This window comes from Chitinophaga cymbidii (genome assembly GCF_007992715.1).
Lineage (GTDB): Bacteria > Bacteroidota > Bacteroidia > Chitinophagales > Chitinophagaceae > Chitinophaga > Chitinophaga cymbidii.
Window position 1 is genome coordinate 634,388 of the sequence record NZ_BKAU01000005.1, and the last position, 57,671, is coordinate 692,058.

The 57,671-nt window shown below is 53.9% G+C and carries 52 protein-coding genes (2 of these 52 running past the window's edge); 25 read left to right on the plus strand and 27 right to left on the minus strand.

Features of this window, described 5'->3' with window-relative positions:
* Positions 1–275: the final stretch of a BaiN/RdsA family NAD(P)/FAD-dependent oxidoreductase gene (locus CCY01nite_RS21200; RefSeq protein ID WP_246129996.1), read on the plus strand. Its footprint begins 1,009 nt before the window's first position; the window shows 275 of its 1,284 coding nt (coding positions 1,010–1,284); its start codon lies off the left edge, out of view; its stop codon occupies positions 273–275.
* Here the strand turns inward: CCY01nite_RS21200 and CCY01nite_RS21205 are convergent.
* Both CCY01nite_RS21205 and CCY01nite_RS21210 read right to left on the minus strand, forming a co-directional pair.
* The gene (locus tag CCY01nite_RS21205; RefSeq protein WP_146865979.1) at positions 219–2,210 is read right to left on the minus strand and encodes an STN and carboxypeptidase regulatory-like domain-containing protein; all 1,992 of its coding nucleotides are present in this window, start codon (positions 2,208–2,210) and stop codon (positions 219–221) included. The two genes, CCY01nite_RS21200 and CCY01nite_RS21205, sit on opposite strands and share 57 nt — an antisense overlap.
* Before the next feature lie 108 nt (positions 2,211–2,318).
* Positions 2,319–2,915 (minus strand): hypothetical protein, encoded by a 597-nt coding sequence (locus CCY01nite_RS21210; RefSeq protein WP_146865981.1) that lies wholly within the window; start codon positions 2,913–2,915, stop codon positions 2,319–2,321.
* Between the two features lie 194 nt (positions 2,916–3,109).
* Here CCY01nite_RS21210 and CCY01nite_RS21215 point away from each other — a divergent pair, with 194 nt between their 5' ends.
* Complete coding sequence (locus tag CCY01nite_RS21215; protein ID WP_146865983.1) at positions 3,110–3,325, plus strand: hypothetical protein; 216 nt, start codon at positions 3,110–3,112, stop codon at positions 3,323–3,325.
* A gap of 63 nt (positions 3,326–3,388) precedes the next feature.
* Here the strand turns inward: CCY01nite_RS21215 and CCY01nite_RS21220 are convergent, their stop codons facing one another.
* Both CCY01nite_RS21220 and folK read right to left on the minus strand, forming a co-directional pair.
* On the minus strand, positions 3,389–4,012 hold the full coding sequence (locus tag CCY01nite_RS21220) for a deoxynucleoside kinase (protein ID WP_146865985.1): 624 nt from the start codon (positions 4,010–4,012) through the stop codon (positions 3,389–3,391).
* Between the two features lie 2 nt (positions 4,013–4,014).
* Complete coding sequence (gene folK / locus CCY01nite_RS21225) at positions 4,015–4,509, minus strand: 2-amino-4-hydroxy-6-hydroxymethyldihydropteridine diphosphokinase (protein ID WP_146865987.1); 495 nt, start codon at positions 4,507–4,509, stop codon at positions 4,015–4,017.
* Between the two features lie 135 nt (positions 4,510–4,644).
* On the opposite strand from folK, the gene sppA reads away from it, so the two are divergent.
* Both sppA and CCY01nite_RS21235 read left to right on the plus strand, forming a co-directional pair.
* On the plus strand, positions 4,645–6,396 hold the full coding sequence (gene sppA / locus CCY01nite_RS21230; RefSeq protein WP_146865989.1) for a signal peptide peptidase SppA: 1,752 nt from the start codon (positions 4,645–4,647) through the stop codon (positions 6,394–6,396).
* A 48-nt stretch (positions 6,397–6,444) separates the two neighbouring features.
* Entirely contained in the window at positions 6,445–7,185 is a 741-nt protein-coding gene (locus tag CCY01nite_RS21235; protein ID WP_146865991.1) for a hypothetical protein, read from the plus strand.
* Between the two features lie 45 nt (positions 7,186–7,230).
* Here CCY01nite_RS21235 and CCY01nite_RS21240 read toward each other — a convergent pair whose 3' ends face one another.
* Positions 7,231–7,569: a hypothetical protein gene (locus CCY01nite_RS21240; protein WP_146865993.1), complete on the minus strand. Its 339-nt coding sequence runs from the start codon at positions 7,567–7,569 to the stop codon at positions 7,231–7,233.
* A 202-nt stretch (positions 7,570–7,771) separates the two neighbouring features.
* Between CCY01nite_RS21240 and CCY01nite_RS21245 the strand changes: the two genes are divergently transcribed.
* The 5 genes from CCY01nite_RS21245 (at position 7,772) to CCY01nite_RS21265 (ending at position 11,783) form a co-directional block, all read left to right on the plus strand.
* Positions 7,772–8,725 carry a hypothetical protein gene (locus tag CCY01nite_RS21245; protein WP_146865995.1) on the plus strand — a complete coding sequence of 318 codons (954 nt, stop codon included), beginning with the start codon at positions 7,772–7,774 and terminating at the stop codon, positions 8,723–8,725.
* Positions 8,726–8,856: 131 nt separating this feature from the next.
* Positions 8,857–9,948 (plus strand): ABC transporter permease, encoded by a 1,092-nt coding sequence (locus CCY01nite_RS21250; RefSeq protein ID WP_146865997.1) that lies wholly within the window; start codon positions 8,857–8,859, stop codon positions 9,946–9,948.
* A gap of 56 nt (positions 9,949–10,004) precedes the next feature.
* Positions 10,005–10,568: an SRPBCC family protein gene (locus tag CCY01nite_RS21255; RefSeq protein ID WP_146865999.1), complete on the plus strand. Its 564-nt coding sequence runs from the start codon at positions 10,005–10,007 to the stop codon at positions 10,566–10,568.
* An 89-nt stretch (positions 10,569–10,657) separates the two neighbouring features.
* Complete coding sequence (locus tag CCY01nite_RS21260; RefSeq protein WP_146866001.1) at positions 10,658–11,206, plus strand: SRPBCC family protein; 549 nt, start codon at positions 10,658–10,660, stop codon at positions 11,204–11,206.
* A gap of 79 nt (positions 11,207–11,285) precedes the next feature.
* Positions 11,286–11,783, plus strand: a complete 498-nt coding sequence (locus CCY01nite_RS21265) for a DUF2911 domain-containing protein (protein WP_146866003.1) — start codon at positions 11,286–11,288, stop codon at positions 11,781–11,783.
* Positions 11,784–11,840: 57 nt separating this feature from the next.
* Here the strand turns inward: CCY01nite_RS21265 and bioA are convergent, their stop codons facing one another.
* A complete protein-coding gene (gene bioA / locus CCY01nite_RS21270; RefSeq protein ID WP_146866005.1) occupies positions 11,841–13,127 on the minus strand; it encodes an adenosylmethionine--8-amino-7-oxononanoate transaminase in 1,287 nt (428 codons plus the stop codon).
* Positions 13,128–13,516: 389 nt separating this feature from the next.
* On the opposite strand from bioA, the gene CCY01nite_RS21275 reads away from it, so the two are divergent.
* Genes CCY01nite_RS21275 through CCY01nite_RS21285 form a run of 3 tightly spaced genes read left to right on the plus strand, consistent with a single transcriptional unit; the run spans position 13,517 to position 14,908 of the window.
* Complete coding sequence (locus tag CCY01nite_RS21275; RefSeq protein ID WP_146866007.1) at positions 13,517–13,816, plus strand: GNAT family N-acetyltransferase; 300 nt, start codon at positions 13,517–13,519, stop codon at positions 13,814–13,816.
* Positions 13,817–13,831: 15 nt separating this feature from the next.
* Complete coding sequence (locus tag CCY01nite_RS21280) at positions 13,832–14,197, plus strand: hypothetical protein (RefSeq protein WP_146866009.1); 366 nt, start codon at positions 13,832–13,834, stop codon at positions 14,195–14,197.
* A 3-nt stretch (positions 14,198–14,200) separates the two neighbouring features.
* Complete coding sequence (locus tag CCY01nite_RS21285; protein WP_146866011.1) at positions 14,201–14,908, plus strand: DNA alkylation repair protein; 708 nt, start codon at positions 14,201–14,203, stop codon at positions 14,906–14,908.
* Between the two features lie 195 nt (positions 14,909–15,103).
* Here CCY01nite_RS21285 and CCY01nite_RS21290 read toward each other — a convergent pair whose 3' ends face one another.
* The 3 genes from CCY01nite_RS21290 to map are packed head-to-tail and all read right to left on the minus strand — an operon-like array spanning position 15,104 to position 17,958.
* Positions 15,104–15,973 carry an aldose 1-epimerase family protein gene (locus tag CCY01nite_RS21290; protein WP_146866013.1) on the minus strand — a complete coding sequence of 290 codons (870 nt, stop codon included), beginning with the start codon at positions 15,971–15,973 and terminating at the stop codon, positions 15,104–15,106.
* Positions 15,974–15,982: 9 nt separating this feature from the next.
* Complete coding sequence (locus CCY01nite_RS21295; RefSeq protein ID WP_146866015.1) at positions 15,983–17,170, minus strand: heparan-alpha-glucosaminide N-acetyltransferase domain-containing protein; 1,188 nt, start codon at positions 17,168–17,170, stop codon at positions 15,983–15,985.
* A gap of 23 nt (positions 17,171–17,193) precedes the next feature.
* Positions 17,194–17,958, minus strand: a complete 765-nt coding sequence (gene map, locus CCY01nite_RS21300; protein ID WP_146866017.1) for a type I methionyl aminopeptidase — start codon at positions 17,956–17,958, stop codon at positions 17,194–17,196.
* A 61-nt stretch (positions 17,959–18,019) separates the two neighbouring features.
* Here map and pepE point away from each other — a divergent pair, with 61 nt between their 5' ends.
* Both pepE and CCY01nite_RS21310 read left to right on the plus strand, forming a co-directional pair.
* Positions 18,020–18,733: a dipeptidase PepE gene (gene pepE / locus CCY01nite_RS21305; protein WP_146866019.1), complete on the plus strand. Its 714-nt coding sequence runs from the start codon at positions 18,020–18,022 to the stop codon at positions 18,731–18,733.
* Between the two features lie 183 nt (positions 18,734–18,916).
* Positions 18,917–21,922, plus strand: a complete 3,006-nt coding sequence (locus tag CCY01nite_RS21310) for a sensor histidine kinase (protein WP_146866021.1) — start codon at positions 18,917–18,919, stop codon at positions 21,920–21,922.
* Here the strand turns inward: CCY01nite_RS21310 and CCY01nite_RS21315 are convergent.
* Positions 21,919–22,557, minus strand: a complete 639-nt coding sequence (locus CCY01nite_RS21315) for a response regulator (RefSeq protein WP_146866023.1) — start codon at positions 22,555–22,557, stop codon at positions 21,919–21,921. The genes CCY01nite_RS21310 and CCY01nite_RS21315 overlap by 4 nt on opposite strands.
* 197 nt (positions 22,558–22,754) lie before the next feature.
* On the opposite strand from CCY01nite_RS21315, the gene CCY01nite_RS21320 reads away from it, so the two are divergent.
* From CCY01nite_RS21320 to CCY01nite_RS21345, 6 genes are all read left to right on the plus strand, one after another.
* Positions 22,755–24,218 (plus strand): Gfo/Idh/MocA family protein, encoded by a 1,464-nt coding sequence (locus CCY01nite_RS21320; protein ID WP_146866026.1) that lies wholly within the window; start codon positions 22,755–22,757, stop codon positions 24,216–24,218.
* Positions 24,219–24,375: 157 nt separating this feature from the next.
* Positions 24,376–25,302: a dihydrodipicolinate synthase family protein gene (locus CCY01nite_RS21325; protein WP_186831190.1), complete on the plus strand. Its 927-nt coding sequence runs from the start codon at positions 24,376–24,378 to the stop codon at positions 25,300–25,302.
* Positions 25,299–26,708, plus strand: coding sequence for an aldehyde dehydrogenase (NADP(+)) (locus CCY01nite_RS21330; protein WP_146866028.1), 1,410 nt, complete (start codon positions 25,299–25,301; stop codon positions 26,706–26,708). The genes CCY01nite_RS21325 and CCY01nite_RS21330 overlap by 4 nt, the downstream gene beginning before the upstream one ends.
* Before the next feature lie 48 nt (positions 26,709–26,756).
* Positions 26,757–27,770, plus strand: a complete 1,014-nt coding sequence (locus CCY01nite_RS21335; RefSeq protein WP_146866030.1) for a 4-hydroxyproline epimerase — start codon at positions 26,757–26,759, stop codon at positions 27,768–27,770.
* Between the two features lie 32 nt (positions 27,771–27,802).
* On the plus strand, positions 27,803–29,047 hold the full coding sequence (locus CCY01nite_RS21340) for an NAD(P)/FAD-dependent oxidoreductase (RefSeq protein ID WP_146866032.1): 1,245 nt from the start codon (positions 27,803–27,805) through the stop codon (positions 29,045–29,047).
* Between the two features lie 11 nt (positions 29,048–29,058).
* Positions 29,059–30,777 (plus strand): DUF885 family protein, encoded by a 1,719-nt coding sequence (locus tag CCY01nite_RS21345; protein ID WP_246129997.1) that lies wholly within the window; start codon positions 29,059–29,061, stop codon positions 30,775–30,777.
* A gap of 51 nt (positions 30,778–30,828) precedes the next feature.
* Here CCY01nite_RS21345 and CCY01nite_RS21350 read toward each other — a convergent pair whose 3' ends face one another.
* From CCY01nite_RS21350 to CCY01nite_RS21375, 6 genes are all read right to left on the minus strand, one after another.
* The gene (locus CCY01nite_RS21350; protein WP_146866034.1) at positions 30,829–32,514 is read right to left on the minus strand and encodes a sodium:solute symporter family transporter; all 1,686 of its coding nucleotides are present in this window, start codon (positions 32,512–32,514) and stop codon (positions 30,829–30,831) included.
* A 21-nt stretch (positions 32,515–32,535) separates the two neighbouring features.
* Positions 32,536–34,032 carry an L-arabinose isomerase gene (gene araA / locus CCY01nite_RS21355; protein ID WP_146866036.1) on the minus strand — a complete coding sequence of 499 codons (1,497 nt, stop codon included), beginning with the start codon at positions 34,030–34,032 and terminating at the stop codon, positions 32,536–32,538.
* 24 nt (positions 34,033–34,056) lie between these two features.
* Positions 34,057–34,758, minus strand: a complete 702-nt coding sequence (gene araD, locus CCY01nite_RS21360) for an L-ribulose-5-phosphate 4-epimerase AraD (protein WP_146866038.1) — start codon at positions 34,756–34,758, stop codon at positions 34,057–34,059.
* Complete coding sequence (locus CCY01nite_RS21365) at positions 34,748–36,388, minus strand: ribulokinase (protein ID WP_146866040.1); 1,641 nt, start codon at positions 36,386–36,388, stop codon at positions 34,748–34,750. The genes araD and CCY01nite_RS21365 overlap by 11 nt, the downstream gene beginning before the upstream one ends.
* 81 nt (positions 36,389–36,469) lie before the next feature.
* Positions 36,470–37,180 (minus strand): NUDIX hydrolase, encoded by a 711-nt coding sequence (locus CCY01nite_RS21370; RefSeq protein ID WP_307726089.1) that lies wholly within the window; start codon positions 37,178–37,180, stop codon positions 36,470–36,472.
* A 32-nt stretch (positions 37,181–37,212) separates the two neighbouring features.
* Complete coding sequence (locus CCY01nite_RS21375) at positions 37,213–39,579, minus strand: glycoside hydrolase family 127 protein (RefSeq protein WP_146866041.1); 2,367 nt, start codon at positions 39,577–39,579, stop codon at positions 37,213–37,215.
* A gap of 258 nt (positions 39,580–39,837) precedes the next feature.
* On the opposite strand from CCY01nite_RS21375, the gene CCY01nite_RS21380 reads away from it, so the two are divergent.
* Complete coding sequence (locus CCY01nite_RS21380) at positions 39,838–40,953, plus strand: aldose epimerase family protein (protein ID WP_246129998.1); 1,116 nt, start codon at positions 39,838–39,840, stop codon at positions 40,951–40,953.
* Here the strand turns inward: CCY01nite_RS21380 and CCY01nite_RS21385 are convergent.
* Positions 40,925–42,346: an APC family permease gene (locus tag CCY01nite_RS21385; protein ID WP_146866045.1), complete on the minus strand. Its 1,422-nt coding sequence runs from the start codon at positions 42,344–42,346 to the stop codon at positions 40,925–40,927. The genes CCY01nite_RS21380 and CCY01nite_RS21385 overlap by 29 nt on opposite strands.
* Before the next feature lie 76 nt (positions 42,347–42,422).
* Positions 42,423–43,316, minus strand: coding sequence for an AraC family transcriptional regulator (locus CCY01nite_RS21390; protein ID WP_146866047.1), 894 nt, complete (start codon positions 43,314–43,316; stop codon positions 42,423–42,425).
* A 216-nt stretch (positions 43,317–43,532) separates the two neighbouring features.
* Between CCY01nite_RS21390 and CCY01nite_RS21395 the strand changes: the two genes are divergently transcribed.
* From CCY01nite_RS21395 to CCY01nite_RS21405, 3 genes are all read left to right on the plus strand, one after another.
* Positions 43,533–45,857: a S9 family peptidase gene (locus CCY01nite_RS21395; RefSeq protein ID WP_146866049.1), complete on the plus strand. Its 2,325-nt coding sequence runs from the start codon at positions 43,533–43,535 to the stop codon at positions 45,855–45,857.
* Positions 45,858–45,866: 9 nt separating this feature from the next.
* Positions 45,867–48,287, plus strand: coding sequence for a glycoside hydrolase family 127 protein (locus tag CCY01nite_RS21400; protein ID WP_146866051.1), 2,421 nt, complete (start codon positions 45,867–45,869; stop codon positions 48,285–48,287).
* Between the two features lie 98 nt (positions 48,288–48,385).
* Positions 48,386–49,336 (plus strand): YihY/virulence factor BrkB family protein, encoded by a 951-nt coding sequence (locus CCY01nite_RS21405; protein WP_146866053.1) that lies wholly within the window; start codon positions 48,386–48,388, stop codon positions 49,334–49,336.
* On the opposite strand, the gene CCY01nite_RS21410 is transcribed toward CCY01nite_RS21405, so the two are convergent.
* Positions 49,331–50,077 carry a DeoR/GlpR family DNA-binding transcription regulator gene (locus CCY01nite_RS21410; protein WP_146866055.1) on the minus strand — a complete coding sequence of 249 codons (747 nt, stop codon included), beginning with the start codon at positions 50,075–50,077 and terminating at the stop codon, positions 49,331–49,333. The two genes, CCY01nite_RS21405 and CCY01nite_RS21410, sit on opposite strands and share 6 nt — an antisense overlap.
* A gap of 94 nt (positions 50,078–50,171) precedes the next feature.
* Between CCY01nite_RS21410 and CCY01nite_RS21415 the strand changes: the two genes are divergently transcribed.
* Entirely contained in the window at positions 50,172–50,738 is a 567-nt protein-coding gene (locus tag CCY01nite_RS21415) for a 5' nucleotidase, NT5C type (protein ID WP_146866057.1), read from the plus strand.
* Here the strand turns inward: CCY01nite_RS21415 and CCY01nite_RS21420 are convergent.
* From CCY01nite_RS21420 to CCY01nite_RS21455, 8 genes are all read right to left on the minus strand, one after another.
* Positions 50,723–51,205, minus strand: a complete 483-nt coding sequence (locus CCY01nite_RS21420) for a hypothetical protein (protein WP_146866059.1) — start codon at positions 51,203–51,205, stop codon at positions 50,723–50,725. The genes CCY01nite_RS21415 and CCY01nite_RS21420 overlap by 16 nt on opposite strands.
* Before the next feature lie 62 nt (positions 51,206–51,267).
* Positions 51,268–51,993: a dioxygenase family protein gene (locus tag CCY01nite_RS21425; RefSeq protein ID WP_146866061.1), complete on the minus strand. Its 726-nt coding sequence runs from the start codon at positions 51,991–51,993 to the stop codon at positions 51,268–51,270.
* An 89-nt stretch (positions 51,994–52,082) separates the two neighbouring features.
* Entirely contained in the window at positions 52,083–52,763 is a 681-nt protein-coding gene (locus CCY01nite_RS21430; RefSeq protein ID WP_146866063.1) for a LytR/AlgR family response regulator transcription factor, read from the minus strand.
* Positions 52,760–53,857: a sensor histidine kinase gene (locus tag CCY01nite_RS21435; protein WP_146866065.1), complete on the minus strand. Its 1,098-nt coding sequence runs from the start codon at positions 53,855–53,857 to the stop codon at positions 52,760–52,762. The genes CCY01nite_RS21430 and CCY01nite_RS21435 overlap by 4 nt, the downstream gene beginning before the upstream one ends.
* A gap of 126 nt (positions 53,858–53,983) precedes the next feature.
* Positions 53,984–54,799, minus strand: a complete 816-nt coding sequence (locus tag CCY01nite_RS21440; protein ID WP_146866067.1) for a 3-keto-disaccharide hydrolase — start codon at positions 54,797–54,799, stop codon at positions 53,984–53,986.
* A gap of 91 nt (positions 54,800–54,890) precedes the next feature.
* The gene (locus CCY01nite_RS21445; RefSeq protein WP_146866069.1) at positions 54,891–56,132 is read right to left on the minus strand and encodes a DEAD/DEAH box helicase; all 1,242 of its coding nucleotides are present in this window, start codon (positions 56,130–56,132) and stop codon (positions 54,891–54,893) included.
* 39 nt (positions 56,133–56,171) lie between these two features.
* Positions 56,172–57,428 carry a carboxypeptidase-like regulatory domain-containing protein gene (locus CCY01nite_RS21450; protein ID WP_146866071.1) on the minus strand — a complete coding sequence of 419 codons (1,257 nt, stop codon included), beginning with the start codon at positions 57,426–57,428 and terminating at the stop codon, positions 56,172–56,174.
* A 4-nt stretch (positions 57,429–57,432) separates the two neighbouring features.
* Positions 57,433–57,671: the 3' portion of a hypothetical protein gene (locus CCY01nite_RS21455; protein ID WP_146866073.1), read on the minus strand. The gene runs 2,392 nt beyond the window's last position; the window shows 239 of its 2,631 coding nt (coding positions 2,393–2,631); its start codon lies off the right edge, out of view — the gene reads right to left on this strand; the stop codon is at positions 57,433–57,435.

Sequence of the window (57,671 nt, forward strand, 5' to 3'; positions counted from 1 at the left end):
GCCTCACGGGCATGGAGTTCCCGGTGAAAGGAAAAACAACATTCAAGGAAGAATTTGTGACCTGCGGCGGCGTCCGCCTGTCCGAGATCAATCCGGATACGATGGAAAGCAGGATGGTACCCGGTTTATTCTTTGCCGGTGAAGTGATGGATGTGGACGGTATTACGGGGGGATTTAATTTCCAGCATGCGTGGACGAGCGGGTGGATAGCGGCGGGGTTAAAACAAACTGATCCCCACCTGCCAGCCCAGCCAGGCGCCCTTTCCGGCCGATAGCTTCGGATCTTTGAATTTCTCGCTGTAGGAAACCGCCGGCCCCGCATGCACAGAAAACCACTTCGCCGGCTGAAAGTGCGCGAAGGGCTGAAACCGGTACACCTGTCCGAGTGACTTCCATGAAGAAGAAAAGATGTTCTGCTGTAATACTTCCGCCGTTACCGAGAACCGCCGGTTGATATCGAATACATGCCCGATCCCCAACCCCAGCGCGTGCCGCTTCTCCCCGGGATCATAACCGCCCGCCAGCATCGTGTAGAACTTGCGGAGGCCGCTTTTGAAACTAAGCTGCACCGGCATAAACTCGTTTGCAGCGACCGACAATTTATAATATCCGCCTCTCCTGACAATGTTCACCAGCCCAATGCCATAACCGGAAGAAGTATCCGCGATGTTGATCGCGCCGATCTGCATGCCTTTCAGATGACGGGCATAATTAAAAAGCAGGCCCAATTGCAAGCCGCGCACGGTGCCTTTGCTGTGATTGGCCAGTGCCGCGATCTGTGCGCCATGCAGACTGTCCCCTGCATTATTGGCTACACCGGCGAGCTGCAAGCCGTTAAATGATTTTCCCGTATGATTGAACACGCCCGCGATGGCCGCGCCGGTCTGACCGCCATGATTGAAGTTGCCAAGCCCCGCCGCCTGTATTCCGCCGGCAGGCCCATCAACATAATTCATCAACCCCGCCGCCTGTAATCCGCCGGCAGGCCCGTCCACATAATTCATCAGCCCCGCCGCCTGTAATCCGCTGGCAGGCCCGTCCACATAATTCAGCAATCCCGCCGCCTGTATTCCCTGCATGCTGTCCGCCGCCGTATTGATCAACCCCGCAAACTGCGCCCCCCGCATCTTTCTGCCGGAGCGGTTGATCAGCCCTGCCGCCTGCATGCCCGTCATATCCCCGAGCGCACGGTTCAGTAAGCCGGCAACCTGCGCGCCCGTCACCGTATCATTGGCGATGTTCATGACGCCCGCCGCCTGTGAGCCGTTGACGGATTTCATCACATGGTTTACACCACCTGCCGCCTGTCCGCCTGTCATGCTGCCGCCGACGATGTTGAAGATACCCGCGGCCTGTACGTACTGCACATCTCTTTTGTTGATATTGAACCCGCCCGCTACTTCCGCGCCGTCCAGCCCCGCGGAATAGCCGCCTACGAGGTTCAGCGACACCTTGTTCACCACCTGGCCCGCCATTTTTCCGTGCGAGCCCACAGATGGAACGATCGATGACTGGAAAGGCTTGCTGGCAAAGAACTTCGAAATGTTCTGCGTCTGCCTTCTCAATCCCTCGGAAAGCAAGCGTTTGCCGATCCATGTTTTGTCCACCTGGTCCGATACCGTGAATTCCTTCAGCAGTACAGGTTTGGCGGGAGCGATGGTCAGTGATATTTCGCGGTCGAAGCCCGGCATTACATACAGGGCGGTGTCCATGTACAGTTCTTTGCTTACCGTCAGCTGCACCGAAGGCTGCCGCCCGCGGTCCTTTAACCGGAGGTGAAAGTATCCCGATCCGTCGGTAAACGTGGAAAGCAGTGTGGCCCGTTCGTAGATGCTGGCGTTGGATACGGCCTGACCGTTTTCGCGGTCGCGCACATATCCGCTGATGATGTAATTCCGTTCGCGGAAGCCTTCCGCGCGCCGGAGGATGATGTTGTCGCCGGATTCCACGTACTGGATGCCTGCGTTGAACAGAAGGTCCAGCACTTGTTTGATGCTTTTATGGCTCACGTTGAGGGTTACGAGGCTGTCTTTGCGGAAAGGCGCGCCGATATACGAAAAATTCACCCGGCCCTGGCGGGAGATCTGCTGCAATACAGTATCCACCGGCTGATTGTGGACCCGGATGGAAACGGTTTTGCCGAGCGGCTGCTGGGCGAACGCCCCGGTGGCTGACAGTACGCAGGATGTTATAAGGAGAATGCTTTTCAATACGACGGAGGGTTTGTACATAGCGGGCGCCGGAACTGTCTTTTTCAGTTCCGGCGGCCAAAATTAGGGTAAAACAGGTAAAAGGTGCGTGCGGTTTTGTACAAACGGTCAGAAGAGCCCGGCTTTTATGCCAAGATGAAAAGCGGGAGCGCTGAGCCTGGCATCGGTGATGCCTGCACGGGAACCGGTGCCGAATGTCTGCCGCCATGATCCGCCGGCAATAACACGCAGGTAGCGGGTGATGTTCAGCTCCGCGTTGATGAATGGTTCCGCCACCGCGAACCCGCTTCTCACATGCACCTCGTCACGGCCCTTATCATACCCCGTCCGCTGCGAAACGCCGCCGCCGCCGACCAGCGCACCGGCAGACCAGTGGATCAGCCTGTCTGACTGAAACACATATTCAAATACGCCCCCCGTATACCATAAGCCCCACTGGCGGTCCGTTTGTCCGGGTACATCTATGCGGTTCGCGAGGGAATACCCCGCCGCGCCAAGCAATATCTTTTTATTGAGGAATACGCCGCCGTAACCGCCCGTCAGCACGGCGAACTTTCCGTCTACCGCGGTGATCTTTCCCTGTAATGCGCCGTATGCGCCGAGGGTGGAGGGTTTGCCCGCCCGGTTGGATAAGGATTCGATGTGTTGTGCTTTCGCAAAGTGGCTGAGCAGGAGCACTGCGCAAACCAGCATGATCTGTTTCATATAGTGTTCTTTTTGTGGTTTCTGCATATATGACGGAGAAATCTGCAGGTACCCCAAAAGGCGGACGATATTTTTTTTGAGATGAATGAACAGGCTGAACAGGCGGGTATCAAAATGAACAAAATGGTATATGGCTGTATAAGGGAGAATGGATAAATTAATGACAGTATTTCATCACCCACAATCTAATAGTTATGCAAAACGATCTGTTTACACAATTTGGCTGCCGGGAGCTGGATGCCCGGGAACTAAAAGACATTCAGGGAGGCGGTTACATCGGTGACCTGATCACGGTTGTGAAAGCCGGTTACTTCCTCACAAAGGGATTTGCAGTGAATGTGCCGCTGGCAGGGCCACTGGCCGTATCACTGTTAACAGCGTTCGTTGATCCGGTGGTAAACGCCGCCTGACGAATAGGGATTGCAGGGAGAGGGGCTGACCATTAATTTTTGGTCAGCCCCTCTTATTATATTTTACAGGTAAGTTAACCCCACGGGATGTTCCTTTTCCAACGCGGCCAGCAGCGAATTGAAATCCTCATCACTATGCAGGAAATCCGTTTTGGTTGTATCTACCACCAGGGTGCGCACCGGATGTTGCCGGATGAACTGCATGTACATCTCATGCACCTTATGCAGGTATGCGTCCGGTATCTGCTGTTCATAGGCGCGGTTCCGTTTTTTGATGTTCTGCTGGAGGCGGTCCACCGGCGCGTTGAGGAAGATGAGGATGTCCGGCTGCGCCAGTTGCGGGTTGATGATGTCGAACAGCTTCTGGTAAAGGGCGAATTCATCCGCTTGGAGGTTCATCTTGGCGAACAGCAGGCTTTTGATGAAGAGGTAATCGCTGACGGTATATTGGGCGAAGAGGTCGCGGGTAGCGAGCATTTCCTTCAGCTGTTTGTAACGTTCGGCCATGAAAAAAAGCTCCAGCGGAAAGGCGTATTGCTCCGGCTGTGCGTAGAATTTGGGCAGGAAGGGGTTGTCGGCGAAGCCTTCCAGTATCAGGCGGGCTTTCAGATGCTCCGAGAGCCGCGTGGCGAGGGTAGTCTTTCCCGCGCCGATATTGCCTTCTATGGTAATGAAGCGGTATAACATGATTAGTGGGCTGCGGCCGCGAATTTATGCACGGGCAGGGGATCCGGACAAGCGTCCAGCAACTGGTTAACAGTGAGTTGCAGGATGGGGTGCATCCAGTCCGGCGCGATCTCATTCAGCGGCGCCAGCACAAAACGGCGGTGCTGCATCCGGGGATGCGGTACTTTTAGCTGTGGCAGGGTAATGACCTCCTGGTTAAAGAAGATCAGGTCGATGTCGATCACCCGGGCGCCCCATTTCTGACGGCGTACCCGCCCGATCTCTTTTTCCACGTTCAGCAATATTTCCAGCAGTGCGGGCGCGCTCAGTTCCGTTTCCAGCCGGAGGGCCTGGTTCAGGTAATCCGGTTGCTGCACGTCCCCCCAGGGAGCCGTTTCATACAATGCGGATTCCGCCGTGATGCGCCCTGTGCGCGCGGCAATGAGCAAAGCCGCCTGCTGCAGGTACTTTGGCCTGTCCCCGATATTGCCACCTATAAGTAATATTGCTGTATTCATGTATTTTGACGGCCCAAAAGTAGCCATATTCCTTATTTTTGGAAAAATTATTCGTTTTTGGGCAAATGGCCGGGGTTCCTTAAAACAGCTTTTCATCCACCGGCCGTTACCCGGATAATAAACTAATCAAATAACATGCGCAGTTTTCTCAAGTTTTTCTTCGCTTCCTTTGTGGCCCTCATTGTTTTCTCCATTATCGGCTTCTTTTTCATGCTGATGATGATCGGCCGGTTGGCCACTGCCGAAAAAGTGGTGATCGGCGCCAACGGCGTGCTGGTGGTGGATATCAGCCAGTCATTCAATGAACAGCGCATCAACGACCCGTTCAGAAGCTATTACAGCGATGAACCCGGCCAGGTGCCCGGTCTGTACGACGCCGTACGCCTGATCAAAAAAGCAGCTAACGACGATAATATCAAAGGCATCTACCTGAAAACGGACGGTAACGGCAACGGCTATGCGTCCAGCGAAGAGCTGTATAAAGCGGTCATCGAATTCAGAAAGAGCAAGAAATTCGTATATGCATATGCGGAAGTAATGCCGCAAAGCGCCTACGGCATTGCCGTAGCGGCGGATAAAGTGTACCTGAACCCCAAAGGCGCGGTGGACTTTTCCGGCTATTCCCTCACCATGCTGTACCTGAAAGGCACCCTGGAAAAACTGGAAATACAGCCGCAGATATTCTACAACGGTAAATTCAAAAGCGCCACCGAACCGCTGCGCGAAACAAAGATGACGGAAGCGAACCGCATCCAGACCACCGCTTTTCTCAACGAACTCTACGGCAATTTTCTCCAGAAAGTATCCAGAGCCAGAGGCATCGACACCGCCACGCTGCACCAGTACGCCAACGAAGGCAGCATCCAGTTCCCGGAAGATGCGCTGCGGTACAAGCTCGTAGATGGACTGAAGTATGACGACGAAGTGATGGACGAGATCAAGCGCAGCCTCAACCTGAAAGGAGAGGAGAAAGTGAACTTCGTTTCGCTTGGCCGGTACGACAAAGCGGAAGGTTTCTCCGACGCCTCCGGCAACATCGCGCTCATCTATGCGCAGGGAGATATCGTAGGCGGCAGCAGCGAGAACGAAACAACCATCGCCAGCGAAACCTACATCAAGATCATCCGGGAAGCGCGGCAGGATAAAGATATCAAGGCCATCGTGTTCCGCGTGAACTCACCCGGCGGCAGTGCGCTGGCTTCCGAAGGCATCTGGCGCGAACTCTCACTGGCGCGCAGAAGCAAGCCGGTGATCGTATCGATGGGCGACTATGCTGCATCCGGCGGTTACTATATTTCCTGCATGGCGGATTCTATTTATGCGGAACCTACCACATTGACCGGCTCCATCGGCGTATTTGCCGTATTGCCGAACATGCAGGGCTTCTTCAACAACAAACTCGGCGTTACGTTCGACAATGTGAAAACCGCACAGTACGCAGACCTCGGCGGCACCCATCGCCCGCTTACAGAAAAAGAAAAAGTGATCATCCAGCGGTCGGTAGACAGCATCTACGTTACCTTCAAAGACCGTGTAGTGGCCGGCCGCAAGCTGAGCGCCGAAGTGGTGGACAGCATTTCACAGGGCCGGGTATGGACGGGATTACAGGCACAGAAGCTTGGCCTGGTAGACCGCCTCGGCGGCATCTCCGACGCCCTTGCCTGCGCGGCGCGCATGGCCAATCTGCCTGAAACTAACGTTGTCGCCTACCCGAAACCGGTGAATCCCTACGAAAAGCTGCTCCGCAATCTCGGTGGCGAGATCCGCACCAGCATGGTAAAGGAAGAGCTGGGCGAACAATATCATTTCTACCAGGTGCTGAAAGGATTGAAACGTATCACCGGCGGTGTACAGGCCAAACTGCCCTGCGATTTTATCATCCAGTAATGAACGTACTGAAACCACCCGCATAAAAACAATGAGCATTATCCGCCTATGAAGCATCTTTTCCTGCCCGCGTTATTCGTGATGTCTGCCGCCTGCCAGCAGCCGGCTACTCCGCAGGTACAGCAACTTTCCGGGGACTCCCTGCCGCCGGAGCCGGTTAAAAGCAATGTGCAGGTGGTGCTGACGGAACTGGATACCATTACCATCGGCGGGCAATTATATGACATTGAAGACGCCAGCCAGGAAGAGTTTGATGCGATTCCCGGTATGCTGGCGGACACCAGTGAAACACGCACGATCGCGAAAGCGGAAGGACTGGTGGAACGCCGCGGCGATTCGCTGGTTTTCAGGCTGGACAACGGGCAGGAAAAAACGCTGGTGAACAATCTTTCCGATAATGATGATTATGCGGAATACCATTATCAGGGCTACATCCCCCAACTGCGGCACTGGGTCGTATACAACGGCGGCTACGAATGGTTCTCTTACGATCTCGTCAGCAAATCCGACGGCAAAATGCTAAGCACCATCGGCATCCCGCAGCTGTCGCCGGACGGAAAACATTTCATTTGCAGCAATTCAGACCTGATCGCGGGATTTACCGAAAACGGGTTTGAGCTGTACGAATACCGGCAGGGGAAGATATTCCTCGTGCAAAGCAGGCAGCTGAACAAATGGGGGCCTGTGGCCATCAAGTGGAAGCATGCCGGTCAGCTGTTGGCCAATATGATCATTGTTAACCAGGATATGGAAGAAAGCACCCGCTATGTAAGGCTAACGCCAAGGTAAGAAGCATACCGTCAACCTCCATGCTGCGTCATCTGCTGACACCTGTCAACCTTCATCCGTATATACCGGATCACGCTCATCGCTCGTCATGCGGATCACCTGGTTGTGATTCTCGTCCACGATCTGCTGCGCCTGCAAACGCAGACGGCGCAGTCCGTCCGCCAGCGCTTCCATGCTTTTTTCCGCTGCCGCCGCAATCTCGTTGTGCTGGCGGATCACCATCGTAAGCCGTTTGATGTGCTCGTTCACCACATTACAAATGATCTGTGAGGCGCTGAAAGCTTCAAATTCCTGCAGGGAAGCAAGAATGCTGTCATAACAGGTACACATCTTCTCCAGCGCATTGTTCTCCATCGAGCCGTTGGAAGTTTGTTGTTCGCTCATACCAGTTCAGATTTTGCAGTTGCGCCGTTTGGGACGGCAAATTGGTTGATCTTATGCCCGCAACATAAATAAATCCATCAAATCCACTGATTTTTAATTTGTTAATCACCGGTTAAAAACTTTTTATAAAACAAGGGTAACAAAACTTCCCGCATGTTGATATTCCTTCAAACACACAACCCTTCATTAAAACGAATATCTCATGAAAACGACCAAATTATTTGTAACAATGATAGCCGCCGCATCCTGCTTTTACGCCTGTAAAAAGAACGATGCGCCGCCGCCGGAAGATCAGATCAAAAATACCCGCGACTTCATTGAAAAAGCCGGGCCGCAGATACAGTCGTTCACCTTCTCAACGGCCGATCTCCCCAAAACCGTTACATTGAAAGGCGGCGTGAAGATCACTTTCCCCGCCGGCGCTTTTCAGCAAAACGGCGAAGCGGTAACGGGCAATGTAACGGTGGAAGCGATCGAGTTGCTGAAACGCAGCCAGCTGGTAATGGCAGGCGTGAATACGAACCACATCTCCGGCATGCCCTTGCAATCAGACGGCTCGCTGTTCCTGGATGTTAAAAGCGGCGGTCAGAGCGTGGACGCGGAACTGAAAGTGCCGGTGCGCATTGAAATGCCTACGGACCGCGATGGCTTCACGCAGTTGTGGATAGGCGCGGATACCGTGCAGGGCAACCAGTTTGCATGGCAGAACCCCCGCCAGGGCGCGCAAAGAGAAGTGAAAGTGGACAATTTCGTTTTTGCTTTCGACTTCGGTGAGCTGGGCTGGGTGAACTGCGATATTTTCTGGAACATGAGCAATCCCAAAACCACCATGAAAGTGAGCGTGCCCAACAATCCCGGTACCATGGCCAATTTCCGCGCGATGGAAGGCGAAACCTATGTGTTCTTCATCGCAAAAGGCGATAACGTGGTGGCGCAGCTGTACACGCCCGATGGTGAGAACCAGGTGAAGAGCTACGACAATGCCATGCCCGTAGGCGCGGAAGGACGGCTCATTTCTTTCTCCATCAAAGACGGCAAATATTATTTCGCTAAAAAAGATATTACTATCACTGAAAACCAGGTGGAAGCGCTGACCCTCGCTGAAACCACGGAGAGCGCTGTACAGACAGAGATCACCGCGCTCGACGGCTTTTAAGTTTCTCTCCCCCAGAACATGGATAGAAAGCCTCCCGGCCACAGCGCCGCGGGGGCTTTTCCTGTTACGCCGGAATTCGTAGTTGTTTATTTGCGTCGGAATGCTAGTTTTACACCCTTTAAGACAGACGTATGGCAGTTAAGTATAATCAGTGGAAAGCAATGTGGGCGATCACGAAGGCGAGCATCCGCGGTATGTTCCGCAGTCCTTCCGCCGTGGTGTTCAGTTTCGCTTTCCCGCTGGTGTTCATACTCGTGTTCGGCTTCATCGGCGGGAGGGGAGTTTCAGCGAAAATAGGCATCGATACAGGTTCTGATACGCTCAATCCTGTTTACAAGGCCCTGAAGAACAGCGGCAACATCCGCATCGCCAATGGGCTTTCGCAGGTGGAAATGGAGGATGAGCTGCGCAAGGGCCGTTTGACGGCGATCGTGAAGATCGATACGGTGGATGCGGTGTCCAAATATGATGTGCATGTGAAAACGTCTTCCGCCAGCGGTGAAAGCGCCGGCATTCTGTTCAACGTGCTGTATAGTGGCATCAATCAGCTGGACGACGTGCAGTTTCCACGTCCCTCCGTTGCCAGGGTGCTGCCCGAAGTGGTGCCGGGGCGGGAGTATAAGGCGATCGATTTTATTTTACCGGGACAACTGGGCTTTTCCCTGCTCAGCGCCGCCGTTTTCGGCACGGCCTTCCTCTTCTTCAGCCTGCGGCAGACCCTGGTGCTGAAGCGCTTTTTCGCCACACCCGTGAGCCGCATGTACATCATCCTGGGAGAAGCCATCAGCCGCCTGCTGTTCCAGTCCATCGGCGCGGTGATCATCATCGGGGTAGGGTATTTCCTGTTCGGCTTCACGCTGGTGAACGGATTTATGACCTTCCTGGAAATGTGGCTGCTTTGCCTGTTCGGGCTGATCATATTCATGGGATTCGGATTTGTGGTGAGCGGGATCGCGAAAACAGAAAGCACGATCCCGCCGCTTGCCAATATTGTCACCCTGCCGCAGTTCCTGCTGGCGGGCACTTTCTTCTCTATCGACGTATTTCCCGCCTGGTTGCAGCCCATATGCCGGGTAATGCCGCTGACCTACCTGAACGACGCGCTCCGGAAAATAGCCTTCGAAGGGCTGCATATCTGGAACGTATGGCCGCAGCTGCTGATCATGATCGCCTGGGGAGTGGTGGTGTACGGCGTGGCCATCAGGGTTTTCCGCTGGGAATAAATGCTGGAAAATTCAGGGAATAGGCGTATCTTTTATGTCCTCTTAAACTATTCCTTATGCAACAAGCCATGTTCATCATCTTAGGGGCTTTGGCAGTGTTGGTGTTGGGTCTGTTTATCATCTCCCTCTTTTTGCCATCGCGCGTTCATGTAGAGCGCAGCCTGCTCATACGAGCCCCTGCCGCACGGATCTTCATGCTGGTAAATGCCTTGCGCAACTGGCCGCAGTGGTCGCCATGGCACAGCAAAGACCCGCAAATGAAAGTGGAATTTTCAGAGAAGGATACGGGCAAGGGCGCCTGGTACCGGTGGAGAAGCCGCCGGCGCAAGGTGGGAAAGGGCAGTCTTGTTATCATCGAATCCCGCACGAACGAATATATCGCGAATGAAATGAACCTCATGCAGCAGCGGGTTTCAAGGGGCTATTTCCGGTTTGAGCCGGCAGCGGACGGTACCCGCGTGACCTGGTGCATCGATGCTGAAATGGGACAGAATCCCGTGCGCAGGTTTATGGGAAAGATGACGGATAAATGGGTGGGGAGCGATTTTGAAAAAGGATTGCATAACCTGAAAAGGGTTTGTGAAAAGATACAGGGCAGGGAAGCGGTGGTATATGAATAACCATACTGAAAGCCTGTGCCGGGAGCATAAGCGGAAACGCCGCGAAATGCATTACCTTCGCCCTTATTTCAAATATTTCCCTTTCCGCTATGCGATTGTTGAAGATGTTCCTGACCGCAGCGCTGGTTTTGATCCTGCTGGTTTTCCTGTTATCACTTCTATTTCCATCTGTGGCCCGGCTTGAAAGGTCCGGTTCCATCGATGCGCCCGTTTCCGCGGTATTCGCACAGGTCAGCGACCTGAAAACCTGGCCGGCCTGGAACCCCTGGGACCCCGCCTACCGCACCGGCGGCGCCAGCATGCAGCAATATTCCGATCCCGCCACCGGCAAAGGCGCCTGGTTCACTTGGAGCAACACCGCCGGCCGCAACGCCTCCGGAAGAGTGGAAATAGTAAGCGCCGACCCGCAGAAAGGCATCGAATACAATATGACCCATCCCGCCATGAAACCCGTAAAAGGTATCATCGAGCTGAAACCCACCACCGACGGAAAAGGCACCGCCATCCTCTGGAGGCTGGAAGCAAAAGTAGGCATGACGCCCTGGTGGAAGCTTCGGGGATTTCTGATGGACCGCATGTTCGGGGAATCGATGGAAGAAGGTTTGAACAAATTGAAAACTCTTTCAGAGAATTACTGATTTTGTTACAAGTGGTACAGTAATTGTGAAGAGAACGGCGTAATTTCCCTTTTCAATCAAACAAATCAAATCCTATTTTATGAAACGCATGTTAATGGGCCTGGCCCTCATCTTTGCAACGAGCGCTGTATTCGCACAGCAAAATCCTCCCAAAAGCCCGCGTGTGACTGCGGAAGGAGAAAATGTTGAAGTAGCCTATGGCCAGCCTTCCAAAAGAGGCCGCGTGATCTTCCCTGATCTGGAAGCCTATGGCAAAGTATGGCGCACCGGGGCTAACAAGTCAACCGATATCACCTTCAAGAAAGACGCCACCTTCGGCGGCAAAAAAGTGAAAGCAGGGACCTATTCTCTGTTCACCATCCCCGGCGAAAAGGAATGGACCGTTATTCTGAACAGCGTGACTGGTCAGCCCGGCGCATATGACTACGAAAAGAATAAGGACAAAAACGTAGCTGAAGTAAAAGTGCCCGCGGACAATAACGCTCCCGAGGCGGAAAAACTCACCTTCTCTTTCCCGAAAGGGCAGATGGTGATCCACTGGGACAAAACCCGCGTGGCAGTGCCGCTCACGTTCTAGCAGAAGCCTGAATGAATTAAAAACGGGATGCATCACACCGGTGCATCCCGTTTTTGTTTAGGCCCATTGCCGCGCATACACCTCCAGCATTTCCCCGATGCTGCCGTACACTTCGTCCAGCTGCGCATCCGTGATGCAATAAGGTGGGAGGACGTACAGCGTGTTTCCCAGCGGCCGCAGCATCACCCTTCTCTCCCGGAAAAAAGTATGCAGGAAGCCCGCCAGCTCATTCGTATAGCTGTCCGCCTGCCCCGTAACGATCTCGAAAGCGAGAATGGTGCCCAGCGAGCGTACGTTCTTCACCTCGGGATGATAGGCCAGCTCCACCGCAAATGCGCGATGCTTCGCATTGATCCGCTGCCGGTTGGCCGCGCAGGAAGGATCGAGGAAAAGGTCCAGACTCGCCAGCGCAATGGCGCAGGTCAGCGGGTTGGCCGTATAGGAATGCCCGTGGAAAAGCGTTTTCAGCTTGTCCGCCGAAAGAAAGGCATTGTAAATTTCATTGGTGCAGGTGGTTACCCCCATCGCGATCGTGCCGCCGGTAAGACCTTTGGAAAGACAGACGATGTCCGGCGGCGTAGCCACCTGGTCCATTGCGAAGTTGGTGCCGGTGCGGCCGAAGCCGGTCATGATCTCGTCCGCGATCAGCAGGATGTTCCTTTCCCGGCAATGCGCCAGTAATTCGTTCAGCAACGCGGCTTCGTACATCACCATACCACCGGAGCCCAGCACCAGCGGCTCAAAAATGAAAGCCCCCGCTTCGTCCGCGATCATATCGATCTGCGCTTTCAGCGCGTTGATATTGTCTTTGGAAGGCAGGTCGAGGAAGATCACGTCAAAGAGCAAATCATCGAACGCCCTGGTGAAAACGCTGCGCCCGCTCACGCTCATCGCCCCGAACGTATCGCCATGATACGCATCTTTGAAAGCGAGGATGCGCGATTTTGAAACGCCTTTATTCTTCCAGTACTGTATCGTCATTTTCAGCGCTACTTCCACCGCGGTGGAGCCATTGTCAGAATAGAACAGCTTCTGCTGGTCCCCCGGCAGCACCGGCAGCAGCCGTTCCGCGAGGGAAACCGCCGGCTCGTGCGTATAGCCAGCAAAAATGCAGTGATGCAGCAGCGATGCCTGCGCCGCCAGCTTTGCCGTAATATGAGGATGCGAATGGCCGTGAATATTCACCCACCAGCTGGAAGTAGCGTCTATGTAGCTGTTCCCGTTTTCATCGAACAACAGCGCGCCTTCCCCGCGTACGATGCCTATAGGCGCCGGCGCCGTCTGCATTTGTGTATACGGGTGCCAGATCACCGCCAGGTCCCGTTCACTTAAACTTTTTTGCATGGGGCAAATGTAAAGGAAGAATACAGAATATACATGCCCGCTGATAGGATATTCACCAAAATCAAAGGCAGGTCAAGTCCACCTCATCTCCACCTCACGTCCACCTGGCCCGGCCTGTTCCTTCAGTTACCATGGCCGTTTCCCGGTCTTATCCCATAGGTGTGGGGCCTGTTACGGATACCTAAGATAAAATACTATTAATGTTCCCTTGAAACTCTCGCCAGTGGCTTAATGAGCCAACCCCGAACGCCCCCGGAACGACCCCGACACCGCCAATAATTCCGCGGCTGCAACCATTTCCGTAGCTTTGCGTTGTATAATACCGGCAGGATATTTGGTCTGTCAGAGCGTCCAGGACAATTATCATTTAAAAAACCGAGATTTATATTATGGAAACGAAGCCGTTGGAAGTTGTAGACAACGAACTGGCCCGTCAGTTCGAAACCCGCGTAGACGGGCATCTCGCCAAAGTAGAGTATATGATGGGGGCAGACAGGATCTTCCTGACCCATACAGAAGTAGCCTCCGCCCTCGAAGGGAAAGGCATTGCCTCGGCCCTTGTTGAGCGGGTGCTGCAGATCGTGGACGAAAGAAAATTGAAAATGGTGCCCCTTTGCCCGTATGTAGCCACCTACCTGCGCCGCCACCCCGAATGGAAACGCCTGCTGGCGCATGGCATTAACGTATAGCAAAATCCAGCAAATATGCCGATAGACAATTTTGACGACATCCACCGCCTGCACCAGGCATGGAAGAAAGATCTTCTGTTGAGCGAAAAGGAGATCAAATCCCTCACGGAAGAGCTGACGGAACTGAGCAGCAAAGCCATGCAGCAGGAACAACTGATAAAGGTGGAACATTTCCAGAACGCGCTCATCCGGCAGAAAGAAGTGGTGAACGACCAGTTGGCGCTGATCGTGAAGGCGGACAAGATCATGTCTGAAAGCGAAGGCAGCTCCTCCACGCTCACCAGCCTGCACAGCAAGCTGCAGGAAGACATGGATACATTCGACCGCCTTTTCATTGAGCTGCGCGAAGAATTCAGGTCCTTCAAGCAACAATTGTCCTGATATATGAAGCTCACGGAAGTGCTGGATGCTATCAGGTCTTACGGTACCGCCTCTACGAAGAATACGCTCATGAAGCATGGCGCGCGGGAACCGTTGTACGGCGCCAAAGTAGCCGATCTTAAAGTGCTGCAGAAAAAGATCAAAAAAGATGTACCGCTTGCCCTCGCGCTGTTCGACAGCGGGGTGTACGATGCCCGTTACCTGGCGGCGCTGATCGCCAATGGCGCGGAGATGACCGAAGCGCAATTGCAGCATTGGGTAAATACCTCCAACAGCCCCGGCATCAGCGAATACTCGGTTCCCTGGGTAGCGTCCGAACATCCCAAAGGCTGGGAAATGGCGCTGGAATGGATCGAATCGGACAGCGAGCTGATCGCCGGCAGCGGCTGGAATACGCTCGGTGGCATTGTATCCATGAAAACAGATGAGGAGCTGGACATTCCCTCCCTGAAAAAACTGCTGAAGCGAATAGAAAAAGATATTCATACCGCTCCCAACCGCGTGCGGTATGTGATGAACGGATTTGTGATCTCCGTAGGCGCCTACGTGGATGCGCTGCATGATCTTGCGGTAGAGACAGCCCGTAAAATAGGGACCGTGTCGGTGGATATGAACGGTACCGCCTGCAAGGTGCCGGGAGCGGAAGCCTATATCGCGGCTGCCCGCAACAGGCCCGGCGGCGCGAAGAAAAAGAAGACGATCAAATGCTGAAAAAGAAAACACCCACCGGAAGATGGGCGCCTGCATTTTAATAACCAACCATTGATAACCGGCCGAACTGGTCTGTCGCCGGATTGCAATTTGAAACTCGTCCTTGAAGCGTCACAAAGGTGCGGTTTACAGCAATAAGATGATGTTAATACGTGGTATAACGTATACGCACAAACTCCTTTGATATTGTTAATTTCAAAATAGGATAACCGACCATTGCTGCCGGAACAGCGCTTCCGGTGAAAGGGGGATGATGCCTTCCTTTTCTTCCAGTATTCCCGTTGCATCATCATGGTCCGCAATGCCGCACCAGGGCTCTATGCAGACAAAATCCGCGTCTTTCGCGCTCCAGATGCCCATGTACGGAAAACCTGCGTAACGCAGCGTCAATCCATGCGGTGTTTTTTCGCTGCGCAGGCTGATAGCCGTGGACGCCAGGTTTTTGAACACCAGCGCATCTTTGTAGAACAGCTTTTTTTCCAGGGGCAATACTTTGGTGTGGTCCAGGTAGGGAGCGGGCGTGCGGGAAATTTGTCCGGATGCGGATAAAGGCCATACTTCCGCTGTTTCTGTTTCGGAAAAATGCAGGGCGTAATCTTCGTAGGTGGTGCCGTTCACCAGTGGCACTTTGAATGCGGGATGCGCGCCGATGGAAAAGTACATGGTTTCATCGCCGGTGTTCTGCACTTCGTAGCTGACGGTCAGCGAGGCGTCCTGCAGGGTGTAGCGGATGTTGAGGCTGAAGGAAAAAGGATAGTTCTTGCGCGTGGTGTCGCTGTCGCTGAGGTTCAGCGTGATCTGTTTTTCCGTGTGCTCGGTCACGGTAAATTCCATGTCCCGCGCAAAGCCGTGGCGGCCCAGCTGATAGGGGATTCCTTTGTGGAGATAGGTGTTGTTTTTCAGATTGCCCACGATCGGGAACAGCACCGGGCTTTTCTTCCCCCAGAAGGCGGGATCGCCGCTCCAGAGGTATTCCAGCTGGTTGTCTTTCCGGACAATGCTTTGCAGTTCCGCACCTTTCGTGCTGATCTTCACCTGTAAATATTCGTTTGTTATTTCCATCATACCGCAAATTTACAGTTTCAAACGAATACCCGATCGGCTGATCAATCCCGCTATTTGTATCATCAGCACGGCAAACAATAACGATTTGATAATACCCATGCCGCCGCCGAGGATCGCATGCGGAAAGTGAAAACCGGTCATGGACATGATGCCGTATGCAAAGTAGGGGATGAGGTAACAAAGCAAGGTATCCGTGCCGGCCGGCCTGATCACTTTGAACCAGTGCGCTTTCCGCCGCATGTCGCCAAGCCAGCAGGTGAACACGAATAATGCGATGGTGATAGCGCTGCAGATCAGCACCCAGCTGGGCGTAGCCCTGATCTTTGATATTTCGAACACCGGGCGCGTCAGCAGTCCCGCCGTCAGCAATATTACGCAAAGCCCCATCAATACACCCATAACGGGTTTCCACCGGCCCTGCGCGCTGTAATGCCGGAAGATCTGTGATACCACCACACCGCCCAGCACCAGTGCCGGCATGGCGCCATATTCCACCGGGCCAAGCATAACCGCCAGCCATTCCGGGTAAGCCAGCAGCTGCGCATGCGTGGCCATGCTCAGCGCGAGGCACAGCAGCCAGGCCGTAACGTTCACGCCAAAACGACGCTTGCCCAGTACGAACACCAGCGCGCTCACCAGGTAAGCCCAGCCGATCAGCCCCAGGATGCCCCACCAGTGCGTGGCGAACCGGGTAATCTCCGCGCCCTCGCCACAGCGGCAGATCCAGGCCATCACCAGCAACGTAGCAATGCCCAGGCCCCGGATGATGTTCTTTACCACCGGCGGCCATGTTTTGGGATACTGGTTCCAGATGAAGATGAAAGACAGGCAGCAGATAATATTCCAGGCGCCGCGCGGAATGCCGGTGGCGGCGGCGTTGAGGTTTTCGCCGTTGACGAGGAAAAGTCCCATTACCAGCAAAGCCACGGAACGTTCCAGCACATGCCGCAGCAATTGCGGAACAGTATCGCCTTTTTTGATACGGTTGGCAATGGCGTAAGGAATGCTCATGCCTACAATGAAAAGGAAAGCGGGGAACACCGTGTCCGCCAGGCCCATGCCGTCTTCGTCAGCGGCCGTATGCTCCAGCCAGTCCGGGATGTCGTGCAGGGACCAGAGATCGTTCACGAAGATCATCAGCAGCATGGTAAGGGCGCGGGTGATGTCTATAGCGGCAATGCGTTGCGGGGTGGTCATGCAGCGGGGATTTGATAGTGCCGTTATGCGGTTACCCCATTCTCATAAGTGAGGATCATCGGCTCGCCATCTGTCACCACAATAGTATGCTCATGCTGCGCGGTAAAGCTGCCTCTCTTGCCGGACAATGTCCAGCCGTCGCTGCCTTCGTAAGCCCAGGTGCCTTTGGTGGAGATGAATGTTTCAATGGCCACCACCGCGTTTTTCCGGAAGCGGTCGCGGTTATATTTATCGTAATAATTGGCGATGGAATGCGGCTCTTCATGAAGCCCTCTGCCGATGCCGTGGCCGGTGAGATTCTTGATAACGGAATACCCGCGTTTCCGCGCTTCCGCTTCAATGATCCCGCCCACCTGCGCGATCCGTACGCCGTCACGGATATTGGACAGGGCGATTTTCAGAATATCGCTGGATGCATTTACCAGTTGCTGATGTTGATGAATATCAGCGCCCAGCACAAAAGATCCGCCGTTGTCTGCCCAGAACCCGTCCAGCTCGGCAGACACGTCCACATTCACCAGATCCCCTTCCCGCAGAATGGTCCGCGCGGACGGAATGCCATGGGCGATCTCGTTATTCAGGCTGATGCAGGTCCATCCCGGAAAGCCGTACGTCAGCTTCGGCGCGGAACGGGCGCCAAAGCGTTCCAGCATCGTGCGGCCATGCTCGTCCAGCTCCGCCGTGCTCATACCGGGCTTCGCAAATTCACGCATGCTTTTGAGTGTCAGCGCTACAGCTTCGCTGGCTTTCTGCATGCCGAGCAGTTCAGCCTGTGATGTGATGGACATAAGCGTTCGTTTAAATTTACCTGCAATATAAGCATAAGCACTATTTTAGCGAAAAGAAACCATGACGCCATCTTCACATCAAAGGATCATTTTAGCCAGCACCTCTACCTTGCACGGCGAGGAATATCTCGCTTACCTTCAGCCTGCGATACGTACGCTCTTTACCGGTATCCGCGAAATTATCTTCATCCCGTATGCCCGTCCCGGTGGTATTTCACATGATGATTACACCAGCCGCGCAGCAGGTTTTTTCGCGGCAATGGGGATATCCGTAAAAGGACTGCACACCTTCGCGTCGCCCGCGGACGCTTTGCGGAAAGCGGAAGGATTTTTTACCGGTGGCGGCAACACTTTTCTGCTGGTGAAACAATTGCACGAGTTGGGGTTGATGAACGTGCTGAAAGAAGTCGTGGAAAACGGAGCGCCGTATCTCGGCACGAGTGCGGGCAGCAACATCGCCTGCATCAATATGCAAACCACCAACGATATGCCGATCGTATATCCGCCGGGCTTTGAAACGATGGGACTGGTGCCGTTCAATCTCAATGCGCATTACCTGGACCCCGTTCCGGGATCGCAGCACATGGGTGAAACGCGGGAAACACGGATAAAGGAGTTTCATACGCAGCAGGATGTGCCCGTAGTAGGACTGCGGGAAGGGAGCTGGCTGGAGGTAACAGGAACGGATATATTTTTGCGCGGCCACCTCAGTGCAAGAATATTCAAGGCAGGGCGGGAACCGCAGGAACACGCGCCGGGCATGCTACAGCTGTAAAACGGGCATGCTACAGCTGTAAAATAAAAACTTAGGAATCCGAATAAACCGCTTTATATTTGCGTAATAGTATATTTACTATACACTATATATGTCGGTATTACTGTATATGAAGGACCCGGTTACATATCTTTAATGCGCAAGCCTATATAGCCCATCAATACCCGTAAGTGTTTGTTCGGCATGAGAAAAAGTTTGCTCCCTAACCTGCTATTGGTTTGTTGTTATTCCACTGCGGCTATAGCGCAGTTGCCCGAAACGCCTGCTTATAGTGCCGTGCACTATACAGATGAAAATGGCCTGCCGCAGAATAGCGTAAAGTTTATTTCCCCTGACAAGGAAGGATTTTTGTGGCTCGCTACAGAAAACGGCCTCGTCCGCTTCGACGGCAGCCGCTTTCGCAGCTTCAACAGCAGCCGCATCGCCTATATTTATCCGGATGCGGAACGCGACGAGCTGTTTGCCAGAACGGACAAGCGGGAGGTGATCAGTATCCATCACAGCAAAGCCGGCTGGGTGCATGCGCCTGCTGATTCGGGTAATTATGAATACTTCGTGTATGATGATACCAGCGGCACCTACCCGGTGGTGGGCCTGCCCAATATCTTCGCCAATACGATCAAAGCAGACCGGTACCTGATCCCGACAGACGAAAATGCCTGCTTCCATATCACGCGGAAAGGAGTTTCGTTTGCTCGTTCCCGTGAGGAGCAATATTTTTTTCCTTATCCCAACTGTAATCCCTGGACATTTTTTACGCTCGGCGGTACGCTCTATCACATGCCGGAGAAGGGACGGTTCGTGCGGTTCAGTAGGGATACCCTGCAACCGGTGGTCATCACCGGCGATCTGGCAGGCAGTGAGGAAAAAGATTTTGAGCTGTACTGGAACTACATCGCGGAACAGGTGTTTCTCCGGCATGAGGATAAACTATACCTACTTTCCGCGGCCGGCCCCGCGTTGCATACCAGGGAGGTTTTAAACGGGTTTGACTTTTCGGGGAATAACATCGTATCCGTTTATTATGATGCGCAGCTGCAGAGAATATTCCTCGGCAGCTTGTCGAAAGGGCTGTATGTTTATACCAGGAAGCAATTCCGTCCGTTCGTCGCCTCCGGTAATCTCGGTAATGTATTTTACGCACAGGCGCCCTACGGGGACAATGGGGTGCTGACGCCGCAGGGGGTTGCATTCGACAACGCGGGCAGGGAAATGCGCTTCCCGCTGCTGCGCCGCCGGGGGCCGCTGTCGCAGAAATACAGCCTGCAGGAAGACGGGGAGGGGAATTTCTGGTCCAAAGACGACAATATCGTTTACAAATACGACAGTACCCTCACGAAGCTGTTATGGAAATGGACGTTCAACGGCGACGATGTCACCCAGTTATATATCGGCACCGGCAACCGGTTATGGATCGGCACCCGGAGGTCCGGTTTATATTACCTTCCCGCCGCAGATACCGCTCCGAAGCCGGTATTATACTCCGGCGACATAAAGGATGCGTCCTACCTGTTGCATGAAACGCCGGAGCTGCTCTGGGTGGGCACCGGAAAAGGGCTTTTCAGGGTGCATCTTCCCTCCGGCCGTATTACCACGGTGAAAGCGTTCATGGATACGTATGTCCGCAGCCTGCTCATTCCCATCCCCGGCGAAATATGGATCACCACATACGATAATGGCATTTTCCTGTACCGGCGCAACAAGATCACCGCCATGCCCACAGACAGGAAGAACTACCTGAATACCACCCACTGCATCATCAGGGACGATCGCGATTTCTTCTGGATCACCACCAACAAAGGACTTTTCCAGGCTGCGCGGAAAGACATGCTGGCGTATGCGGACGGCAAGCACGACCACATCTATTATCATTATTATGCAAAGGCGCATGGCTTTCTGACAAATGAATTTAACGGCGGATGCCAGCCCTGCGCGCTTCGCCTGCAGAATGGCAATATCTCGCTGCCCATGCTGGATGGCTTGCTGCAGTACACTCCCACCGCCATTCATCCCGATCTGCCGGACAAGGCATTGTTCGTGGATCAGGTGGATGTAGATACGATGGCGCTGGCCGCCGCCGATACCATTACGTTGCCCAACCATTTCCTGCGCGTCGGCCTGCATGTTACCACTCCTTATTTCGGCGATCCCCATAACCTGCAGATGCAGTATTCAATGGAAGGAGGGGAGAACACCGCATGGCTGCCGGTAGAGGAAAACGGCACGATCTATTTTTCAAAGATGCGCTCCGGCACTTACAAGCTGCGTATCCGGAAGTTCAATGGATTCGGTATCAATAATTATTCGGAGAAGGTCATCACGCTGGTGGTGGAAACCGGCTGGTTTGAAACAACATGGTTCCGCTTGCTGGTAGCCTGTTTTATAGTACTGGTGATATATTTATATATCCGCCTGCGCATGGTGCGCATACAGCGAAAGAACCGCGTTCTCAAATACCACGTGCAGGAACGGACAAGGGAACTGGAGGAAACACTGGAATTCCTGCAGGCTTCGGAGCGGCAGCTGCGCAGGCAGGGGCTCATGCAGCAACGGCTGATCACCGCCATTACACACGATATCAAAACGCCGATGAAATACCTGCTGCTCCTGTCCGGCGCGGAAGGGAAGCACGACAAAAAATCGGTCGCCATGCATGATGCGCTTTACCGCATGTACCACCTCGTGGAAAATCTTATCCAGTATATGAAGATGCAGGCTATCGAGAACCAGGATTCCCTGCAGTATGTGGACCTGCATGAGCTGCTGGAAGAGAAAGCCGGGATCTTCAGGCCCATTGCCGAAGCCCGTGCGGTAAAGATATTGAATCAGGCTGCCCCGGACATCCAGGTGCCCGTGAACAGGCAACTGCTCGCCGTGGTGATCAATAACCTGCTGGACAATGCGGTGAAATATACCGTCACCGGGTCCGTCCGCATCGGCGCATGCTATAAGGAAGGCGCCTTGTCTATCCAGATCACGGATACCGGCATCGGGATGGAGCCCGCCATGCGCGACTGGATCAACCGGAACCAGTATGTGCAGCCGGAAGAAGAGCGATTACCCTACATGCAGAACGGTATAGGTCTGATGATCGTTATAGAACTGTTGCAGCAGATAAACGGCAGGCTGGTGGTGCATGCTAACGAAGATGCCGGAACGAGGATGGAAGTGGTCCTGCATCTGAATTAATTCGCTGCGCTGTACATCTTCACTTTCTCCAGCAATTCCACAATATTGCTGATGCCCAGTTTTTCAAAAATGCGGGTCTTGTAAGTACTCACTGTTGTTACCTGCAAATGCAACGTTTCCGCGATCCGCGCTACGGGGATACCCCTGGTGAGCAGGTTCATGACCTCTATCTCGCGCGGGGAGAGAGCGGATAAAGGATTGACCGCCGGCACACGTTGTGAGTTCAGTATATTGAGCATTTGTTGCCGCGTGGATGCGCTCATGTATTTTTCCTGGTTCAGCACGGTACGGATCGCCAGCCGGATCTCCTCCTCGGGCGTATATTTCATCAGGTATCCGTCCGCTCCCGCCTGTATATAGTTAATGGCAAACAACTGCTCGTCATACCCTGAGAAGATCAGTACGCGGATCTGCGGCTGGCGCAGCTTTACCGCTGCGATCATCTGCAGGTTGTTGCCTCCCGGAATATTAATGTCAAGAATCAGTACGTCGAAGGTTTGGGTCTCCAGCAGCGCGATCACTTCGTCGAACGTCTCCGCCTCGGTAACATTCGTGGGAACAGGCAACGTGGAAACGATATGTGATACGCCTAAACGGACGATCGTATGATCATCCGCAATCAGAATATTTTTCATAGTATATGTTAGTTTACACTCACTGGCCAATCACAGTAACAAACAAAAATAGCACAAAGACATGTCACCATGCGTAGAAATTCTACTACACGGACATCCCGGAAAGCAACCGCTGACAAAAAAATCAGGGAAATTTTCAAAACTTTACTAATTTTCCCCTTCTCTTTATTGTTTATTGTACAGCTTAACAACTAATTATGAGCTCTAACCGCAGAAACTTCCTGCGCCAGCTGGCGATAGGATCTGGCGCCCTTGCAGTAGGGATGCCCACTTTTGCTTCCACACCTACAGTTCCAAGCGACCGGGAATTAAGACAGGCATTGGAGTTGTCCGGCAAACGGCAGCGTTTTAACATGAGCGGTTACGCCGCCCCGAAGATCGACAAGGTACGCATCGGCTTCATCGGCCTCGGTATGCGTGGCCCCGGCGCCGTACAGCGCATGTCTTTCATCGATGGGGTGGAGATCGTTGCATTGTGCGACAAATTGCCCGACCGCGCCACCAAAGCCCAGCAGATCGTTGAAAAGGCCGGCAGGCCCAAAGCGAAGGAATATTCCGGCGAAGACGGCTGGAAGGCAATGATCGACAACGAGGACCTCGACCTCGTGTACATCACTTCCCCCTGGCACCTCCACACGCCGATGGCGCTGTATGCCATGGAAAGCGGCAAGCACGCCGCCAGTGAAGTGCCCATCGCGCTGACTTTGGACGAATGCTGGAAGCTGGTGGAAACATCGGAAAGAACAAAGAAGCATTGCATGATGCTCGAAAACTGCTGCTACGACTTCTTTGAACTGCTGACCCTCAACATGGCCCGCAACGGCATGTTCGGAGAGCTGGTACATGCGGAAGGCGCATACATCCACGATCTCCGCGAACTCAACTTCTCCAAAACAGGATATGAAAGCATGTGGAGGCTTCGCCAGAACGCCGCCCACAACGCTAATCTCTATCCCACGCATGGCCTTGGTCCCGTTGCCCAGTGCATGGACATCAACCGCGGCGATAAAATGGACTATCTCGTAACGATGGCGAGTAACGACTTCATGATGGGCGCCATGGCCAGGGAAAAGGCCGCTACCGATCCGTTCTACAACGAATTCGTCGGCAAGCCCTACCGCGGCAATATGAACACGACCATCATCAAGACGAATAAAGGCAAGACCATGATGATACAACATGATGTGACCACGCCCCGCCCGTATTCCCGCATCCATCTCGTGAGCGGCACCAAGGGCGTTGCTTCCAAATATCCTTCTCCCGAACGCATCGCTTTCGGCCACAGCTGGATCAAGGAGGAAGAAATGAACGAGCTGAAGGAAAAGTATACGCCTGAAATCATCAAACACGTAGGCGAGATCGCCAAAAAAGTGGGCGGCCACGGCGGTATGGACTTTATGATGGACTGGCGCCTGATAGACTGTCTGCGTAACGGATTACCGCTGGACCAGGACGTATACGACGGCGTATCCTGGAGCTGCATTCTGCCATTGAGCGAAAAATCCATCGCAAAACGTTCCAACAGCATCGATATCCCGGACTTCACGAGAGGCTCCTGGAAAACGAACAAGCCGGTGAACCTTACGCTGGATGGTGGCGGGAACACTGGTGTGCGAAACATCGAGAAAAGAGATGGCACCAAGCAGCTGAACGTACATTGATAAAGGATTGATAAATGGAAAGGGCGCCCTCTGAGCAGGGCGCTTTTTTTGTTTCCACAGGAATAAGTGTACAGATTGATTAAAATCTGCGCAGAACTGATTAAAAACCACAAATACCCCCAGCGCCATTCCCGGTACTTTTGAGAAAAAGAAATCGATGGCAATTAAATGGAAGGGGGTATTTCCCGCACTTACTACCAAGTTCACGGCGGACGATGAACTGGATCTTTCCCTGTTCGGCAAAAACCTGGAGGCGCAGCTGGAAGCTGGCGTGGAGGGGATCATCCTGGGTGGCTCACTGGGAGAGGCCAGTGTATTGACAACAGCGGAAAAAGAAAGTCTGGTGCTGCATGCGGTGGAACAGGTCAATGGTAAGGTGCCGGTAGTGGTGAATATCGCGGAAGGGGCCACCAGGGAGGCCATCCGGCAGGCGGCGCTGGCAAAGCAATGGGGCGCGGACGGACTGATGCTGCTGCCGCCCATGCGGTACAGAGCGGATCACCGCGAAACGGTTACTTATTTCAAATCGGTGGCCGCATCCACAGACCTGCCCATTATGCTCTACAATAACCCGGTAGATTACAAAATTGATATTACCCTTGAAATGTTCGACGAGCTGGCGGAAGTACCGAACATCAGCGCCGTAAAGGAATCCACACGCGATGTGACCAATGTGATCAGGATGCGGAACCGCTTCGGGGACCGCTTCAGCATTCTCTGCGGAGTAGACACCCTCACGCTGGAAGAACTGGTAACCGGCGCTGATGGCCTTGTAGCGGGACTGGTATGCGCTTTTCCCGCGGAAACCGTAGCGCTTTACAAACTCATCAAAGCCGGGAAGATTCAGGAAGCGCTTCCCCTGTACCGCTGGTTCATGCCGCTGCTCGAACTGGACATCCACCCCAAGCTCGTACAATATATCAAGCTGGCGGAAGCGCAGACGGGCATTGGTTCCGAATATGTGCGCGCACCGCGGCTCGCACTGGTGGGAGAGGAAAGAAAGAGAGTGCTCGGCGTTATAGAACAGGCGCTGGCAACAAGACCGGAACTGCCGGCATACCATCATCTGAACGTTACTGCATGAACCATATCGATACCGTCATGCGGCAATCGCTTGCTGCGTTCGCCGCTTACAGAAAAACCACACCCGCGCAGCGCGCTTCGTTCCTGGAGCAGATCGCCACCCAACTGGCATCCGCGCGGGAACAACTGACCGCCAAAGCGCAGGAAGAATCGCATCTGCCATTGCCCCGCCTCAACGGAGAGCTGACCCGCACCATCAACCAGCTGAAAATGTTTGCCCGCCTGATCACGGAAGGCAGCTGGGTGGAAGCGGTGATCGACAAAGGCGATAAAGACACCCGCAAAATGTTGCTGCCTGTGGGGCCGGTGGTCGTTTTCGGCGCCAGCAATTTTCCGTTTGCCTTTTCCACGGCCGGCGGCGATACGGCCAGCGCCCTGGCTGCTGGTGCTACTGTAGTGGTGAAAGGACATTCCGCCCATGCGGGCACCTCCGAGGCCGTGTTCGCCGCGATGCAGGAAGCGGCTCGTTTGTACCGCATGCCGGAACATACCGTGCAGCACGTGCTCGGTCCCGGCAGCACGGCCGGTAAAGCGCTGGTAACGCATCCCGCGGCCGCCGGTGTGGGCTTCACCGGTTCCTTCAGCGGAGGTACGGCCCTGCTGCGCTATGCGGCGGAAAGAGAACGGCCCATTCCCGTATTTGCGGAAATGAGCAGCATCAATCCCGTTGTGCTGCTGCCGGATACTTTGCATAAAAACACCGCTGCGCTGGCGAAAATGCTGGGCGCCTCCATTACGCTCGGCATGGGGCAGTTCTGCACCAATCCGGGTTTGCTGGTGGCGCTGGAAAGCCCTGTGCTGGAGGATTTCCTGCAGCAACTGGGCGAAGCCGTCAGCGAGGCGGCAAAACATGAAATGCTGCACGAAGGAATTGCAGATAATTATTCCGCCGGGCTCGCAGCCATGCTTGAACAGAAAGGCATAGCGGTCGTGCGCAGCGGAACAGGCACGCTCGCTAAAGTGAGCGCCGGCACTTTTCTGCAAAATCCACATTTCAAAGACGAAGTGTTCGGGCCATTTTCCCTGATGGTGGCCTGCGCGGATAAAACAGAGATGACCGCCGTGCTGCAAAGCCTGCAAGGCCAGCTCACCGCCACTATCATGGCAACGGACAGCGACCTGGCCGCGCATGCGGACATCCTGGAGCTGCAAACCTCACTGGCCGGAAGAGTGATCCTCAACGATGCGCCCACCGGCGTGGAAGTCAATAGCAGCATGGTGCACGGCGGGCCGTTCCCGGCCACTTCCGACGCGCGTTTTACCTCCGTGGGCGCCTCCGCCATTAAACGATGGGTGCGGCCGGTATGTTTCCAGGGCTTTCCGGACGCATGGTTGCCGGAAGAGTTGAAAGATGCCAATCCCCGCGGGATCTGGCGCTCAGTGAACAACGAATGGTCAAAACAGTGAACAGTGAATAGTCGCTGACTATTACTTAAACTTTTATTATTTTGGAATATGAAACCTGCGGGCAAAAAGACTTTTTTCTGCATAGATGCGCATACCTGTGGTAACCCCGTTCGCCTCGTTGCCGGTGGCGGGCCCAGCCTGAAGGGGAACAACATGAGTGAAAAACGGCAGCATTTTCTCGATGAGTTTGACTGGATACGCAAGGGGCTGATGTTTGAGCCCCGGGGGCACGACATGATGAGCGGCAGCATCCTGTATGCGCCGCATGATCCGCAGAACGACGTGGCGGTGCTGTTTATCGAAACCAGCGGCTGCCTGCCCATGTGCGGTCACGGTACCATCGGTACGATCACCATCGCGATAGAAGAAGGGCTGTTATTACCAAAGAAATCAGGCACAGTACGGATGGAAACCCCGGCGGGGCTGGTAAATATCAGCTATCAGACCGTCGGGAATAAAGTGAAATCAGTGAAGCTGACGAACGTACCGTCTTTTCTCGCGGCGGCGGAGCTGACCGTGGAGTGCCCGGAGCTGGGAGAGCTGGTCTTCGATGTGTCTTACGGCGGTAACTTCTACGCCATCGTGGACGTGCAGCGGAATTTCGCGGGCCTTGAACATTATCCGGCGGACAAGCTCATCAGTTGGGCGCGTGAAATACGTAAACGGATAAACGAAAAATATGAATTTGTCCATCCTGATGACCCGACTATCAATCGTTGCTCGCATGTGCTGTGGACCGGCGCTGTGTTGAATCCCGCATCCACCGCCCGCAACGCCGTGTTTTACGGAGATAAGGCCATCGACCGTTCGCCCTGTGGCACCGGCACTTCCGCCCGTATGGCGCAATGGTACGCAAAAGGGAAGCTGAAGAAGGGAGAGGCGTTTATCCATGAAAGTATCATCGGCTCTACGTTCACCGGCCGCATCGAAGAAGAAACGACTGTTGCCGGCAAACCCGCCATCAGGCCCAGTATCGAAGGATGGGCGCGGGTGTATGGTTATAACACCATTAGTATAGATCCGGATGATGATCCTTATGCGTATGGGTTTCAGGTATTGTAAAAACTAACAGAAGGAAAGACAAACATTAACAGATGAAATGTATCGTTATCGGCGGCGGCATCATCGGGCTCAGCTCGGCGTATTTTCTGCAACAAAGCGGATGGGAGGTGACCGTCATTGATAAAGGCGATTTCTCCAACAACTGCTCATACGGCAACGCGGGATATGTATGCCCCAGCCACTTCGTGCCCATGGCTACGCCAGGCATCGTCCGGCAGGGATTGAAATGGATGCTGGACACACAAAGCCCCTTCTACGTAAAACCCCGCTTCAGCCTCGGCTTGCTCGACTGGGGCATGAAATTCATGCGCAGCGCCAACGCCGCGCATGTGGAGCGCAGCGCAGTTCCCCTCCGCGATATCGCCATCCTCAGCAAGCAGTTGTATGAAAACTGGTTCCGGCAACCCGGCTTTGATTTCGGGTACGAGGAAAAGGGATTGCTGGATATGTTCCGCATGCCGGAGAACGAAGCGCATGCCCACCATTCCGTTGAAAAAGCGCAGGAGCTTGGCCTGGACGCCGAATATCTCAACGCCGCGCAGGTGCAGGCGATGGAGCCACAAACGGAACTGAATATTCACGGCGCCGTATATTTCAAATGCGACGCGCATCTCTATCCGAACAAGCTAATGTTCAACCTCCTCGAATTGCTGCATGAAAGAAAAGTACGTTTTATTCCCAATGAAACCGTTACCGGCTTTGAACAGCACAATGGAAAGATCAGCAAAGTAACCACCAATAAAGGCACGTATGATAGCGACATGGTAGTGATCGCTACCGGCTCGTGGAGCCGGGAAATGGCCGCGAAGCTTTCAGTGAAACTGCCGATGGCGGCAGGCCGCGGATACTCCGTGACCTATGAAGATGCGCCTTACAAGCTGAATCATCCCGCCATTCTCATGGAAGGCCGCGTAGCCATCACACCGATGGACGGCAACAAGATCCGCTTCGGCGGAACGATGGAGATCACGTCGCTGAACGCCCCGCCCAACATGGACCGCGTGAAAGGCATCCTGAAAACCGTGCAGCAGTACATACCGGCATACAACATTCCCATGCCGCCCAAAGAACAGGTCTGGTTTGGTTACCGGCCCTGCTCGGCAGACGGACTGCCTTACATCGGCAGGTTGAGCAGGATCAGCAACTGCATCCTCGCCACCGGGCATTCCATGCTCGGGCTGAGCCTGGGAGCAGGCACCGGCAAGCTGGTGAGCGAGCTGGCGAATGAACAAACACCCAGTATGAATATCAAACCATTTTCTCCGGAACGCTTCTAAACCCTTGTATCATGAGAATTATCCTGTGCTGCATTGCTTTACTTTGCATGCAGACCGCCATTCATGCGCAATCTACCTTGTATGAGCAATCCAGCGAAGTGAACAATATCATGGTGACGTATAACGCGGACAGAGGAGCGCTGAACAGGTTCTACTTCGTCAGAAATTCTCCCGAACGTCGTGAACGGCTGAAGACGATGTACGAAGGTTACATGAAACGCCTGTCACAGCTCGGTTTTGAGAATCTGCCCACAGGGTCGAAAGTAGATTACATCCTCTTTCAGCGTAACCTGGAAGATGAACTGTACGAACTGGCGCAGGAAAAGAAAGAATACGATGCGAACGCCGGATGGTTCCCCTTTGCGGAAAGGATCTATGCCATCGAAAAGGCGCGCCGCCGTGGCGCCGCACCGGATGCGCCGGCGCTGGCTGCGGAAATGAACGGCATCGCAAAAGCGTTGCTGACATCAAAAGCCGCGCTCGAAAAGGAAAAGAACATGACGCTGGCTTTAAGCCGCAGGGCCGCCGCTACCGCGAAAGGTCTGCAATCCGCGTTGAAAAGCTCATTTGATTTCTATAACGGTTATGATCCGCTGTACACCTGGTGGATACCGATGCCGTACAAGCGGCTGGACAGCCTGCTGGATCAATATGCAGCGCTCCTCGCCGCCAAAGGCAAAAGCGATGTGTCGCAAAAGGATGACGGCAGCGGCATCATCGGTCAACCTATCGGCCGCGAAGAGATCATCCGGCAGCTGCAATATGAAATGATCCCCTACACGCCGGAAGACCTCATCGCTATCGCCAATAAAGAATTTGCCTGGTGCGATGCGGAAATGCTGAAAGCATCGCGGGAAATGGGATTTGGTGACGACTGGAAAGCCGCCATGGAAAAGGTGAAGAACAGCTACGTGCCGCCCTCGAAACAGCCCGAAGCGATGATGAAGCTGTACAATGAATCCGTGGATTTCATCCGGCAACACGACCTTATCACCATTCCCGAACTGGGCGAGGAAACCTGGAGAATGAGCATGATGGCGCCGGAGCGGCAGCTGGTCAGCCCGTTTTTCCTCGGCGGGGAGGAGTTCATCATATCTTATCCCACCAACACCATGCAGCACGATGATAAAATGATGAGCATGCGCGGCAACAACCCTCATTTTTCCCGCGCCACCGTGCATCATGAGCTGTTCGCCGGCCACGCCATGCAGCAGTTCATGAACAGCCGCTACAAAACCTATCGCCGCTTTAATACACCTTTTTGGGTGGAAGGCTGGTCCCTGTACTGGGAGCGCCTGCTGTGGGATTTGAAATTCCCCGTGTCGCCGGAAGACCGCATCGGCATGCTGTTCTGGCGTATGCACCGCTGCGCCCGCATCATCTTTTCACTCAGCTATCATACCGGTAAATGGACGCCGCTGCAATGCATCGATTTTTTGGTGGACCGCGTGAACCACGAACGCGCCAACGCGGAAGGAGAGGTGCGCCGCTCTTTCACCGGCGGCTACGGCCCTTTGTACCAGGTGGCTTACATGATCGGCGGCTTGCAGTTTGAGGCGCTGAAGAAAGAGCTGGTAGATAGCGGGAAGATGACCTACAAACAGTTTCACGATGCCATCATCCGGGAGAACGCGATGCCGGTGGAAATGGTCAGAGCTATTTTGATCAACCAGCAGCTGACGAAAGATTTTAAAACGAACTGGAAATTCTATCCATTGTTTGCTAAATGATAAAAGCCGGTGCGCACCTTTGAAGGGAGCGCACCGGCCTGCAAAAATATCTTACCAGAACTTCGCGTACAGCGCCGTCAATATCAGGATCGTAAATATGATCATCACAATAGTAGAAGGCTTCAGTTTGAACATTTCCTTGTCCAGCGCAAAGGCTTTCGGATTCACTTTCGGACCGGCGAGGCTCATCACCACCATCACGATCATGGTGAACAGGAAAGACAGTCCCATGCAGATCAGGAAGGGGATCACGTACCCGCCTTTCCCGTCAGGATAAGCGGTGTACAGCCAGGTTTCGGTACCGAACAGGCTCACCGCGAAGCTGTTGTTGAAGAAAACGGACAATACAAACCCGGTGATCACGCCAGCGATGGCGGCCGCGCCGGTGGTGCGTTTCCAGAACATGCCAAGGATGAACATCGCGAATACACCGGGGCTGATGAAGCCGGTATATTTCTGTATGAACGTAAAGCCGCCTTCACCGCCGATTCCCAGCAGGTCTTCCCAGGTAAAGATCACGGCAATGAGCATCGCCGCGAAGATCGTTGCCCGTCCTACCCATACGAGCTGTTTTTCACCGGCGGCCTTGTTGAAATATTTCTGGTAGATGTCCAGCGTGAAGATGGTGGAGATACTGTTGGCCTTGCCCGCGAGGGACGCCACGATGGCGGCCGTCAATGCGGCGATGGACAGCCCTTTCAGTCCACTTGGCAGGAACCCGAGGATGGCGGAATAAGCGCCGTCCTTGCTGCTCAGTTCCGGCAGATGGCCGTTCTTGTACAGCACATATGCCGCGATACCCGGCAGCATCACGATCACCGGCATCATCAGCTTCAGGAAGCCGGCAAACAGGATGCCCGTGCGGGCGGTTTGCAGATTGGCGCCCAGCGCGCGTTGCGTAATGTATTGATTACAGCCCCAGTAGTTCAGGTTCACGATCCACTGGCCGGCGAAATACATCGCAATGCCGGGCAATACCACGTAGCGGTCGATCTCCAGCTGGGAAGATGCCGCGGTGGGCTTGGGCAGTATCATTTTAAAATGTTCCGGCGCATCTTTCATCATCGCGTTAAAACCCGCGAGCGCATCGCTTCCGAGGCCGAATTTTTCCGATACCATCGTCAATGCAAGATAAGTAGTAGCAAGACCGCCGATGATCAGCACAGCTACCTGTATCACATCTGTATACCCGATCACCTTCATCCCGCCAAGGGTGATGATCAGCGCAAACAACGCCAGCAGCAGCATGATCATGTGCAGCGATTCGCCGCCGACCAGGCCGTTGATGGCTACGGCGCCAAGGTAAAGGATAGAAGTAAGGTTCACGAAGACGTAGAGGAAAAGCCAGAAGATCGCCATGATCAGCGCTACCGTTTCATTGTAGCGCATTTTCAGGAACTGCGGCATCGTATAGACCTTGTTCTTCAGGTAGACGGGTATGAACCACACAGCGATGATGATCAGCGCCAGCGCGGCGATCCACTCATACGCCGCTACGGCCATCCCTACAAAGAAGCCTTCGCCGCTCATGCCGATGAACTGCTCCGCGGAGATGTTGGACGCGATCAGGGATGCGCCGATCGCCCACCAGGTAAGCGATCCCTCTGCCAGGAAGAAGTCCTTCGTGTCCATGGAAGCCTTCTTCTTTTTACGGTAGATATAGTACCCGAAGCCGGCGACAATGACGAAGTAAATGGCGAAAACAAGATAATCGTAGAAAACCAGGTTGTTCTTCATAACGGAATTTAATAATAAAAATTAGCTGTTGAGCAGGTAATAGGATTCGTTCCAGCGTAATTCATTTTTCAGGCGATGCAGTTCGGTATGCTTGTCGATCAGCACGTACTCTATGTTGGCCATTTCTGCAAAGTCTTCCATATGCGCGGAGGTAAGGTTCTGGCTGTAGCAGGTGTGATGTGCGCCGCCGGCCAGTATCCATGCCGCGCAACCTGTTTTCATATTCGGATAAGGTTTCCAGAACACGCGCGCCACCGGCAGGTTGGGCATGCTGTGTACCGGGTTGACGGCGATCACTTCGTTCACGAGCAGGCGGAAGCGCTGGCCCATGTCAACGATGGAGGCATTGATCGCGGGGCCTTGCCCGGCGTTGAACACCAGCCTTACCGGATCTGATTTTCCGCCGATGCCGAGCGGATGTATCTCGCAGGACGGCTTGCCTTCCGCGATGGACGAGCAGATCTCCAGCATGTGGGAGCCGAGCACCATCGGGTTGTTGGGATCGAAATGATAGGTGTAGTCTTCCATGAAGGAGTTGCCGCCGGGAAGCCCGCTGCCCATCACTTTCATGGCGCGCACCAGCGCCGCCGTTTTCCAGTCGCCTTCGCCGGCGAAGCCGTAACCCGCCGCCATCATACGCTGTGCGGCAATGCCGGGCAGCTGCTCCATGCCGTGCAGGTCTTCAAAGGTATCTGTAAAGCCTTTGTAGTTGCCGTCTTCGAGGAAAGCCTTGAGGCCCAGTTCTATCTTCGCCGCTTCGCGGAGCGCCGCGTGCTGGTTGTTGCCTTTCCGCAAGGATTCTGCCAGCGTGTAGCTATCATCATACTCTTTCACCAGCTGGTCGATTTCCTTATCGCTGATCTGCCCGATCACTTTTACAAGATCACCGATGCCATGCGTATTCACGGAATAACCGAATTTATATTCCGCTTCCACTTTATCACCATCGGTAACGGCGACGTAGCGCATATTATCACCGAAACGCACGAAGCGCGCCCCCTGCCAGTCGTGCCAGCCGGCGGCGGAACGGGTCCAGGCATTGATGCTGTCGATCACTTCCGGGTCCTGCCAGTGACCCACCACTACTTTCCGGTTCAGGCGGATGCGGCTCACCATGAAACCGAACTCGCGGTCGCCGTGGGCGCTCTGGTTCAGGTTCATGAAGTCCATGTCGATGCTGCTGAAGGGAATATCGCGGTTGAATTGGGTGTGCAGGTGGAGCAGCGGCTTCTGCATGGCCTTCAACCCGCCGATCCACATTTTCGCGGGGGAGAAGGTATGCATCCAGGCTACGATCCCGATCACATTTTTGGCGCCGTTGGCTTCCATGATGAGGTGATAGATCTCTTCCGGCGATTTTACCACGGGTTTCCACACCACGGTAACGGGTATCTGGGGCGCGGCGTCAAGCGCTGCCGCGATCTGCTTTGAGTGCTCTGCGACCTTTAACAGGGTTTCTTCTCCATATAAGTGCTGGCTGCCAGTTACAAACCATACTTCCAGTTTTTTTAGTTCCATCTTGATTAATATGTGCGTGAGTAATTATTGTCCGTAATATGCATCGGGACCGTGTTTGCGTTCGAAGTGTTTTTTAATGAGGGCTTCTTTGAGCCTGGGCGCGTCGGGGCGTACCTGCTGTGTGATGTAGGCCATCTGCGCGATGCTTTCCAGCACGGCGCTGTTGTACACCGCTTTGGCGGGCGTGGCGCCCCAGGTGAAGGGGGCATGGTTGCCTACCAGTATCATTTCCACATCTTCGTAGCTGAGGTTGCGTTCCTGTAATGCGTTCATGATCTGGAAGCCGGTTTCGTATTCGTAATTTCCTTTGATCATATCGTCGCTCATGGGCGGCGCGCAGGGGATGTCCGCGGTGGTATGATCGGCGTGTGTGGTGCCGTACACGGGGATGTCCAGCTGTGTTTGCGCCCATGCCGTAGCGTACGTGGAATGCGTGTGTACGATACCGTTAATCTTCTTCCAGTGCTTGTACAGCACGGCATGGGTAAGGGTATCGGAGGATGGCCGCAGTTTCCCGTCCACCGTATTCCCTTCAAAATCCACCACTACCATATCTTTCGCGGAGAGATTCTTATAAGGAACACCGCTTGGTTTGATGGCGAATACGCCGAGGTCGTGATCCGCGGCGCTGACGTTGCCGAAGGTGAAGAGGACCAGGCCCAGTTCCGGCAGTTGCATGTTGCCCTCCCAGGCTGCTTCCCTGATGTGCTGGTATTTAGTGCTCATACTTGGTTTGTTGTACGGTGAAATCTCCGAGTTGATGATATCGCTGGTATCTTTTTTCATAGATGGCCGCATGCGCGGGAACCGGGTGGTATTCGCTGTCAAAGCCCTGGCCCATGGCATTCATGGCATCTTCCACTTTTGTATAGATGCCGGCGGCGGTGGCGGCGAACATGGCGGCGCCCACGGCGCAGGTCTGATCTGTTCTGTGGATGCGGATGGGCATGTTCATCACGTCGGCCATCATTTGCATGATCGCGGGTGATTTGCGTGCTACGCCGCCCATGCCGATCAATCCTTTTACGGGGATGCCTTCCTGGTTGAAACGGTCTACGATGGCTTTGGCGCCGAAGCAGGTGGCTTCGAGGATGGAGCGGAATACTTTGGGCGCGTCACTGGCAAGGTCCAGCCCGGTGATGGCGCTTTTGAGCATTTGGTTGGCGTCCGGTGTGCGGCGCCCGTTGAACCAGTCCAGCGAAAGGATGTCGTTTTCCTGTGGCGGCGCGGCGGTGGCTTTTTGCGTCAGCTCGGGGATCAGCCGGTCTATCAGCTCTTTGCCTTGTGAAAAATGCAGGAGCGGCCAGCTGATGAGGTCGCGGAACCAGGCGTAGGCGTCGCCGAAAGCGCTTTGTCCCGCTTCCATGCCCATCATGCCGGGGATCACGGAACCGGGTACCTGGCCGCAAATGCCTTTCACCAGCTTTCCCTGTACTTCTTCGAGGGGGGCTACCAGCATGTCGCAGGTAGAAGTGCCCATCACCTTGCTGAGATGATACGGCTCTATCTGTCCGCCCACGGCGCCCATGTGCGCATCAAAAGCACCGGTGCCGATCACCACGGAAGTGGACAGGCCAAGGCGCTCTGCCCATTCGGGGCAAAGGTGGCCTGCCGCCTGGTCGGCGGTGTACGTTTCGGTGAACAGGCGGGAGGTGTAGCAATGCAGCAAGGGATCGAGGGAAGAGAAAAAGGCGTCCGGCGGAAGGCCGTCGAATTCTTTGGCCCAGAGGGCTTTATGTCCGGCGCTGCAAACGCCGCGCTTCATGTCTTTGATATGCCGCCCGCCGGTCAGCAGAAAGGGTATCCAGTCACAGTGCTCCACCCAGGAATAGCAGGCGCTCCGCACCTGTTCATCCACCCTTAAAATATGCAGCAGCTTGGCCCAGAACCACTCAGAAGAGTAAATACCACCGACAAACTGGAGGTAATTGGTCTCGAAGGTAGCGGCATGCGCGTTGATCTGCGCCGCTTCTTTAACAGCCGTATGGTCTTTCCACAACACGAACATCGCGTTGGGATTTTGCGCGAACTCCGGGCGCAGGGCGAGGGGAGTGCCGGTTTCATCCACCGCTACCGGCGTGGAGCCGGTGGTGTCTACCGAAATGGCGCGGATATTGGCGGTCACCGCTTTGCCCGCCTGGGCGAGGCAGGTGCGGATGGTATGTTCCAAACCTTCCATGTAGTCCTGCGGATGCTGGCGGAACCGGCTTTTCGCCGCATCGCAATACAGGCCGTCTTTCCATCGGGGATAATAATAAACTGCCGCGGCTACCTCTTTCCCGGTATGGGCATCTGCAATGATGGAACGCACTGAATCAGTGCCATAATCCACCCCAATAACGTAGTTCTCTTTCATGTGGAATTTATGAGTGTCAATTTAACACTTAACTAAGGTAGCAAAAAAATCCCTGATTTCTTTTTTATGGCAAAAAAAATATCAGTTCAGGTTATTGGGGTTCGGGATGAAATTCAGGAAGGAGTTGAATTTCGTCTGGTATTTCCGCTTGTCAAGTTTATAGTAAAAAGCGCCGCGCTTCGAGCTGAGCCGTTCTTTATCCTTTTGTTTGATCAACAGTCCGGTTGACAATACTTTACGCGAGAAATTGCGTTTGTCCATCAGGGCGCCGTAGATCCCTTCGTAGAGGCTTTGCAGTTGCGGCAGGGTGAATTTTTCCGGCAGCAGCTCAAATACGATGGGATGGAAGGCGGCTTTGTAGCGGAGCTTTTCCTTGGCCATTTCCACCATGTCCCGGTGATCGAAAATGAGGGAAGGCAGCTTTTTCAGCGGGAACCATTCGGAATGGAAGTCGTTGTTCAACTGCTTTTTATATTTGTTGATGTCGATCAGGCTGGTGTAGGTGACGGAAACCGTCCGTTCGATGGGATCGCGCTCTACTTCACTGAACGCATGCAGCTGTTCCATGTACACATCTTCGAGGCCGGTCAGCTCTTTCAGGATGCGCGCGGCGGACTGCTCCAGGGTTTCCTTCGGCTGTACGAAGCCTCCCATCAGGCTCCAGCGACCTTTTTCTGGTTCAAACCCTCTTTTGATCAGTAATAATTTCAGATCGGTACCGTCGAACCCGAAAATGATACAGTCTACTGCCAGCAGCATTTTGTTCTTTCCTGCGTAGTGCGCTATTTTCACTTGTCTTTCAATTTTCTCGTGGTGAATATTGTTTACTCTTTGATCACCCTGCTGCCATACAACGGCCCTGCGCTGTTTTGCGGCTTCGGCATGAATTTTATGATGACCGACTGCTTCCCTTTGGTCAGCTCTTCCGGAATTATATAGCTAATATCGTAAAACTTGCTGGCTTTATACCTATTCAGGTCTTCGGTGGCGATAGTTTTCCCGTCCACCTGTATCTCGAAGTTCCTGCCGCGGTTGTCCATGCCCCAGTAGGTGCAGATCAGCGTGTTCCTGCTGTCCGGCGCTACTTTCATGGAAAAGGAAAAGTGACCGCCGGGGCGCGCGATCCGCCATTTGCGGCCGTGGTCTTCTTCGGTAAAGGTCTTTTCTCCCGTCAGCTCATGGTCCCGCTCCGGCTGCATTTCCCCGATCCGCAGGATGTCTACGGTACGTGCTTCCAGCTCTTTTTCGGCTTTCCGGGCGGCTTCGTACACCTGTTGCTGTTGGGTCCATGCGGCGGGCGTAAATACATCCCAGTACACGCTGTAGTACTGGTTTTTGGTGTCGTAGAAGGGCACCAGCTTTACTTCCGAGGGCTCGCCTGTTTCAACGGAGGTGAATTCCGCCGTGGCGCCGGAGGTTCGCCGCAGCCAGGAGGATACGTCGGCTTGCCCGGTCACGAACACGGGGACGCCCTGCACCGGGTCCGGCTCTTTTTCGCCCAGCACGCCGGCGAGCAATACCGGCCCGAAGAAGATCGCCTGGCGGGAGGGATTGTCAGGCATCGCTTCTGTGTAAAGCTTTACGGGCAGAGATAACCGTATTTCATCGTGCTGCCGCCATTTCCGGTTGATCACAAGATAACCTTGCGCGTCGGGCCGAATAGCTTCTGCTTTGCCATTAACTGTCAGTTGCACACCTTCCTTCGCCCAGTGCGGCTGCCGGATGCGGACCGCAAAAGTAGCGGGACGTTGGGCCGTTACCGTAAGCCGGATATCTTCGGTGGCGGGGAGCGTTGTTTCCTGTTTGATCCGCACACCTTTTTCCTTCCAGTCCAGCTCAGAAGGAATGAACAGGTTTACATACAGGCTGCCGTCTTTTCCGCGGGAGTAAATGCTTTCGCCGTATTTAACATGGTTTTCCATGCCTGTGCCTACGCAGCAGGTAAAGGAATGCCAGGGATTGCTGTAGCGCTTGGTGCCGCCCATCCGCAGGGATACGAAGTAACATACCATGCCGGTTTCATGATGCTGCGACGCCAGGATGTGGTTGTACAGCGCCTTTTCATAGTAGTCCATGTAATGCGCCTCCGGCTGCAGCGCGAACAGGTGCCGCGTGAGCTTCAGCATGTTATAGGTATTGCAGGTCTCGGTGGTGTTGTCTGTGAGCGTTTCGTTGAGCTTCCGGGCGGGACCGAAATATTCATAGTTGCTGTTGCCACCGGTGGCGTAGGAGTGGTCGCGGGTAACGGTTTGCCAGAAGAAGTCCGCAATGCGCGCATCCTTTTCATCCAGGTTCAGCTCATGCCGCCGGATGCCGCCGATCACTTTTGGTATCTGGGTGTTGGAGTGCTTGCCGGGCAGGATGTCGATGCCCGCGGCCAGGGAATCGAGGATGCGCTTGTCGTAAAACTTGTAAGAGAGGTCCAGGTACTTTTTATTGCCGGTGATGGCGTAAGTGTTCACCAGCGCATCGCTCATGCCGCCGTATTCGCAGAACAGCATGCGCTGCAGTTGCTCGTCGTTCAGGTCTTTGATGATACCTTCCGCCCAGTGGGCGATGCCTTCGTTGATGGCCAGCGCTTTTTTGTTGCCGCAATAAAGGTAAACGTCCAGCAGGCCGGCCATGATCTTGTGCACGGTGTACCAGGGCGCCCATGCGCCGTTCAGGTCGAATCCCCTGGTGCGGATGTTGCCGGCTTTCACTTCCATCCACATGCTGTCCTCATTCGGGATAGCGCCAACATATCCTGTTTTGCGGTGCTGCTGGCAGGCTTCCAGTTCATCCACGATGTAGTTCGCCTTGTCCAGGAATGCTTTATCCCCCGTAGCAGCATATTGCAGCGCGCAGGCAGAAAGGTAATGCCCGAGGGAATGGCCCGCCAGGCCGGAAGATTCCCATCCACCGTATTTCTCCGCTTTGGCGGGCAAGCCCGCGTGTGCGCGGAAATCAGACAGCAGCCGGTCCGGCTCTATCTGCAAAAGGTATTTAGCTTCCGCCTGCATGGCGTCATAAAAAGGGCTTTCCAGCAGGCGCACGTCCCGCAGGTTAAAAGCATATGCCTGGATGTCCGCCTTCGGCGCAACTTTCATGCGGCTGTCCTTCCACTCAGGTACGTAAGATTGCGCAGCGGCAGCCGTATATATTCCCATGCCGCCGGCCAGCAGCAGGCAGCGGATAATAGATCTTTTCATGCTGTTAAACTTTATGATACTTAAAGCTAGCATGCAATTGACGGTATCGCTTTTCAATTCTTCGCCGATTGTGAACGGATATTGATAAATAAGTGTCAGTGTGAAAATAATAATTGTCGGGCTGACAATTTTAGCTAAATTCTGAAAAGTTCCCCAGAATATTTAGCAATTTTTTTCCCGAATTATTACGGATATTTAAGGCTTAACCACGTTCACCTTAAATTAAGGATCATCATGTTTATCAAACAAATTTCGCTCATGACTATCATTTCCGGCAGTCTGATCGCAACATCCTGTAACTCTGCGGGGAAGAAAGCGGAGGAGAGTACCGATTCCGTGGCCACTACCGCCGCGCCGCAGCCTTATGGCCATGTGGACGGGCAGGAGGTGCTGCAGTACACGCTGACCAACGCCAACGGCATCGTTGTAAAAGTGCTGAACTACGGCGGTGTTATTACCGATATCATCACGCCTGACCGGGACGGCAACAAGGGGAACATCGTGCTTTCCTATGATTCCCTGGCCGGGTACCTGCAAAAGGGCAACCCCTACTTCGGTACGCTGGTAGGCCGTTATGGCAACCGTATCGCCAAAGCTACTTTCCAGCTGGATGGTCAAACCTATAAGCTGGCGGCCAACGACCACGGCAACACGCTGCACGGCGGAATGAAGGGTTTCGACAAGGTAGTCTGGAAAGCCACGCCGCAACCCGGAGACAGCAGCCTGGTACTGGAATACACCAGCAAGGACGGCGAAGAAGGTTATCCCGGCAACCTGCAGGTACAGGTGACCTACACGCTCACGGCAGACAATGCCCTGAAGATCGAATATGCCGCCACAACGGATAAAGCCACACCGGTAAACCTTACGCAGCATACTTACTTCAACCTGTCCGCCGGCAAGGACGCAAATATCCTGGACCATGTGCTGCAACTGAACGCATCCAACTATACGCCGGTAGACGATCTGCTGATCCCCACCGGCAAGATCAGCCCGGTGAAAGGCACACCGATGGACTTTACGGCCGCCAAAAAGATCGGGCAGGACATCGGAAAAGTGAAAGGTGGTTATGACCACAACTGGGTATTTGACAAGCAGGGTTTTGACACGGTAGGTTCCCTCTACCACGAAGCCAGTGGCCGTTACATGACCATGGCCACTTCCGAGCCGGCCGTACAGTTCTATTCCGGCAACTTCCTGGACGGATCGCTCGATTATACCCGCGACGGTGCGAAGTACGTGCAGCATGCCGGCATGTGCCTGGAAGCGCAGCACTTCCCCGATTCACCGAACCAGCCTTCTTTCCCTAACACCATCCTGAAGCCCGGTGAGCGCTACACGCAAACTACGGTGTACCAGTTCGGTGTGAAGTAGGCTTTTTCTTTTTCGTAATAACAAAATAATAGACGGGAATGCCGGCCAGGGCGATGATCAGCCCGGGCCATGTGAAACGGGGCTTGTAGAAAATGAGCAGCAGGCAGAACGTAAGCCCCATGCAGATATAAATAATCGGGAGGACCGGATAGCCAAATGCCTTGTACGGGCGTTCGGCATCCGGTCTTTTTTTGCGCAGGCGGAAGATGCCGGCGATCGTCAGCATATAGAATCCCACCACTACAAAGGAGATCATGTCCAGCAGATCCCCATACCGGCCGCTGATGCTCCAGATGCAGGCCACCAGGCACTGCGTCCACAGGGCAAAGGAGGGCACCGCGGCTTGGTTGAGCCGCCCTGCGCGCCGGAAGAACAGCCCGTCATTCGCCATTGTATAATAGACCCTTGCGCCCGCGAGGATCAGGCCGTTGTTACAGCCGAACGTGGAGATCATGATCATGGCGGCGATGAGCATGGTGCCGGCTTCGCCGAACATCGCGCGGGAAGCGGCTACGGCCACCCTGTCTTTTTCCGCGCCGGCGATTTCCAGCAGCGGCAGTACCGCGAGGTAGGTGATGTTGGCCAGCAGGTAGAGCACGGTCACGATCATGGTGCCGAGGAAAAGGCTCATGCCGATGTTGCGCCGCGGGTTGCGGATCTCCCCGGCAATGAATGCCACGTTGTGCCAGGAATCGCTGCTGAAGATGGAGCCCACCATGGCGGCGGCGATAGCGCCCAGCGCGCCGATGAAAGTATATGAAACGGAAGAGGATACAGGATGGAGATGCCAGGCGTTCTGCCAGTTGGCCTGCCAGATGCCGGGTTTCAGCAACGCCAGGCCGCAAACGATGAGGGCCGCGAGGCTGGCGATCTTGATCAGCGTGAGGGTGGTTTGCACGAGCTTCCCGCTTTTTATGCCACGTGTATTGATGAACGTTAGGATGAGGATCACGGCGAGGGATAGCAGCTGCGCCCGGGAGATCCGCAGCCAGCCCATATCCAGGGCAACAATGTCTTCGCTGAAGGCAGGAACAAGATAAGCGGTGAATTTGGCGAAAGCCACGCCCACAGCCGCGATAGTGGCGGTCTGGATGACCGTGAAAAAGCTCCACCCGTACACGAATGCGGTAAGCGGGCTCCAGGCTTCTTTCAGGTAAACGTATTGCCCGCCGGCCTTGGGGAACATGCCGCTCAGCTCGCCATAGCTGAGAGCTGCGGTCAGCGTCATAAAACCGGTGATGAGCCAGACGAGCAGCAGCCATCCGGCGCTGCCGGTGAGCCGGGTGATATCTGCGCTGACAATGAAAATACCCGAACCGATCATGCTGCCGGCCACTACCATGGTGGCGTCCAGCAGGCTGAGCGTGGGTTTGAAAGAAGAGGGTTGAGACATACGTGCAATAATTGATTAAAGCTAAACAAGCGCTCTTGCAATGGCTTTTCAATTATTACCCGTTATTGCGCATATTTTACTGGGCCGTTTCGTGCTCATCCACCTGCCCGAATTCCCGGATGTAGTCGCTGGGAGATTTGCCGGTGATGGTCTTGAACACCCGATTGAAGTTGGCGATGCTGTTGAAGCCGCAGTGATAGGCAACGGTGGAAATGCTGTCGAACGAACCGTCCGCCAGCTTTTTACAGGCTTCATTGATGCGTACTTCATTCAGGAAAGATACGAAGGTGAGGCGGGTATGTTTCTTGAAGTAGCGGCAGAACGCCTGCGCGGACATGTTCGCGTGCTGCGCGATGTCTTCCAGCTTGATGTCCGAATCATAATGCTGCATGATATAATCGTAGATATACCCGATGCGGATACCTTCCTGTTCGTTGATGGACAGCAGGCGGGAGCCGGAGATCAGCGGCTGCGGCTCTTCCATGTTCTGAAAGAAATGCAGCAGGTCTATGAAGTGGATCAGCTGCCGGGCGCCGCGGTTTTGCTCGATCTGCAGCATCCGGGAAGACACTTCTTCCCGCAGGGTTTCCGGTACGCGGAATCCGTCTTTGCATTTTTGCAGAAAGGCTTTGATCTTCTTCAGCTCCGTCAGCTCAAACACCGGCCCGAGCTTGCCTTGCGTGTTGAAGAACAGGGTCAGCGCATACACGTTCTCCTGGCTGCCGGGCACGGCTTCCGAAAGATCACTTTTGAACACATGCGGCTGGTTGCCGCCGATCCAGAAGATATCGTCTTCCCGGAACGCATGCATGTTATTACCTACGACCAGCGTTCCTTTTCCTTTCATGACCCAGGTGAGCTGGATCTCCTCGTGGCGGTGCAGCCATGGATAGAACTGCGGCAGCACGTCGTACTGCGTGATGATGGCTTTATCGTGCGCAACGGGAATCGTAAATTGAAGCACTTTCATGGATGGAATAGCATTTTGGTGATAAAAGGATAGTCGGCAATCGCTGTAAATAACACCTGGCATATAGTATCTGACCGAAGTTAAGAAAATCCGTTTATTTAAATAGTCATATTGACACTTTATTTTTATTGTGATAAAATCAGTGCAGAGAAGGCTAAAATGCGTAAAGCAAATCAAACGAAAATAAATGACTTTGCGGATAATAAATTGCATGGCATGATATACAGACCTGTCCTTGTCCTTATTTTCCTCTTTGCCGGAACCACCGGTGTCCGTGCGCAGGAGCCCTGGCAGCCGGACCACAAAGAAATGCTGGAACGCTACCGGCACGCGAAGGCGATGGAAGAAGCTACCAGGAACACGGTGTTCAGGGCGGGTGTTCAGCCGCACTGGCAGGCGGACGGCAGCAGCTTCTGGTATCGTAATGTGCTGAAGGATTCTGTGCTGGAATACATCTATGTACAACCGTTTGCAAAGAAAAAGCAAGCTGCTTTTGATCATATGAAACTGGCGGAGGCACTGGGGCGGGTGACAGGCAGAACACTGGATGGCCGCCGGTTGCGTATCAGCCGTATGGAGCTTGGGAAAAGCAGCGTAGCGCTGGAAATAGACAGCGCGTGTTACCGTTGTGATCTCGGAAAATATACCTGTGCGGTAGCAGATTCTTTCCCTGGCAGAAGATACCCGCGGGGGAATTTCAGGCGCAGCCGCTGGCAGGGTTTTTCAACAGACCGTATCTCGCCGGATAAAAAATGGACGGCTTTTATCCGCGATGGGAATGTGTTCATCCGGCCGGCGGGGAGCGACGCAAGTGACGGGGAACATGCAGTCATTGCCAGCGCACCTGACAATAACTCCGCGACAAACACAGCAGCCGTGCAATACACCCATAACGGCACAAAAGAAAAGCCCTACGGCGCCCTGGCCTGGTCGCCGGACAGCCGCTACGTGGTCGGTTATCACATCAACCCGGTAGAAGATTCTTCCGTGTTCTACATACTCACCAGCGCCAGCGGCACCCGCGGCCAGCTGCGCTCTCATCCATATAAACAACCCGGCGACCCGTTCACGACCTACGAAATGCACATTTTCCCCGTCGGTGCAACCGGAGCTGTTAAAGTCAATACGGAGATCATCGATTTTTTTGATGCGCCCCGGCTGCACTGGCGCGCCGGCGATTCCCGTTATTTCACCTACGAAAAAGTAGACCGCGGCCATCAACGTTTCCGGATCATTGAAGTGGATACCGAAACGGCCACGTCAAAAACCTTGCTGGATGAGCGGACGGAAACTTTCATTTATGAATCGAGGATCTTTACCGAATACCTGCCGGAAACCAATGAAATATTGTGGTCGTCTGAAAAGGACGGCTGGCGGCACCTTTACCTGGTAGACGGCATTACCGGCAAAGTGAAGAACCCCGTCACCAGCGGCCCCTGGGTAGTGCGGCAGATCGACAGCGTGGACAAAAAGAAAAGAGAAGTATGGTTCCGTGCCAGCGGCATGCATGCCGGTGAAGATCCGTATTTCGTGCATTACTACCGCATCGGGCTGGACGGAAAGGGCCTTGTGGAGCTGACCCCCGCAAAAGGTCATCATACCGTGACTTTCTCCCCCGATAAAGAATACTATACAGACACCTATTCGCAGGTGGATATTCCTCCCGTTACCGCATTGCACCGCACGCAGGACGGTAAAAAGATCATGGAGCTTGAAAAAGCGGACGCCTCCGCTTTCTTCGCCACCGGCATGCGCCCGGTGGAAAGCTTCGTGGCAAAGGGCCGCGACGGGAAAACGGATATCTGGGGCGTGGTGTGCCGTCCCTCGGATTTTGATCCCGCGAAAAAATATCCTGTTATCGAAAATATTTACGCCGGCCCGCAGGACGCATTCGTGCCCAAGAGTTTCATGGGCAGCTTCAGCGAAATGCAAAGCATGGCGGAACTGGGGTTCATTGTGGTGCAGATAGATGGCATGGGTACCGCCAACCGTTCAAAAGCATTTCATGATGTGTGCTGGAAAAACCTTGCGGATGCGGGCTTTCCGGACAGGATATTGTGGATCAAGGCCCTCGCCGCAAAATACCCGTACATAGATACCGCCCGCGTAGGGCTGTACGGCACTTCCGCAGGTGGACAGAACGCCCTTGGCGGATTGCTGTTCCATCCTGATTTTTATAAAGCAGCGGTAGCTTCTTGCGGCTGCCACGATAACCGCGTGGATAAACAATGGTGGAACGAACAATGGATGGGCTATCCCGTCGGCCGGCACTACGAAGAGCAATCCAATGTAACGAATGCCGGCAAGCTCCGCGGCCACCTGCTGCTGATCGTGGGAGAATCAGATACGAACGTACCGCCCGAATCCACCTACCGCGTGATCAACGCGCTGATCAAAGCAGAAAAATCATTTGACTTTCTGCCCGTCCCCGGCATGGGCCACAGCGACGGAGGCCCGTACGGCCGGATCAAAAAACGGGATTTCTTTGTAAAACACCTGCTCGGCGTAGACCCGCCGCAAAGGAACGCAGGCGAACTATAAACAGGCATCATGATGAAGAAACATACATTGATCTGGATAACAGGATGGATATTCACCGGCGCACTGCCGGCATCTTCCCAGCACGTACCGCTCAGCAGGGATTACCCCATCCAGCCCGTGGCCTTTACACAGGTGCATGTGCATGATCATTTCTGGGCGCCGAAAATGAAGACCAACACAGACGTTACCATCCCGTACACGCTGGAACAATGCCGTGTTACGGGGCGGGTGGACAATTTCCTGCGCGCAGCGGGCAAGCTGCCGGCGGACAAATTCACGGAGTACACATTTGATGATACGGACATCTACAAGATCATCGAAGGCGCATCGTACGGATTGCAGGTAAAGAAAAACGAAGAGCTGGAACGCTACCTCGATACGTTGATCTCCTACATTGCCGCGGCGCAGGAGCCGGACGGCTACTTGTATACCTTCCGCACGATGAAGGCCGCGAAGCCGCATCCCTGGATCGGGTCGAAACGTTGGGAAAAGGAAGAAGATTTAAGCCATGAACTCTACAACTCCGGTCATCTCTTTGAAGCCGCCGTAGCGCATTACCAGGCTACCGGCAAAAGAAACCTGCTGGATATCGCTATTAAGAACGCCGACCTGCTGGTAAAGGATTTCGGTTTTGGAAAGGAAGAACGTTTTCCCGGCCACCAGATCATTGAAACGGGCCTCACCAAATTATACCGCGTCACCGGCAACCAGGCATATCTCGATCTTGCCAAATTCTTCCTCGATGTGCGCGGCCCCGGAAAGCCCGACAGCAAAGAATATAACCAGGCGCACAAAAAAGTGACGGAGCAGCATGAAGCAGTAGGCCACGCCGTCCGCGCCACATACATGTACACCGGCATGGCGGACGTGGCGGCGCTTACCGGCAACCAGGAATATCTCGAAGCCATCGATGATATCTGGCATGATGTGGTGGAAAAGAAACTGTACATCACCGGCGGCATCGGCGCTACCGGGGCGGGAGAGGCGTTCGGACAACCTTACCAGCTGCCCAACATGAGCGCTTATGCGGAAACCTGCGCGTCTATTGCCAACGTGTACTGGAACAGCCGCATGTTCCTCCTGCATGGCGATGCAAAATATATCGATGTGCTGGAACGCACGCTGTACAACGGTTTGCTGTCCGGCGTATCGTTGAGCGGCGACCGTTTTTTCTATCCGAACCCTCTCGCATCGATGGGGCAGCATCAGCGCAGCGCATGGTTCGGCTGCGCCTGCTGCATTTCCAACATGACGCGCTTCCTGCCTTCCATGCCGGGATATATTTATGCGCAGGACGAAAACAATCTCTACATCAATCTTTTCGCCGGCAATACGGCGGAGATCAAATTACCCGCCACCACTGTCAGCATCACGCAGGAAACGGATTACCCCTGGCAGGGAAAGAACGGGATCACCATCAACCCCGCCAAAACAGCGGCTTTCACCCTGCGCGTCCGCATCCCCGGATGGGCGGTGGACAAGCCTGTGCCCGGAGATCTGTACCATGTGCAGGAACCCGCGGCAAAGCCGGTGGTCATCCTGCTGAACGGCAAACCTTATCCGTATAAAATGGAAAAAGGCTACGCGGTGTTTCATCGCAGCTGGAAGAAAGGCGACAAGCTGTTGCTGGACCTGCCGATGGAAGTGGAAAAAGTGCTGGCGAATGAGCAGGTGAAGGACGATGTATACCGCTTTGCATTGCAGCGCGGCCCCCTGATGTATTGCCTGGAAGGTCCGGACAACAAGGACAGTTCGGTGCAGAATATCGTCGTGGACCGGAATGCCGTTGTAAAAGCCGAATACCGGCCTGACCTGCTCAACGGCGTGATGGTGCTGGAGATGCCCGGCACCGCCACCAAACGGCAGCTGAACAGTCACGAGCTGGTCCGCACGGCGCAAAATGTAACCGCCATCCCTTATTACGCATGGGCCAACCGCGGGCCGGGCGATATGACCGTATGGATTCCGTATGATGTATATGCCGCCACGCCGAAGGCCGCGCCTACCATCGCTTCAAAGAGCAGGATCAACGGGTCATTGCGCAACCAGCGCATGTTCAAAGCGTTGAATGACCAGTACCAGCCCAAAAGTTCAGGGGATCACAGCGCTCCTTACCTGCACTGGTGGCCGAAGAAAAATTCGCCGGAATGGTTGCAGTACGATTTTGACAAACCTTATACCATTTCCGAATCCACCGTGTACTGGTATGACGATGGCCCCTGGGGCGGCTGCCGCGTTCCGGCTTCCTGGCAGCTGTACTACAAAAAGGATGGTGAATGGGTGCCGATAAAATTTTTGCATCCTTACCCTGTAACAAAAGATGCTTACAACACCGTCCGCTTCGATCCGGTGGAAACCACCGCATTGAAAATGGAAATCCAGCTGCCGGAGGAACATTCCGCCGGTCTGCATGAATGGACGGTAAAATGAATGGGTGCCGGTTCCCAATGTGTGTATGATAGGCAACACCGCCGGAAGCACGCAGGCGATAAGGCTGCTTTAGGCCGGGTTTTTGTATCCCCATCCGTATGAAACAACCATTTCGCATCAAACGTTGGTGGCAACTGTTCAAATGTGCGGCATCGGACTTCATGGATGACAAGGTGCTGAAGCTAAGCGCCTCACTGGCTTATTCCACCGTTTTTTCCATCGCGCCGATGCTCATCATCGCGCTGTACACCAGTGATATCTTCCTCGGGCGCGATGCGCTGGAAGGCACGTTGTACGGGGAATTGCAGGGAATGATCGGCAGCGCCGCGGCGGCGCAGGTGCAGGAGATCGTACGGAATACCACGCTTTCCGCGGATTTCGGATGGTCTACCATCATCGGCGCTGTAACATTGGTAGTGGGCGCTACGGGCGTGTTTACGGAAATACAGGATTCGATCAATATCATCTGGGGCCTGAAAGCCAAACCCCGTAAAGGAAAAGGGCTCATCAAAATATTGCTTACCCGTTTGTTGTCTTTCTCCATGGTGATCAGTCTTGGTTTTGTGCTGGTGGTATCGCTGGTGATCCACGGCGTGATAGAAGTGCTGCTGTCCCGGCTCACGCTGGTTTTCCCGGAGATCACGGTGGTGGCGGTGTACATCATCAACCTCGTGGTGACCTTTGCCACTATTACTGCTTTGTTTGCCGTTATTTTTAAAGTATTGCCGGATGCGCGGGTGCAGTGGCGGCATGTGTGGGTGGGGGCGATGACCACGGCGGTGCTGTTTATGATCGGGAAGTTCGCGATCGGGTTGTACCTGGGGAATAGTTCGATTGGCAGTACTTACGGGGCCGCGGGGTCTATCGTGATCCTGCTGGTCTGGGTCTATTATTCCTCGGCCATCCTGTATTTCGGCGCGGAGTTCACGCGGCAGTACGTGCAGCAGAAAGGGGAGCGCATCTATCCGAATGATTATGCGGTTTGGGTGGAGCAGGTGGAAATGGAGTCGAAAGGAAATCTGCCGGAGAAAAAGACGGCATCATCATAATACCTGCAACCCCATCTGCCGGTAAGGAATGAACAGCTCGTCTTCCGGCTGGTCCGTTACAATGGTGTCGATATCCGTGATGCCGCAAATCTTGAAATGTTCCGCGGTGCCCATCTTGTCACTCGTAGCCAGCGCCACAACCCTGCTGGACGCTTCCACGATGGTGGATTTAACTTCTGTTTCCTCTATGTCCGGGCCTGTAACGCCAACGGCTGTATGTAAACTGCAAACGCCCAGGAAACCAATGTCCGCCCGCACTTTCTGGAACATGCGGATGGTGTCCATACCGATGACCGTTTGCGAATCCTTCACGATCTTGCCGCCTGCAAAGATCACTTCCACGCCGGGATGGTCCATCAGCTGCACCACGATGGGTACACTGTTGGTGATCACGCGCAGCTGCAGATGCTGCGGAAAAAGTTTGGCGAGCGAAAGGGTGGAGGTGCCGCCGTCGAGAATGATGGTTTGTCCGTTTTCCAATAACGACAAAGCTTTCCTTGCAATAACCTTCTTGTCATCTTCATGAAATACGATCCTTTCCTTGAACGAATACGGGTTGGGAGAATGCGGGATGGCGCCGCCACGCACCTTGATCAGGAGGCCGTTCTGCGCCAGCGATTCCAGGTCGCGGCGCACCGTATCTTCGGATACCTGCAAATCGTTGCTTAGCTCTGTTTGCAGTACTTTCTGGTCCGTGCGCAGCTTCTTCAGAATATAATCCAGCCGCTCTTCCTTTAACATGTTTTGCTGTTTTTTGCAATATTATGTAAAATTCTGCGATTTTAAATAGGGTTATTTGATAAATATTGCATAATTTTGCATCAAATAGCAGAATATGGCAAGAATAGTAATAGACATGGACGGGGTGATGGCGGATCTGACGCAGCATTATATCGACTGGTACGAGGAGCGTACCGGCGAGCGGATCAGCCGGGAATCGCTGAACGGCGTGCCCGAAACACAGGGCTTCCCGAAAGAGGGCATCGTGCCGCAATTCCTGCATACGCCCGGCTTCTTCCGCACGGCGCCCGTGATACCGGGCAGCCAGGAAGTCATCAAAAAACTGATGGAACAGCATGAGGTCTTCATTGTATCAGCCGCGGTAGAATTTCCGCAATCGCTGTCCGAGAAGATCGAATGGCTCGGCGAACACTTCCCCTTCATCAGCTGGAAACACATTGTGTTCTGCGGTCTGAAAACGATCGTGGAAGCGGATTATATGATCGATGATTACGACAAGAACCTGCGGTTCTTCAAAGGCGAGCCCCTGCTCTTCAGCGCCCCGCACAACGTGGGCCACGAGCTGTACAAGGATTATAGAAGAATGAACAGCTGGCAGGATGTGGCGGACTACTTCGCGCAGTTGGAAGAGCCGGTGCGCCTGCATCAGGCGGCTTCATAATGCACGATGGACAGGCCGGGCTGTATCTCCGCCATGAACACCTCCGTTTCACGACGCAGCAGCAGCCAGGCCCCGAAAGCGTCCAGCAGCTCCAGCGGCGGTGTGGTGTAAGTGATGGAAACGGCGTGAATGTTTGGATTCCTGACATCTGAAGCCAGTATCTCAAACTGATAATTTTCAAACGATATGGATTGCCCGGATGCAGTAATTGCACCGGGTATTTTGTTTTGTAGTCCCTGCACGTACAAACCGATCGCAAAGGCCGTTTTATACTGCACATTCACATTGGCTTTGGGAATGGCCGTCCGCAGCGCGTCCCAGGTAGGGTATTGGCGTTCCCGGTCGAAAGACTGCACCTGCACAAGATATTCCTGGTAGCTGTCCCGCCACACGTCCCGTTCAAATGTTCCCGATGCATTGGCATCGATGATCTGCCGGAAGGCTATTTTAACGATCGCTTTTTTCATGATGAAGATTTGTAAAGGGCCGGCATATAGATGCCAACCCTTATTGTGATTGCATACGAAAATTACGCGGAAATGTATATCGTGTGAGTAAGGTCATACCCTCCTGTGGCGCTGTTGGCCGTTACAGTTGCCAGCTCATTGTCCAGCGAATCCATGATGATGTTGTCGCCGGCGTTGGTAAGACTGTTCTGCCCGTGCGCCGCGTACAGCGAAGTGTTATACACCGCGGTGTTGATGGCGTCCGGGAAAGCGATCTGCGTGGTCAGCTTCAGGCTGTTATTGATGTAGACCTGGGCATGGATGTGCGTCACCCTGCCTTGATACCAGCCGGGGTAGATGGAAGTGAACTTCACCTGCCCATTGGCGTCTGTGTATTGCAGGCCGCGGCAGAATACCAGCGCGCTGTTGTTCTGCGTGCCGAGATAACCGGAATTCGTATAGCCGGAATAGTAGCCGTCCTTGTCACAATGCCATATATCCACCCGCGCATCCGCCACCACATTGCAGCTGTCTTTCACGTTGCGGATGACGATGGTAACCGCCAGCGGCAGACCTGTTTTCCCGTCGGTGATATCTGTCCGCTGAATGGACGAGCCGCGGCTGTTGTACAGCGGATAGGGCCCGTCTGTTTCCGTGTCTGTTACGGTGCAGGTTTCTCCGTCAGCGCCGGTGCCGGTTTCGGCGGCGGTGTCCGTGTCGCTGTTCTTCCGGCAGGCGGCCAGCACAGGGAGGAAGGGCGTAAGCCCGATCACGCTGGCAGTGTTCCTGAGAAATTCTTTACGTTCCATGTTCACTGGTTTTGATACAAATGTTCCCATAAAAATCTGCGCCGGCAACTATTTGCGGTGAAGAAGGAAAATCCTGCGGTGAAACGGGTTTATGATTTGAAAATGGCGAAGAAAGGCGCTTCGTAGCTGCTGCCGATGGGGATGGTTTCTCCGGCGATGGTGATCACCTTGTTTTTTACCTGTTCAATTCTGCTGAACGGAACGATGTAGGAACGGTGTACGCGGATAAAGGCTTTCGGGGGCAGCTTTTCGAGGATGTTCTTCATCGTCATGCGCACTACGATGGGCTTCTGCGCATGCAGGCGGATCTTCAGGTAATCATCCAGCCCTTCAATAAAAAGAATGTCCGCCGTATCGATCTTCACCAGGCTGTAATCCACACGCACGAAAAGGTATTGCGGCGACTGGTCCATCAGCTGACGGTATTCCGCTACTTTATTCACGGCTTGCAGGAAACGCTCGAAGGTAAAGGGTTTCAGCAGGTAGTCCATCGCCTTGAGGTTAAAGCCTTCCACGGCATATTCGCTGTAGGCGGTGGTGAAGATCACCTGTGTAGTATCTTGCAGCGGCCTGTAGAAGTCGATGCCGGAGATGGCGGGCATCCGGATGTCCAGGAAAAGCAGGTCCACCGGCGATCTTTCCAGGTAGGCCAGCGCTTCGGCGGTCTTGTTGAAGCTGCGTTCCAGGGTAATGAAATCCACCTTCCGGCAGAAGTTCTCGATCACTTTCAGTGCCGGCAATTCATCGTCTATGGCAATGGCGCGGATCATTCCAGGTGCAATGTAAGGGAAATGAAGAAATCTCCGGCAGTATCGCGGATGGTGAGGATGTGCTTGCCGGGATATAGCAGCAGGAGCCTGTTTTTGGTATTTTCTATGCCGAGCCCGCTTTCTTCCTGATCGTCCGCCTGCACATGTACTTTATGATTGAACACATCCAGCCGCAAAGTATGTTGATGGATGAACAAGCCGATGCGGATCTTCGAATGTTCGTCGGGGTTCACGCCATGTTTGAACGCATTTTCAATAAAGGGGATCAGTATCAGCGGCGCGATCTGTTTGCCGGTGGGATTGCCTTCCACGGTCACTTCCAGGTCGAGCGCCCCGTAGAACCGGATGCGTTGCAGTTCGATGTAATTGCGGACGTAGGTGATCTCTTTGCCGAGGTCCACCATGTCGTTTCCCGCTTCGCTGATCACATGGCGCATCATGCCGGAGAGCTTTACAACGGCGGCGGCGGTATTTTCCGAACGTTCTAACGCCAGCGCATATATGCTGTTCAGGGTGTTGAAGAGGAAATGCGGGTTGATCTGCGCTTTGAGGAAGGCCAGTTCGGCCTGCAGCTTTTCCCTTTCCGTCCGCCGCCATTGGTTGCTGATCTGCAGTACGAGCGAAAAAAATACTACGAACAGGAAAAGAAAGAAATGCCGTGGGTCGGTGAAGAAGTGGTTGGGCATGGGCCTTTGCATATGCGGTGCGCCCGCTGGCCTGCCCTTTGGCGGTTCTTCATCCGGCCGCTGCCACCCGGCCCCGGGCGTTTTGGCCGGCCGCAGCGATTCCTGCAGCTTCGCTCTTGGTATCAGCGCCGGCGGTACAAGGCTGATCGCCGTATAACACGCCAGCATCGCGATGATGAACACTATATATTTCTTCGGGAAATACAGCCGGGGAATGAGCACGAAATAGTTTACATAAAAGAACCCCAGCAGCAGGAGGTACGTGAGAAAATCACGCTGCATCGGCGCCACATCCCACAACGCCGTAATACCGCGTTCCGAGCCGTCCGGCGAAAAAAGGAACGGCAGGGCAAGGAAAGCGAGGCTGCCCGCGATGTGCAGCAGAATTTGCTGTAGATGTCCTTTCATGCGCTACAAATGTAGCATCCGTCCGGCAAACAGGGAAGATGTTGCGGTGAACACGGCGTTTGTGCCGGTGAAAACGAATCATGGCCGGCATTTCAATGCGGCATGATCCGGTGCCGGGTCGCTGGATTATTGTGCGGCGGCCGTACGTTTATTTTCCGGCGTCAGGTCCCTGATCTCGATCCTCCTGAAATCGATCGGCTGACCTTCACTTTGCAGCGCAATAAAGCCGGATGACAGCTTTTTACCGTCTACCTTGATCGCCGGATCGAAATTATTCACCACCGGACCACCGATCTGCGGCTGCGAGTATTGCAGCACCGTATCGCCGTTGATGATGTGCGTGATCAGGGAATCGCCCAGTACGATCAGCTCGGCTTTCACCCACTGGTCGCCCTCGTAGGTTTTGGAAGAGGAGTTGATGCAATGCGTTGAGTCCAGCTTGCCTTTGTACACGATGTGCGTGCCGGGAGAACACATATTGCCGGTGGGGCGGGGCTGCCCGTCACCAAGACCGGCCAGGAACTGCATTTCCACGGAGATGGGCCAGTCCTGCTCCTTCGGCATGGTGCGCGGGTCCTGGGAATGGTACATCAGGCCGCTGTTCAGGATGGTGTAGGAGGGCGCCGTTTTGCACCATTCCCCCACGAAACGGTATTCCAGCTTCAGGTGATAATGGGAAAAGGGCTGCTTGTAATAAAGATGCCCGTACTGGTTGTTGAAATCGCCATACTGATCGTAGCGTACCTGTATGATGCTGTCTTCCACGCGGAAGGTATTGCCGAAGTTCTCCCCGGTTTCGTGGTGATGGATCTTCACGATCCAGTCGTTGATGTCCGTACCATTGAAAAGGGACACCCATTTGGGTTCTTCCTGCGCCTGTGAGCAGCTGGCAAGGCCGGTTGCGGCGAATGCGAACGCGAGTAATCTTAACGGGAATTTCATCTGTTGATATTCGTTTTTAGGGAACGCCCTGTGCGTAAACTGGGGCGTTTCATCCCGTTAAAATAATCCTTTACGGCGCAAAATGAAAGGGTCAGCGCTTTTTCTTTTTCCGTTTGTTCTCTTTGAGCGTTTTTTCATGCTGGTCGATGAGCAGCTGCCAGTTGTCGTTGGGGATGTCTTCGGAGAAGCTGATGGTTTCGCGGTAATCGTTCTTGTCGATCTTCATCACCTGTATCTCTTTACCAAGATAGGCCTGGATGGCCTCGAGCACGGGTTTTTCTTCCGCGCTGCAGAAAGATACGGCCTGCCCTTTCTGAATGCCCCGGCCGGTGCGGCCCACGCGGTGTACATAGTTTTCAGGTTCGTCCGGCAGGTCGTAGTTGACCACGTAGTCCACATTGGGAATGTCTATGCCGCGGGCGTTCACGTCGGTGGTGATCAGCACTTTCACGTCACCCTTTTTAAATTCATTCATGACGGACAGCCGGTCTTCCTGTTCCTTGCCGCCGTGCATGGTCAACGTGGGGACGCCTACCCGCTGCATGGCGGCGAAAACGCGCTCTGCGCGCACTTTCGTGCGCACGAACACCAGTATCTTGTTTTCGGGGAATTCCCTTATGAGCCTTTCGAGGAAGAAGCGTTTATCGTCCATTTCCACATACGCTACGGAATGATTGACGTTCTTCGATACCGGGTCTTCCGGCGAAATCTGTATGCGGATGGGATTGCGTACGATGGAATAGGCGATGTCCTTGATCTCTGTGTCGATGGTGGCGGAGAAAAAGAGGGTCTGGTGCTGGCGGGGCAGGTGTTTGATCACGTCCCGGATGTCGCGGATAAAGCCGAGGTCCAGCATATGGTCCGCTTCATCGAGGATGAGCGTGCGCACATGGCTGAGGTCCAGGTGCCCCTGGCTGATCAGGTCGAACATCCTGCCCGGCGTAGCGATCAGTACGTCCACCCCTTTATCCAGTTTTTTGATCTGCGCTTCCTGCTCCACGCCTCCGAAGAGGCCCATGATATCCACTTTGGTATATTTCCCGAGCTTTTTGAACACTTCCGCGATCTGGATGGCGAGTTCCCGGGTGGGCACCATCACGAGGCATTTCACTTCCCCTTTGGTACGGGAGCGGCGCTGCTGCTGGAGCAGATGGAGAACGGGAATGGCAAAAGCAGCGGTCTTGCCGGTTCCTGTTTGTGCGATGGCCAGTACGTCGTCGCCTTTCAGGATGGAAGGAATGGCTTTATACTGGATGTCGGTCGGCCGTTTGAATCCCTGTTCTTCCAGACTTCTTTTTATTTCTTCGGAAATGCGGTATTGCTCAAATTTCATGTCGCTGCTTTAACGGCACAAAGGTAGAGAAATAGCCGGTCATTTCCTGCGGAGCATCAGTACGGGTTCTTCCACCAGTTCCGCCACATCCACGGTATCCCGGCCTATCCAGGTGTCGTTGCCCACTTTCAGCGTACCCAACACGAAATACCTGCCGGGCGCAAGGCCGTATTGCGCCGCTGTTCCCTGGACGTTGGTTTTCAACTGGTAGTTGCTGCCCTCGCAGGTATCCCGTTGGAAGAGCAGTCCGCTGGTAAATATACAAATGTCAACCCCGGGAAGCCTCGCGCCTTCCGCATCGAGCGCTGTTGCAAGGATACCATTAGGAGCCTTAAGGCGGATGGTTTCGTTCAACACGGTATTGCCGATGGTGATGGTATCTTTCGCCATGAAGGGAATTTTATTCACCGTGTCTTTGATAAGCAGATAGTAGGTGCCGGGCGTGAATGCCGACCGCGAAGCCTTTCCGCTTACATCTGTTGTGAGCTGGAAATTGCTGCCATCGCAGGAATTGTCAAGATATCCGGTGTTCGTTCCCGAGAAAATGCATATTTCCGCACCGCTGACAGGATTGCCTTCCGGTGAAAGCACAGTATACTGCAAGCCATTGTTGCTGTTGGGAAGGCTGAACCGAAGCGTGTCATATTTCACCTGGCCGTTTATTTCCAGTGTATCTTTTACGGTCAGGGTGAGGTCTTTAATCTTTGCCGTTGCGAACAGGTAGTATTTGCCCTGCGGAAGGCCGAACTGGAATGCTTGCCCGGCCGCATTGGATGTAATGGTATAGTTGCTGCCGTCGCAGGAACCACTCGTATACCCAAGGGAAGGACTGTTGAAGATGCAGATGGAAACATCTTTTATTACGCCTCCGTTGATGTCTGTCGTCATAATATGAATACCGTTTTGCCTGGAGTCCGCCAGGCGGGCAATGAGGCGCATGGTGTCCGTAGGAGCGGTTGCCGCAGAATCAGCCATATACAGAATGCCATTGACCGTTTCTTCATAAAGGAGGCGGTAGCTGGTGTTTTCCTTCAGATTACTGAACAAGAAGTAGCCTTCATCGTCGGTAGTAGTGGTGAAGAGATAGTTGAGCGTATCTGTGCTGGAAGCATATTTGATATTGATCTTCTTTTTGGCGAGCGGCGTACCGGTGGCCTGTTGCGTCAGGGTGTCCACGAGGAAGAGGCGGCCACGTATATATTCACTGCCTGTAAGGTCTCCGCCCATATCATCGTCTTTGCAGGTGGAAAACACAAGCAGGAAGATGACAGCGTATAATATGTATAATGATTTCATGGTATCAAAGATTGAATAGCCCGATTAGTTTAACGAATGTTGCTGGTGTGATGGAGAGGCTAAGGAAAAGGCCGTTGGACAGATATTTCGATTCTTCTTTCGTTACCTGGTTGTTCAGTACTGTATATTTCGTATATCTGTATACGTGAATACCGGCTGAGGCTTTTACACCTGTCCATATATCCACTGACCCGCCAAAATGAAGGTTGTATAGCGGCTTGGGAAAGCTCGCGCCCAGGAACA

Excerpts from the sequence above, each read along its gene's own strand:
- CCY01nite_RS21210 (WP_146865981.1), bottom strand. The coding sequence starts at position 2,915 with ATGAAACAGATCATGCTGGTTTGCGCAGTGCTCCTGCTCAGCCACTTT.
- CCY01nite_RS21215 (WP_146865983.1), top strand. The coding sequence starts at position 3,110 with ATGCAAAACGATCTGTTTACACAATTTGGCTGCCGGGAGCTGGATGCC.
- CCY01nite_RS21220 (WP_146865985.1), bottom strand. The coding sequence starts at position 4,012 with ATGTTATACCGCTTCATTACCATAGAAGGCAATATCGGCGCGGGAAAG.
- folK (WP_146865987.1), bottom strand. The coding sequence starts at position 4,509 with ATGAATACAGCAATATTACTTATAGGTGGCAATATCGGGGACAGGCCA.
- sppA (WP_146865989.1), top strand. The coding sequence starts at position 4,645 with ATGCGCAGTTTTCTCAAGTTTTTCTTCGCTTCCTTTGTGGCCCTCATT.
- CCY01nite_RS21235 (WP_146865991.1), top strand. The coding sequence starts at position 6,445 with ATGAAGCATCTTTTCCTGCCCGCGTTATTCGTGATGTCTGCCGCCTGC.
- CCY01nite_RS21240 (WP_146865993.1), bottom strand. The coding sequence starts at position 7,569 with ATGAGCGAACAACAAACTTCCAACGGCTCGATGGAGAACAATGCGCTG.
- CCY01nite_RS21245 (WP_146865995.1), top strand. The coding sequence starts at position 7,772 with ATGAAAACGACCAAATTATTTGTAACAATGATAGCCGCCGCATCCTGC.
- CCY01nite_RS21250 (WP_146865997.1), top strand. The coding sequence starts at position 8,857 with ATGGCAGTTAAGTATAATCAGTGGAAAGCAATGTGGGCGATCACGAAG.
- CCY01nite_RS21255 (WP_146865999.1), top strand. The coding sequence starts at position 10,005 with ATGCAACAAGCCATGTTCATCATCTTAGGGGCTTTGGCAGTGTTGGTG.
- CCY01nite_RS21260 (WP_146866001.1), top strand. The coding sequence starts at position 10,658 with ATGCGATTGTTGAAGATGTTCCTGACCGCAGCGCTGGTTTTGATCCTG.
- CCY01nite_RS21265 (WP_146866003.1), top strand. The coding sequence starts at position 11,286 with ATGAAACGCATGTTAATGGGCCTGGCCCTCATCTTTGCAACGAGCGCT.
- bioA (WP_146866005.1), bottom strand. The coding sequence starts at position 13,127 with ATGCAAAAAAGTTTAAGTGAACGGGACCTGGCGGTGATCTGGCACCCG.
- CCY01nite_RS21275 (WP_146866007.1), top strand. The coding sequence starts at position 13,517 with ATGGAAACGAAGCCGTTGGAAGTTGTAGACAACGAACTGGCCCGTCAG.
- CCY01nite_RS21280 (WP_146866009.1), top strand. The coding sequence starts at position 13,832 with ATGCCGATAGACAATTTTGACGACATCCACCGCCTGCACCAGGCATGG.
- CCY01nite_RS21285 (WP_146866011.1), top strand. The coding sequence starts at position 14,201 with ATGAAGCTCACGGAAGTGCTGGATGCTATCAGGTCTTACGGTACCGCC.
- CCY01nite_RS21290 (WP_146866013.1), bottom strand. The coding sequence starts at position 15,973 with ATGATGGAAATAACAAACGAATATTTACAGGTGAAGATCAGCACGAAA.
- CCY01nite_RS21295 (WP_146866015.1), bottom strand. The coding sequence starts at position 17,170 with ATGACCACCCCGCAACGCATTGCCGCTATAGACATCACCCGCGCCCTT.
- map (WP_146866017.1), bottom strand. The coding sequence starts at position 17,958 with ATGTCCATCACATCACAGGCTGAACTGCTCGGCATGCAGAAAGCCAGC.
- pepE (WP_146866019.1), top strand. The coding sequence starts at position 18,020 with ATGACGCCATCTTCACATCAAAGGATCATTTTAGCCAGCACCTCTACC.
- CCY01nite_RS21310 (WP_146866021.1), top strand. The coding sequence starts at position 18,917 with ATGAGAAAAAGTTTGCTCCCTAACCTGCTATTGGTTTGTTGTTATTCC.
- CCY01nite_RS21315 (WP_146866023.1), bottom strand. The coding sequence starts at position 22,557 with ATGAAAAATATTCTGATTGCGGATGATCATACGATCGTCCGTTTAGGC.
- CCY01nite_RS21320 (WP_146866026.1), top strand. The coding sequence starts at position 22,755 with ATGAGCTCTAACCGCAGAAACTTCCTGCGCCAGCTGGCGATAGGATCT.
- CCY01nite_RS21325 (WP_186831190.1), top strand. The coding sequence starts at position 24,376 with ATGGCAATTAAATGGAAGGGGGTATTTCCCGCACTTACTACCAAGTTC.
- CCY01nite_RS21330 (WP_146866028.1), top strand. The coding sequence starts at position 25,299 with ATGAACCATATCGATACCGTCATGCGGCAATCGCTTGCTGCGTTCGCC.
- CCY01nite_RS21335 (WP_146866030.1), top strand. The coding sequence starts at position 26,757 with ATGAAACCTGCGGGCAAAAAGACTTTTTTCTGCATAGATGCGCATACC.
- CCY01nite_RS21340 (WP_146866032.1), top strand. The coding sequence starts at position 27,803 with ATGAAATGTATCGTTATCGGCGGCGGCATCATCGGGCTCAGCTCGGCG.
- CCY01nite_RS21345 (WP_246129997.1), top strand. The coding sequence starts at position 29,059 with ATGAGAATTATCCTGTGCTGCATTGCTTTACTTTGCATGCAGACCGCC.
- CCY01nite_RS21350 (WP_146866034.1), bottom strand. The coding sequence starts at position 32,514 with ATGAAGAACAACCTGGTTTTCTACGATTATCTTGTTTTCGCCATTTAC.
- araA (WP_146866036.1), bottom strand. The coding sequence starts at position 34,032 with ATGGAACTAAAAAAACTGGAAGTATGGTTTGTAACTGGCAGCCAGCAC.
- araD (WP_146866038.1), bottom strand. The coding sequence starts at position 34,758 with ATGAGCACTAAATACCAGCACATCAGGGAAGCAGCCTGGGAGGGCAAC.
- CCY01nite_RS21365 (WP_146866040.1), bottom strand. The coding sequence starts at position 36,388 with ATGAAAGAGAACTACGTTATTGGGGTGGATTATGGCACTGATTCAGTG.
- CCY01nite_RS21375 (WP_146866041.1), bottom strand. The coding sequence starts at position 39,579 with ATGAAAAGATCTATTATCCGCTGCCTGCTGCTGGCCGGCGGCATGGGA.
- CCY01nite_RS21380 (WP_246129998.1), top strand. The coding sequence starts at position 39,838 with ATGACTATCATTTCCGGCAGTCTGATCGCAACATCCTGTAACTCTGCG.
- CCY01nite_RS21385 (WP_146866045.1), bottom strand. The coding sequence starts at position 42,346 with ATGTCTCAACCCTCTTCTTTCAAACCCACGCTCAGCCTGCTGGACGCC.
- CCY01nite_RS21390 (WP_146866047.1), bottom strand. The coding sequence starts at position 43,316 with ATGAAAGTGCTTCAATTTACGATTCCCGTTGCGCACGATAAAGCCATC.
- CCY01nite_RS21395 (WP_146866049.1), top strand. The coding sequence starts at position 43,533 with ATGATATACAGACCTGTCCTTGTCCTTATTTTCCTCTTTGCCGGAACC.
- CCY01nite_RS21400 (WP_146866051.1), top strand. The coding sequence starts at position 45,867 with ATGATGAAGAAACATACATTGATCTGGATAACAGGATGGATATTCACC.
- CCY01nite_RS21405 (WP_146866053.1), top strand. The coding sequence starts at position 48,386 with ATGAAACAACCATTTCGCATCAAACGTTGGTGGCAACTGTTCAAATGT.
- CCY01nite_RS21410 (WP_146866055.1), bottom strand. The coding sequence starts at position 50,077 with ATGTTAAAGGAAGAGCGGCTGGATTATATTCTGAAGAAGCTGCGCACG.
- CCY01nite_RS21415 (WP_146866057.1), top strand. The coding sequence starts at position 50,172 with ATGGCAAGAATAGTAATAGACATGGACGGGGTGATGGCGGATCTGACG.
- CCY01nite_RS21420 (WP_146866059.1), bottom strand. The coding sequence starts at position 51,205 with ATGAAAAAAGCGATCGTTAAAATAGCCTTCCGGCAGATCATCGATGCC.
- CCY01nite_RS21425 (WP_146866061.1), bottom strand. The coding sequence starts at position 51,993 with ATGGAACGTAAAGAATTTCTCAGGAACACTGCCAGCGTGATCGGGCTT.
- CCY01nite_RS21430 (WP_146866063.1), bottom strand. The coding sequence starts at position 52,763 with ATGATCCGCGCCATTGCCATAGACGATGAATTGCCGGCACTGAAAGTG.
- CCY01nite_RS21435 (WP_146866065.1), bottom strand. The coding sequence starts at position 53,857 with ATGAAAGGACATCTACAGCAAATTCTGCTGCACATCGCGGGCAGCCTC.
- CCY01nite_RS21440 (WP_146866067.1), bottom strand. The coding sequence starts at position 54,799 with ATGAAATTCCCGTTAAGATTACTCGCGTTCGCATTCGCCGCAACCGGC.
- CCY01nite_RS21445 (WP_146866069.1), bottom strand. The coding sequence starts at position 56,132 with ATGAAATTTGAGCAATACCGCATTTCCGAAGAAATAAAAAGAAGTCTG.
- CCY01nite_RS21450 (WP_146866071.1), bottom strand. The coding sequence starts at position 57,428 with ATGAAATCATTATACATATTATACGCTGTCATCTTCCTGCTTGTGTTT.